At 60.3% G+C, this 56,258-nt stretch carries 58 protein-coding genes and 3 pseudogenes (1 of these 61 running past the window's edge); 39 read left to right on the top strand and 22 right to left on the bottom strand.

The window, feature by feature from the left end; translation table 11 throughout:
• The 4 genes from NKH89_RS29990 to NKH89_RS29975 form a co-directional block, all read left to right on the top strand.
• Positions 1-397, top strand: the 3' end of a protein-coding gene (locus NKH89_RS29990; RefSeq protein ID WP_352479100.1) for a mannose-1-phosphate guanylyltransferase/mannose-6-phosphate isomerase. Its footprint begins 1,019 nt before the window's first position; 397 of the gene's 1,416 nt are visible here — the last part of the coding sequence; its start codon lies beyond the left edge, outside the window; its stop codon occupies positions 395-397.
• 647 nt (positions 398-1,044) lie between these two features.
• Entirely contained in the window at positions 1,045-1,236 is a 192-nt protein-coding gene (locus NKH89_RS29985) for a hypothetical protein (protein WP_352517228.1), read from the top strand.
• A 347-nt stretch (positions 1,237-1,583) separates the two neighbouring features.
• Complete coding sequence (locus tag NKH89_RS29980; RefSeq protein WP_352467057.1) at positions 1,584-2,042, top strand: (2Fe-2S)-binding protein; 459 nt, start codon at positions 1,584-1,586, stop codon at positions 2,040-2,042.
• A gap of 3 nt (positions 2,043-2,045) precedes the next feature.
• On the top strand, positions 2,046-4,247 hold the full coding sequence (locus NKH89_RS29975; RefSeq protein ID WP_352910874.1) for a xanthine dehydrogenase family protein molybdopterin-binding subunit: 2,202 nt from the start codon (positions 2,046-2,048) through the stop codon (positions 4,245-4,247).
• A gap of 658 nt (positions 4,248-4,905) precedes the next feature.
• On the opposite strand, the gene NKH89_RS29970 is transcribed toward NKH89_RS29975, so the two are convergent.
• The 3 genes from NKH89_RS29970 to NKH89_RS29960 form a co-directional block, all read right to left on the bottom strand.
• Positions 4,906-6,096, bottom strand: a complete 1,191-nt coding sequence (locus NKH89_RS29970; protein ID WP_352495916.1) for a tyrosine-type recombinase/integrase — start codon at positions 6,094-6,096, stop codon at positions 4,906-4,908.
• A complete protein-coding gene (locus NKH89_RS29965) occupies positions 6,096-6,347 on the bottom strand; it encodes a helix-turn-helix domain-containing protein (protein ID WP_023718689.1) in 252 nt (83 codons plus the stop codon). The genes NKH89_RS29970 and NKH89_RS29965 overlap by 1 nt, the downstream gene beginning before the upstream one ends.
• Positions 6,348-6,413: 66 nt before the next feature.
• Positions 6,414-6,665, bottom strand: a complete 252-nt coding sequence (locus NKH89_RS29960) for a hypothetical protein (RefSeq protein WP_031193920.1) — start codon at positions 6,663-6,665, stop codon at positions 6,414-6,416.
• Positions 6,666-7,203: 538 nt separating this feature from the next.
• Between NKH89_RS29960 and NKH89_RS29955 the strand changes: the two genes are divergently transcribed.
• The 3 genes and pseudogenes from NKH89_RS29955 (at position 7,204) to NKH89_RS29935 (ending at position 9,653) form a co-directional block, all read left to right on the top strand.
• Positions 7,204-7,680 carry an SDR family NAD(P)-dependent oxidoreductase gene (locus NKH89_RS29955; protein ID WP_352910924.1) on the top strand — a complete coding sequence of 159 codons (477 nt, stop codon included), beginning with the start codon at positions 7,204-7,206 and terminating at the stop codon, positions 7,678-7,680.
• A gap of 381 nt (positions 7,681-8,061) precedes the next feature.
• Positions 8,062-8,184, top strand: a complete 123-nt coding sequence (locus tag NKH89_RS29940) for a hypothetical protein (RefSeq protein ID WP_352495923.1) — start codon at positions 8,062-8,064, stop codon at positions 8,182-8,184.
• 267 nt (positions 8,185-8,451) lie between these two features.
• Positions 8,452-9,653: pseudogene (locus NKH89_RS29935) on the top strand (IS256 family transposase).
• An 87-nt stretch (positions 9,654-9,740) separates the two neighbouring features.
• Here NKH89_RS29935 and NKH89_RS29930 read toward each other — a convergent pair.
• The 3 genes from NKH89_RS29930 to NKH89_RS29920 form a co-directional block, all read right to left on the bottom strand.
• Positions 9,741-10,712 carry an oxygenase MpaB family protein gene (locus tag NKH89_RS29930; protein ID WP_023718682.1) on the bottom strand — a complete coding sequence of 324 codons (972 nt, stop codon included), beginning with the start codon at positions 10,710-10,712 and terminating at the stop codon, positions 9,741-9,743.
• 94 nt (positions 10,713-10,806) lie between these two features.
• Positions 10,807-11,052, bottom strand: coding sequence for a hypothetical protein (locus NKH89_RS35890; RefSeq protein WP_023718681.1), 246 nt, complete (start codon positions 11,050-11,052; stop codon positions 10,807-10,809).
• Positions 11,053-11,081: 29 nt separating this feature from the next.
• Positions 11,082-11,855, bottom strand: coding sequence for a sulfite exporter TauE/SafE family protein (locus NKH89_RS29920; protein ID WP_023718680.1), 774 nt, complete (start codon positions 11,853-11,855; stop codon positions 11,082-11,084).
• An 845-nt stretch (positions 11,856-12,700) separates the two neighbouring features.
• Here NKH89_RS29920 and NKH89_RS29915 point away from each other — a divergent pair.
• The 4 genes from NKH89_RS29915 (at position 12,701) to NKH89_RS29900 (ending at position 15,163) form a co-directional block, all read left to right on the top strand.
• Positions 12,701-13,150, top strand: a complete 450-nt coding sequence (locus NKH89_RS29915) for a thiosulfate oxidation carrier protein SoxY (protein WP_023718679.1) — start codon at positions 12,701-12,703, stop codon at positions 13,148-13,150.
• A gap of 39 nt (positions 13,151-13,189) precedes the next feature.
• Entirely contained in the window at positions 13,190-13,492 is a 303-nt protein-coding gene (soxZ, locus tag NKH89_RS29910) for a thiosulfate oxidation carrier complex protein SoxZ (RefSeq protein WP_084642623.1), read from the top strand.
• A gap of 90 nt (positions 13,493-13,582) precedes the next feature.
• Complete coding sequence (locus NKH89_RS29905) at positions 13,583-13,888, top strand: c-type cytochrome (protein ID WP_023718677.1); 306 nt, start codon at positions 13,583-13,585, stop codon at positions 13,886-13,888.
• Positions 13,889-13,894: 6 nt separating this feature from the next.
• Complete coding sequence (locus tag NKH89_RS29900; RefSeq protein WP_023718676.1) at positions 13,895-15,163, top strand: NAD(P)/FAD-dependent oxidoreductase; 1,269 nt, start codon at positions 13,895-13,897, stop codon at positions 15,161-15,163.
• An 8-nt stretch (positions 15,164-15,171) separates the two neighbouring features.
• On the opposite strand, the gene NKH89_RS29895 is transcribed toward NKH89_RS29900, so the two are convergent.
• The 9 genes from NKH89_RS29895 to NKH89_RS29855 all read right to left on the bottom strand — a co-directional run bounded on the left by NKH89_RS29895 (position 15,172) and on the right by NKH89_RS29855 (position 24,422).
• Positions 15,172-17,298 carry a heavy metal translocating P-type ATPase gene (locus NKH89_RS29895; protein ID WP_023718675.1) on the bottom strand — a complete coding sequence of 709 codons (2,127 nt, stop codon included), beginning with the start codon at positions 17,296-17,298 and terminating at the stop codon, positions 15,172-15,174.
• 56 nt (positions 17,299-17,354) lie between these two features.
• Positions 17,355-18,083 carry an urease accessory protein UreH domain-containing protein gene (locus NKH89_RS29890; RefSeq protein ID WP_031193909.1) on the bottom strand — a complete coding sequence of 243 codons (729 nt, stop codon included), beginning with the start codon at positions 18,081-18,083 and terminating at the stop codon, positions 17,355-17,357.
• A 30-nt stretch (positions 18,084-18,113) separates the two neighbouring features.
• Entirely contained in the window at positions 18,114-18,236 is a 123-nt protein-coding gene (locus tag NKH89_RS29885; protein WP_023718673.1) for a hypothetical protein, read from the bottom strand.
• Positions 18,237-18,389: 153 nt separating this feature from the next.
• A complete protein-coding gene (locus NKH89_RS29880; protein ID WP_023718671.1) occupies positions 18,390-18,614 on the bottom strand; it encodes a hypothetical protein in 225 nt (74 codons plus the stop codon).
• A 151-nt stretch (positions 18,615-18,765) separates the two neighbouring features.
• A complete protein-coding gene (locus NKH89_RS29875; protein WP_023718670.1) occupies positions 18,766-20,430 on the bottom strand; it encodes a cbb3-type cytochrome c oxidase subunit II in 1,665 nt (554 codons plus the stop codon).
• On the bottom strand, positions 20,427-21,869 hold the full coding sequence (locus NKH89_RS29870; protein WP_023718669.1) for a cbb3-type cytochrome c oxidase subunit I: 1,443 nt from the start codon (positions 21,867-21,869) through the stop codon (positions 20,427-20,429). The genes NKH89_RS29875 and NKH89_RS29870 overlap by 4 nt, the downstream gene beginning before the upstream one ends.
• A gap of 145 nt (positions 21,870-22,014) precedes the next feature.
• Complete coding sequence (locus NKH89_RS29865; RefSeq protein ID WP_023718668.1) at positions 22,015-22,476, bottom strand: c-type cytochrome; 462 nt, start codon at positions 22,474-22,476, stop codon at positions 22,015-22,017.
• A gap of 11 nt (positions 22,477-22,487) precedes the next feature.
• Positions 22,488-23,633, bottom strand: coding sequence for a metallophosphoesterase family protein (locus tag NKH89_RS29860; protein WP_023718667.1), 1,146 nt, complete (start codon positions 23,631-23,633; stop codon positions 22,488-22,490).
• Between the two features lie 90 nt (positions 23,634-23,723).
• The gene (locus NKH89_RS29855) at positions 23,724-24,422 is read right to left on the bottom strand and encodes a carboxypeptidase regulatory-like domain-containing protein (RefSeq protein WP_502896955.1); all 699 of its coding nucleotides are present in this window, start codon (positions 24,420-24,422) and stop codon (positions 23,724-23,726) included.
• Positions 24,423-24,618: 196 nt separating this feature from the next.
• On the opposite strand from NKH89_RS29855, the gene NKH89_RS29850 reads away from it, so the two are divergent.
• The 5 genes from NKH89_RS29850 (at position 24,619) to NKH89_RS29830 (ending at position 29,701) form a co-directional block, all read left to right on the top strand.
• Positions 24,619-25,224 carry an SCO family protein gene (locus tag NKH89_RS29850; RefSeq protein ID WP_352855629.1) on the top strand — a complete coding sequence of 202 codons (606 nt, stop codon included), beginning with the start codon at positions 24,619-24,621 and terminating at the stop codon, positions 25,222-25,224.
• Between the two features lie 80 nt (positions 25,225-25,304).
• The gene (locus tag NKH89_RS29845; RefSeq protein WP_352910873.1) at positions 25,305-25,547 is read left to right on the top strand and encodes a hypothetical protein; all 243 of its coding nucleotides are present in this window, start codon (positions 25,305-25,307) and stop codon (positions 25,545-25,547) included.
• Positions 25,548-25,719: 172 nt separating this feature from the next.
• Positions 25,720-26,976, top strand: coding sequence for a 5-aminolevulinate synthase (gene hemA, locus NKH89_RS29840; RefSeq protein WP_051409649.1), 1,257 nt, complete (start codon positions 25,720-25,722; stop codon positions 26,974-26,976).
• Positions 26,977-27,032: 56 nt separating this feature from the next.
• Positions 27,033-28,676, top strand: coding sequence for a chaperonin GroEL (gene groL / locus NKH89_RS29835; protein WP_352910871.1), 1,644 nt, complete (start codon positions 27,033-27,035; stop codon positions 28,674-28,676).
• A 602-nt stretch (positions 28,677-29,278) separates the two neighbouring features.
• Complete coding sequence (locus NKH89_RS29830) at positions 29,279-29,701, top strand: aquaporin (RefSeq protein ID WP_023718661.1); 423 nt, start codon at positions 29,279-29,281, stop codon at positions 29,699-29,701.
• An 85-nt stretch (positions 29,702-29,786) separates the two neighbouring features.
• On the opposite strand, the gene NKH89_RS29825 is transcribed toward NKH89_RS29830, so the two are convergent.
• Positions 29,787-30,026, bottom strand: a complete 240-nt coding sequence (locus NKH89_RS29825) for a GcrA family cell cycle regulator (protein WP_352910868.1) — start codon at positions 30,024-30,026, stop codon at positions 29,787-29,789.
• 487 nt (positions 30,027-30,513) lie between these two features.
• On the opposite strand from NKH89_RS29825, the gene NKH89_RS29820 reads away from it, so the two are divergent.
• The 3 genes and pseudogenes from NKH89_RS29820 (at position 30,514) to NKH89_RS29810 (ending at position 32,230) form a co-directional block, all read left to right on the top strand.
• Positions 30,514-31,032 carry a recombinase family protein gene (locus tag NKH89_RS29820; protein ID WP_023718660.1) on the top strand — a complete coding sequence of 173 codons (519 nt, stop codon included), beginning with the start codon at positions 30,514-30,516 and terminating at the stop codon, positions 31,030-31,032.
• Positions 31,002-31,303: pseudogene (locus tag NKH89_RS29815) on the top strand (recombinase family protein); the annotation flags it as partial. The gene NKH89_RS29820 and the pseudogene NKH89_RS29815, both read left to right, overlap by 31 nt.
• Positions 31,304-31,444: 141 nt before the next feature.
• On the top strand, positions 31,445-32,230 hold the full coding sequence (locus NKH89_RS29810) for a hypothetical protein (protein ID WP_352910918.1): 786 nt from the start codon (positions 31,445-31,447) through the stop codon (positions 32,228-32,230).
• Positions 32,231-32,833: 603 nt separating this feature from the next.
• Here the strand turns inward: NKH89_RS29810 and NKH89_RS29805 are convergent.
• From NKH89_RS29805 to ltnD, 5 genes and pseudogenes are all read right to left on the bottom strand, one after another.
• Positions 32,834-33,213: pseudogene (locus tag NKH89_RS29805) on the bottom strand (SDR family oxidoreductase).
• Positions 33,203-34,036, bottom strand: a complete 834-nt coding sequence (locus NKH89_RS29800; protein ID WP_352910866.1) for an SDR family NAD(P)-dependent oxidoreductase — start codon at positions 34,034-34,036, stop codon at positions 33,203-33,205. Before NKH89_RS29800 ends, NKH89_RS29805 begins: the two are co-directional and overlap by 11 nt.
• A gap of 84 nt (positions 34,037-34,120) precedes the next feature.
• Positions 34,121-35,389, bottom strand: coding sequence for a 3-oxo-tetronate kinase (otnK, locus tag NKH89_RS29795; RefSeq protein ID WP_023718655.1), 1,269 nt, complete (start codon positions 35,387-35,389; stop codon positions 34,121-34,123).
• Positions 35,386-36,168, bottom strand: coding sequence for a 2-oxo-tetronate isomerase (gene otnI, locus NKH89_RS29790; protein ID WP_352910864.1), 783 nt, complete (start codon positions 36,166-36,168; stop codon positions 35,386-35,388). Before otnI ends, otnK begins: the two co-directional genes overlap by 4 nt.
• Before the next feature lie 13 nt (positions 36,169-36,181).
• The gene (gene ltnD / locus NKH89_RS29785) at positions 36,182-37,111 is read right to left on the bottom strand and encodes an L-threonate dehydrogenase (protein ID WP_023718653.1); all 930 of its coding nucleotides are present in this window, start codon (positions 37,109-37,111) and stop codon (positions 36,182-36,184) included.
• Between the two features lie 154 nt (positions 37,112-37,265).
• On the opposite strand from ltnD, the gene otnC reads away from it, so the two are divergent.
• The 14 genes from otnC to NKH89_RS29715 all read left to right on the top strand — a co-directional run bounded on the left by otnC (position 37,266) and on the right by NKH89_RS29715 (position 49,360).
• On the top strand, positions 37,266-37,931 hold the full coding sequence (otnC, locus tag NKH89_RS29780) for a 3-oxo-tetronate 4-phosphate decarboxylase (RefSeq protein WP_352910915.1): 666 nt from the start codon (positions 37,266-37,268) through the stop codon (positions 37,929-37,931).
• Positions 37,932-38,026: 95 nt separating this feature from the next.
• The gene (locus tag NKH89_RS29775; RefSeq protein WP_023718651.1) at positions 38,027-38,536 is read left to right on the top strand and encodes a flavin reductase family protein; all 510 of its coding nucleotides are present in this window, start codon (positions 38,027-38,029) and stop codon (positions 38,534-38,536) included.
• A gap of 52 nt (positions 38,537-38,588) precedes the next feature.
• Positions 38,589-39,737: an LLM class flavin-dependent oxidoreductase gene (locus tag NKH89_RS29770; RefSeq protein ID WP_352494529.1), complete on the top strand. Its 1,149-nt coding sequence runs from the start codon at positions 38,589-38,591 to the stop codon at positions 39,735-39,737.
• Between the two features lies 1 nt (position 39,738).
• Positions 39,739-40,563: an ABC transporter substrate-binding protein gene (locus NKH89_RS29765; protein ID WP_031193900.1), complete on the top strand. Its 825-nt coding sequence runs from the start codon at positions 39,739-39,741 to the stop codon at positions 40,561-40,563.
• A gap of 56 nt (positions 40,564-40,619) precedes the next feature.
• Entirely contained in the window at positions 40,620-41,282 is a 663-nt protein-coding gene (locus NKH89_RS29760) for an amino acid ABC transporter permease (protein WP_352494528.1), read from the top strand.
• Between the two features lie 2 nt (positions 41,283-41,284).
• Entirely contained in the window at positions 41,285-41,941 is a 657-nt protein-coding gene (locus NKH89_RS29755; protein ID WP_023718647.1) for an amino acid ABC transporter permease, read from the top strand.
• On the top strand, positions 41,938-42,696 hold the full coding sequence (locus tag NKH89_RS29750) for an amino acid ABC transporter ATP-binding protein (protein WP_352910862.1): 759 nt from the start codon (positions 41,938-41,940) through the stop codon (positions 42,694-42,696). The genes NKH89_RS29755 and NKH89_RS29750 overlap by 4 nt, the downstream gene beginning before the upstream one ends.
• Positions 42,697-42,732: 36 nt before the next feature.
• The gene (locus tag NKH89_RS29745; RefSeq protein ID WP_023718645.1) at positions 42,733-43,494 is read left to right on the top strand and encodes an SDR family NAD(P)-dependent oxidoreductase; all 762 of its coding nucleotides are present in this window, start codon (positions 42,733-42,735) and stop codon (positions 43,492-43,494) included.
• A 104-nt stretch (positions 43,495-43,598) separates the two neighbouring features.
• Entirely contained in the window at positions 43,599-43,985 is a 387-nt protein-coding gene (locus NKH89_RS29740; protein ID WP_023718644.1) for a Rid family hydrolase, read from the top strand.
• 95 nt (positions 43,986-44,080) lie between these two features.
• Complete coding sequence (locus tag NKH89_RS29735; RefSeq protein WP_352910860.1) at positions 44,081-44,830, top strand: GntR family transcriptional regulator; 750 nt, start codon at positions 44,081-44,083, stop codon at positions 44,828-44,830.
• A 117-nt stretch (positions 44,831-44,947) separates the two neighbouring features.
• Complete coding sequence (locus NKH89_RS29730) at positions 44,948-45,898, top strand: MurR/RpiR family transcriptional regulator (RefSeq protein ID WP_352910858.1); 951 nt, start codon at positions 44,948-44,950, stop codon at positions 45,896-45,898.
• Positions 45,899-46,164: 266 nt separating this feature from the next.
• Positions 46,165-47,241 carry an ABC transporter substrate-binding protein gene (locus tag NKH89_RS29725; RefSeq protein WP_023718641.1) on the top strand — a complete coding sequence of 359 codons (1,077 nt, stop codon included), beginning with the start codon at positions 46,165-46,167 and terminating at the stop codon, positions 47,239-47,241.
• Between the two features lie 61 nt (positions 47,242-47,302).
• Positions 47,303-48,118, top strand: a complete 816-nt coding sequence (locus tag NKH89_RS29720; RefSeq protein ID WP_023718640.1) for an ATP-binding cassette domain-containing protein — start codon at positions 47,303-47,305, stop codon at positions 48,116-48,118.
• Positions 48,119-48,157: 39 nt separating this feature from the next.
• The gene (locus tag NKH89_RS29715) at positions 48,158-49,360 is read left to right on the top strand and encodes a sugar ABC transporter permease (protein WP_023718639.1); all 1,203 of its coding nucleotides are present in this window, start codon (positions 48,158-48,160) and stop codon (positions 49,358-49,360) included.
• Between the two features lie 218 nt (positions 49,361-49,578).
• Here the strand turns inward: NKH89_RS29715 and NKH89_RS29710 are convergent, their stop codons facing one another.
• On the bottom strand, positions 49,579-50,613 hold the full coding sequence (locus tag NKH89_RS29710) for a LacI family DNA-binding transcriptional regulator (protein ID WP_352910855.1): 1,035 nt from the start codon (positions 50,611-50,613) through the stop codon (positions 49,579-49,581).
• A gap of 172 nt (positions 50,614-50,785) precedes the next feature.
• Here NKH89_RS29710 and NKH89_RS29705 point away from each other — a divergent pair, with 172 nt between their 5' ends.
• The 6 genes from NKH89_RS29705 to NKH89_RS29680 all read left to right on the top strand — a co-directional run.
• Complete coding sequence (locus tag NKH89_RS29705) at positions 50,786-51,832, top strand: sterol desaturase family protein (protein WP_352910854.1); 1,047 nt, start codon at positions 50,786-50,788, stop codon at positions 51,830-51,832.
• Between the two features lie 98 nt (positions 51,833-51,930).
• Positions 51,931-52,896 carry a sugar ABC transporter substrate-binding protein gene (locus NKH89_RS29700; RefSeq protein ID WP_352910851.1) on the top strand — a complete coding sequence of 322 codons (966 nt, stop codon included), beginning with the start codon at positions 51,931-51,933 and terminating at the stop codon, positions 52,894-52,896.
• 101 nt (positions 52,897-52,997) lie between these two features.
• On the top strand, positions 52,998-54,050 hold the full coding sequence (locus tag NKH89_RS29695) for an ABC transporter permease (protein WP_502896952.1): 1,053 nt from the start codon (positions 52,998-53,000) through the stop codon (positions 54,048-54,050).
• Positions 54,050-55,069: an ABC transporter permease gene (locus tag NKH89_RS29690; protein WP_352910910.1), complete on the top strand. Its 1,020-nt coding sequence runs from the start codon at positions 54,050-54,052 to the stop codon at positions 55,067-55,069. Before NKH89_RS29695 ends, NKH89_RS29690 begins: the two co-directional genes overlap by 1 nt.
• A 128-nt stretch (positions 55,070-55,197) precedes the next feature.
• On the top strand, positions 55,198-56,043 hold the full coding sequence (locus NKH89_RS29685; RefSeq protein WP_023718633.1) for an ATP-binding cassette domain-containing protein: 846 nt from the start codon (positions 55,198-55,200) through the stop codon (positions 56,041-56,043).
• Positions 56,044-56,129: 86 nt separating this feature from the next.
• Positions 56,130-56,258: Gfo/Idh/MocA family oxidoreductase (locus NKH89_RS29680; protein ID WP_352910908.1), on the top strand; the 129-nt coding region annotated here is incomplete at its 3' end.

The raw sequence follows: 56,258 nt of genomic DNA, 5'->3' as shown, positions 1-56,258 counted from the left end.
CGTCAAGAAGCTGTTCGAGGGCCTCAAGGCTTCAGGACATGAAGCTCACCTGGTCCATAGCACGGTACACCGGCCGTGGGGTACCTACACGGTTCTTGAGGAAGGCGAGCGCTTCAAGATCAAACGCATCGAGGTGAAGCCCGGTCGGCGGCTGAGCCTGCAGATGCACTATCATCGTTCGGAGCACTGGGTCGTGGTCAGCGGCTCCGCGAAAATCGTCAATGGCGAGCAGGAGTTGTTCCTGGCGACAAACCAATCAGCCTACATCCCCTGCGGCCATAAGCATCGGCTGGAGAACCCAGGCAGAATTGACCTGGTGATCATTGAAGTGCAGAGCGGCGATTATCTCGGCGAGGATGATATCGTTCGCTTCGACGACGTATATGGTCGAACGTAGATTTCACCCGCATGACGAGAACGGTCAACGTGTCGCTGACTAATTACCACTAGGAAGGCCGTCTGCCCACTCAGGACCGGATGCTTGTGGAATCGGGAATTGACCAAGGCAGCGGCGAATGACCGCAATCGGCATCAGGGTGGGACAAATCAACCGGAAAAGACCGGAGAGCATAGTAACGCAACACAGTCCCACTGTCGAATAGCCTTTGATATTCTGACTTTCCAAGCACCCTCAGGGCCCACCAAAATTATATCAATGGCTTATGGCCGACTTCGCTCTGAAGTGGGCCAAATCGACCTCGCTATCCCCGCAGCACTCAGTTCGATTGTTTTCTCATGAAAACGAGCAAGGACCGGGGGAGGGCGATCTTGTGCTGGCTTCTATGTCCAATCTTGCTCCTGTTCGTCGTCAGGTTGTGTGCAGCCACATAGCGCGGCTATCGCGAGGCTGGAAGGCCTCCGATCGATAGGTGCGGCGAACGGCGGCAACGAGGTGCGAATAGGATGGCTGAGCGTATGATCGAGAATACCGCAGTTGCGGTCTAGCGCGAAATGCAGCGTCTGTGACTCATCGGTCATTGCAGCGGGAAATCATGACCCTAAGCCGCCCTTCATCAGCCCACCAGCGCCCAGAAGAAGGCGAAGATCCGTCACAATGCCTACCTGTACCAAGGCTTCAAGCAGTTCACCGCGAATGTGAAGACCGCCAGCCATTGCTTCTTCATTTTCGGCCATTCGCTCGCTACGAATGACGACCACATCCTTAACCGCATAGCGCGTGGCAAGTTTCTGGCATCTATGGTGAACCAGCATCCGCGGATAACCAGCGGATCATGAACCACGCGAACGAGCTAGCGGTGCAGCGCAACGAAAAACCGCCGCTTGATGTCGTCTTTTATGATGCTGCTACAGTTCATGTCTGGGGTTTAGGCTTAGAAGCGGAATGACTGCCAACCAGGTCATCGAGCCGGAAACTGACCGGCCGGTCGGCCCAAAAATGACATTCAGTTGCCTCCAGCCTTTCGACACGAGCCACTTCACGATCTCGCGATTGCCAGCTAGCGGCTTGTTGCTCGAGCTGCGCGATCCTAGTCTGTGGTCGCTATGCCTCAGCAAGAAGAGTCCGGTTCCTAGCCGGGCGGAGGCGCAACGAGATAGCCAGCTCAGGACAAGGAGAGCAAGCCATGGTCGCTTTTACCCTCAATGGCGAGGCGCGAACACTCGACGTCGATCCAGAGATGCCGCTGCTCTGGGCGATCCGTGACGGCATCGGACTCACAGGAACGAAATTCGGTTGCGGCCTTGCCCAGTGCGGCGCTTGCACGGTTCACGTTAACGGCATGCCGACGCGCTCGTGCCAGACCGCAGTCGGCGACATCGAAGGAGCCTCGATCACCACCATTGAGGGCGTGTCGGGCAAGATCGGCGAAACGGTCCAGGCCGTGTGGGCCGAGTTCGACGTACCTCAATGCGGCTATTGCCAGTCTGGCCAGATCATGTCGGCCGTGGCCCTCCTGACCGAGACGCCGAAGCCGACGGACGATGATATTGATTCGGCGATGAGCGGCAATCTCTGCCGCTGCGCCACCTATCATCGCATCCGCGCGGCCATCCACGAGACCGCCAACCGGCTGGAGACTTGAGGCATGTTGCAGTTTCTCCCGAAGCATAATGCCGTGGGGCCCACGCGCCGCCAGTTCCTCCTCGGCACGGCCGTCACCACCGCGGGCCTCGCCGTGGGTTACCGGCTAATGATGGCCGCGCCCGCCAACGCACAACCGACGCCTGCAGCGGTCCAGGCGAACCCCTTCCAGACCTATGTCGAGATCACACCGGAGAACCGAATCGTCATCCACTCGTCGCAGTTCGAGATGGGACAAGGCTCCTATTTCGGCATCGCCACCCTGGTTATGGAAGAGCTCGACGGCGCCTGGGCGCAGGTCCACGTGGTCGGCGGATATGGCAATACCGCGCTCTACGGCAATCTCGCCTGGGGCGGGGCCGCGCAGGGAACCGGTGGCTCCACGTCGATGAGTTCGTCGTGGGAGCGCTACCGCAAGGCGGGTGCTGCCGCACGGGCCATGCTGGTGGCGGCCGCGGCGCAGCGGTGGGACGTGCCAGCCGGCGAGATCACAGTCGCTTCCGGGGTCGTGTCGCACGCCTCAGGGATGCAGGCGCGCTTCGGTGACCTGGCTGAAGCCGCAGCGGGAATGCCGGTTCCCGACGATGTGCCGCTAAAGCCGCGCGACAAGTGGGCCCAGATCGGATCGGACAGCCTCAAGCGCTACGATTCCGCCGGCAAGACCAATGGCGCGCAGACCTACACGATCGACCTGAAGATGGATGGACTCAATACGGCCGTTATGATCCATCCGCCGAAGTTCGGCGCTGAGATCGAGAGCTTCGACGCCTCCAAAGCCAAGGCACTCGACGGCATTGTCGATGTCGTCCAGACGCCGCGCGGCATTGCCGTGGTCGGCAGGGACATGTGGACGGCGCTCAAGGGCCGCGATCTCGTGGAGGTGACCTGGAACGAAGAGAAGGCCGAAAGGCGCGGCACGGCCGAGATCATGGCCGAATACACTAAGGCAGCAGACGATCCGGGCGCGGCCACCGCGCGCGACGACGGTAACACTCCCGCAGCGTTGGCCAGTGCTGAGAAAGTCATCCAAGGGCACTACGAATTCCCCTATCTTGTCCATGCTTCGATCGAGCCACTCAACGCGGCCGCCCGAATCAACGAAGACGGCACCATCGACGTCTGGGGCGGACACCAGATGCCCGACCTTTATCAGGCGGCTGCCGCTCAAGTAGGCGGCACCACGCCGGACAAGGTGAGGCTGCACGTGATGAAGACCGGCGGCAGCTTCGGCCGCCGAGCGGTCTCGGACGCAGATCTCATTATCGAAGCTGTTTCCACAGCGCGTGCACTGGGACCCGGCAAGCCAGTGAAGGTGCAGTGGACCCGCGAGAACGACATGCGGGGTGGGCGGTACCGGCCGGCCTATGTGCACGCAGTCGAGGCGGGGCTCGACAAGGAAGGCAATGTCGTCGCTCTCCATGACCACATCGTGGGCCAATCGATCGCGGGCGGTTCGCCCTTTGCGGCGATGATCGAGAACGGCATCGATCCGACCTCCGTAGAGGGCGCCACCAACCTGCCCTATGCGATCCCGAACCTGAAGGTCGAGCTGACCACCACGGACGTGAAAATCCCAGTGCTGTGGTGGCGTTCGGTAGGCTCCACCCACACCGCTTACGCAATGGAAACCCTGATCGATGAGCTCGCCGCCGCTGCGAACCGTGATCCGGTCGACTTCCGCTTGTCGATGCTCGGTCACCATCCACGGCATGCCGGCGTGCTGAAATTGGCTGCTGAGAAGGCAGGCTGGGACAAGCCTCTGCCGGAAGGCCGTTTCCGCGGCGTGGCCCTGCATGAAAGCCTCTCGACTTATGTCGCCGAGGTGGTCGAGATCACCTTCAACGATGGAAATGATTTCAAAGTCGACCGCGTCGTCTGCGCGGTAGATTGCGGCACCGCGATAAATCCTGACCAGATCCGCGCTCAGATGGAGGGCGGTATCGGCTTCGGGCTAGGCGCGATCCTCCAGGAGGAGCTGACCCTGACGGGCGGTGTCGTAGACCAAGAGAACTACGACACCTATATGCCGCTCAGGATCGAGCAGATGCCGCGCGTCGAGGTGCACATTGTGCCGTCCGACGAGCCGCCCACGGGCGTTGGCGAGCCGGGTGTGCCGCCGATCGGCCCGGCCGTCGCCAACGCGCTACGGGCGGCGACGGGCAAGACGATCCGCAAGCTGCCGATCATAAAGAACTTGTCGGCATAGCCGGGAATGACACCATGAAAACGGCCGCGATGAAGATCGCGGTCGTAGGTCGTTTTTGAACGCCTCCTGACATGCGATCACCTCCATTCGATCAATTTCCGGCGGCTGCCCGGTCCAATATACGGTTTAGAGACGGTAACCCGTGTTCTGAACGACCGCAGACGGTCGTTGGTGCTGGTAGCACTAAAGATCCGCTTTCGAGACGGGCCCCATAACAGGACATTGATGTCTTCGCGCTGAGCGTCAGCAGTTGGCGCAAATGCCGCACGCAAATGACGCAAGGCGAAAGGAAGATCGCGTCGGTGTGCAGCCTTCCTGAGAAAGGTCGCGGTAGCCGCTTCTTGGCGCGAGAAGCGGCCGGTCCTCTGACGCGCAAACCTCCCTTCCGAGTGAGGCGTTCAGTGCGTCGGCTTGGTGGACTGAGGCACTTCTGAGTGGGACAACAACATTGAAAAACATTGGAAAAGATTTGAATGCTCTGAAGTCCCACTGATCTCTTACCAATTGATTTTTATGGCTTTCTGAATACCCTCCGGGCCCACCATAACCATTGATTTTATTGAGGAAAATACGCCTCGGCCCAAAACGTTTTGGGCCTATTATGGGCCCAAAAAAGGGCGGCCGATGTGCCACCCTCCGCTTGGTCGGGTTGATTCACTCATTTGATGACGCGCAGAGGTATCCGTTGCTTCATGGCGTCGCGTTTGGCTTCCCGCTCGTTGATGGCGCGGGCGATATCGACAGCCATCCGTTTCTTATTGGCCTCTCGCACATAGTGGTCTGTTACCGTCATTGAAGAATGCCCCATCGCCTCCATGATAGCGCGGGCTTGGATGTTGCATTCGGCGAGATACGTGCCGAAGGTACGGCGCAGCCCGTGCAGGGTGTAGCCCTCCGGGATGCCGGCCTGCTTGTTCCAATGTGCCATCATGCCAGTGAGGCTCTTTTTGGAGAACGGACGCCCATAGGCGTTCTTCAATACCGTCCCACCCTTAGAGCGATCTAATGGCACTAAAGCTTGCGCCAGCTTGTCCACAACAGGGATGAACATCTCGCGCCCGCCATGACGGTTGCGATTTTTCTGCTGTCGGAAGTCGAAGGCTTCGATTGTTTCCAAGGAGCCATCGAACAATTCGATCTCCTCGAGGACCAAATCGTCCCACTCCAGTGAGGCGATATCGCCGCGTCGGTTCCCGAGCCAGAAACCGAGCGCATAGCAGGTGCGCGGCGCTGATCCGATTGGATGGTGCGCCTCGAACTTTTCACGAATGGCGATCGGGCAGGCGGGATTGGCAGTCGATTTTGGAATGCGGACACGGATCGACAGCGAGGGATCGTCCTGCGGCTTGATCCATTTCTCAACTTCGATCGCCACCCATAGGAGCTTCTTGATTGCCACCAGCAGGTGCTTGGCAACCGTCCGGTTGGTGGCAAAGACACTTTCGATAATCGCACGCAAATGGTCGGCATCGAGATGTTCCACCGGCGTGTTGCGCCAAGTCAGCGGATAGGCAGGATCGACCTGCATCCGAAGGAAACGTTCAATAAGCCGGGCATTCTTCTGCTGCGTCGCTTCGTCGAAGTCCAGCCATTCCATCGTCGCTTCAAGTCGGCGCGCAGCATGACCAAATGTCTTTGGCAACGCCAGACCGGGCAAGTCAATGATGACGGCCTTTTGACCTTGGCCTTGCGTTGCCTGTTCATAGGCGGCTTCGAACTCAGGATCGCCTGGTCTGCCAGGAAGCCGAATTTCGGGCATTCCTTTGCCGCGATAGCGATAGACGAGCTTTCCGTTCTTGATGCGCGACGAAACGCCGGGGTAGCGGACATCTTTGAATGATCTGGCCATTAGATCTCACTTTGAGTTTTCCGCTGCCGTTGCTTCACAGGCGAGGAATCCTCCAGCATTGCCTGAAGCGAAAGGGTCTTGCTTTCTATAGCAACGCGCAGAAGTACCGGGTAAGGGAAGCCACGACCTTGCTCTATACCTTCAAGAGTGCGTTTCGGTATTCCCAAGACGTTGGCTGCACTCTCGGCGGTGAATCCTCCCTTCGCCCGCCAGGCTTTCACTTCTCGCGCGAGCTTTTCATTGTCGTTCACATCATCTCATCCGCTCAGGCGGTGACTGTACTACGCCTGCAGCGTATACGCAATGTGCGTAGTTGCTTATCTCCTTGTCGGCTCTCGTTTGCTCCGCTCCAATAGTTGTTGCAGACCATTGTCTTTGTCTGGCAGGGCGGAGAAAGCGATATCGAGCGCCACACGATCCCAGATCGCGCGACTGTTGACGTGCTTAGGCCTCGGCATGCGGCCGTCAGCAACCATGTCGTCGAATAGTGTCGATCCGACACCGACATAGCGCGCTGCTTCCTCACGAGAGAGGCCGCGGGGTGGGTACGAAAGCGTGTCACTCTTCATAGACGCGGCCTCGACAACGTCGGCATCGAAACAGCACAACGATATCAAATCCAGACGGTTGACTGTTTCGACAAGCCTCAGTCCCGATAAACGGGGCCATATTGCAGTCGGCACAACAAATCCACATCCCGCACCATCCGGTAATGAAGAGATCGTGTTGCCCTAGATAAGAGATGTTGCGTGGTGCGGAAGCTGCCTCGCCGGCTCGTTCGGAAAAGGCGAGTAGCGACCTGCAAATCGGACAGGGTAAGATGCGGCAGAATGTTCCGGTGCAGATGTCGGGGGTTCAAGTCGCTAGACCGCTACATCGCGACACCCACTATCGAGGATGCCTTCTTCTACTATTGGCGTCACGCCACTTAGCCGCAAGTCCCGATTCTTGAGGACCAGGAGTTTTGGCCTAAGCCTGGTGCCTTTGAAGCGCTCACCCACGCAGAAAGCATATTGGAAAGTAGAGGTAAGTAATAAAGCTGATAATTTCACAAAAGTGATGCCAGGATTATATATTGTTTGCACTGATTGATAATGCAATGCTGGCATTCTGTCGAACCACAAAATGGCAGATACCTCGATCGAGGAATGGCGAAGGGTCAACATAGTCAACGTAGAAGCCGCATTCCTTCTCGCCCAGATATTTCTTCCAGGGATGCGCTCGAAACGGTGGGGTCGGGTGATCAATATCTCCTCCTATGCCGCCAAAAGCGGAGGCTTGACCGCAGGGACGGCGTATTCAGTTTCGAAGAGCGCGATGATCGGGCTGACCTTTTCAATTGCCCGCGAGACCGCTGGCCAGGGCGTGACCTCGAATGCAATTGCGCCCGCCTACGTAATGTCGCCGATGGTTTCCGAACAGCTCAACGACGAACAGCGCGCGGCCCAGCTTGCTCAAATCCCGGTCGGGAGATTTTGCGAACCTCAAGAAGTCGCCCACACCGTTTCATTCCTCGCGTCTCCTCTAGTCGGTTTCATCACGGGCGAGGTTATCGATATGAACGGTGGTCTCCATTTCGATTGAGCTGCATACAATGGAAAATCGTCTTTCTCACGCCAATTTGGCGCTCGCATCAGCCGGTGTCCAAATTCCTCGGTACGATCGACGGAGTGTGACGCCCGGAATCGTGCATCTCGGTATCGGCAACTGGCACAGGGCCCATCAGGCAATCTATACGGATGATTGCCTGGCCGCGGGACAACTCGATTGGGGCATGATTGCAGCCTGCTCCGGAGTTCGGACACGCGGGACGCGCTTGCTCCCCAAGATGGTTTGTACACAGTTGTCAGTCGTCAAGATGAACAGACGAGCCTTCGGATAGTCGGTTCTATCGGCCATATTCTTGTCGCACCGGCGGGCCCCGCTCAGCTGCTGGAGGCGCTTTTGGACCCGCGGATCAGGATCGTGACTTTGACAGTCACCGAGAAGGGCTACACGGTCATCTCGGGCGGCGGCTCCGGCCACGAGCCGGCCCATGCCGGTTTTGACGGTACGACGGCTTCACTGTTGCCGGCAGCCGCCCGGTAGTTTGTTCGCGTCTGCTTGGCGGGCCTGCGTCACGCCCCGCCGTCCAGTGGGCTATCGAGTTCGTGCCTTCAAGACGCGTTAACTAGAAGCTGAACGTCTGCACGACGCGGGTCGCGTCCCCACAGGTGGTGTAGCTCGGCGGTAGCGAAGCCGCTCGCGGGCGCGCCCTCGATAGCGCTGTAGCGAGCGAGCGGCTTTGCGGTGGTCATCGACAGTTCGCCGGTAAGGTCGGGTTGCTGACACCAACCTGATTCGAAGGAACCATCGATGACCGACGACATGATGAACCTGCGCGCGCTCGTGGAGAAGACTCCGGATTCCGATCTCTTGCGCGAGATGATCGGCTTTGCCGCCGAGCGGCTGATGGAGCTGGAGGTTGGCGCCGCCACCGGCGCCGCCTATGGCGAGAAGAGCCCGTTGCGCACGGCCCAGCGCAACGGCTATCGCGAGCGCGACTGGGACACGCGCGCCGGCACCGTCGAGCTGCGCATCCCCAAGCTCAGGAAGGGCTCCTACTTCCCCGGTTTCCTCGAACCGCGCCGCATGGCCGAGAAGGCGCTGACCGCCGTCATCCAGGAGGCCTACGTCCAGGGGATCTCGACCCGCTCGGTCGACGACCTGGTCAAGGCCATGGGCATGAGCGGCATCTCCAAAAAGCCAGGTCAGCCGGCTGTGCGAAGAGATCGACGGCAAGGTCAAAGCGTTCCTTGAAAGTCCCATCGAGGGCGACTGGCCATATCTATGGATCGACGCCACCTACCTGAAGGTGCGCCGCGGCGGCCGCATCGTCTCGGTCGTCGTCATCATCGCTGTCGGCGTCAACGCGGACGGCCAGCGCGAGGTGCTGGGCATGGAGGTCGGCACGTCTGAGGCCGAGCCGATCTGGACGGAGTTCCTGCGCAAGCTGACCCGCCGTGGCCTGCGCGGCGTCAAGCTCGTCGTCTCCGATGCCCATGAAGGTATCAAGGCGGCCGTCACCAAGGTGCTGTGCGCGACATGGCAGAGGTGCCGCGTCCACTTCATGAGGAACGTGCTGGCCCATGCCGGCAAGAGCGGGCGCCGCGTCGTCTCCGCTTTCATCGCCACCGCCTTCGCCCAGGAAACGCCCGGGGCCGCAAGCACGCAATGGCGCGCCGTCGCCGACCAGATCCGGCCGAAGGTGCCGAAGCTGGCGACAATCATGGACGACGCCGAGCCCGACGTGCTTGCCTACATGACTTTCCCCAAGGAGCACCGCGCCAAGCTGCACTCGACCAACCCGATCGAGCGCCTCAACGGCGAGATCAAGCGGCGCACCGAGGTCGTCGGCATCTTCCCAAATGATGACGCCATCGTCCGCCTGGTTGGCGCGATCCTGCTCGAACAGAACGACGAATGGGCCGTGCAGCGCGCCAGATACATGACGCTGGAAACCATCAGCCAAATGAGCGATGATCCTTCTGATCAGCCTGCCAGCCGTGGCAGGCTGATCAGCCCGGCCCCATGCCGGAGAGCGCGGCGACCAAGCCGTCAGCTACACCACTCCCTGGGACACGATCACGACGCGTGCCTGACATTTAGTCAAGGAACGAACACTGTCCGGTTCTGTGTAGGTTTTCGGATGCCGTTCGGCGATAGAGATAGCTCTCGGAAAGGCCGAGGCGGCGGCACGACTGGACGGCTGGTGATGAATGAAGCACGGTGCTGTCGCAGATTGCACCCGTCGTCTTCACAACAGCACGCTCCCACGGCTTCAAGGTCCAGCGGTCGCCGAGTTCCAACCGCTTGCGGACCCATTGGGGTAGGATCTCGACGGCCGCCTTCAGAAGCGGCCGCTGAAGGGGTCGAGCAACTCCCGGCAAGGCGGGAACTTCTTCCATGATCTCCAGGAACTCCGACACGATCGGCGACGCGACGAGTCTTTGCCTCATCACGTCGAACAGCGCGTAAAGCTCGGCCTGAGACGTGGGCGCGCCGACCGCACCATAGAGAAGCGCCACGGGGCGAGCCTCAGCAAACATCGCGTCCCGTTCGAAAAAATGCAGACGATGCACATAGACGTGATAGGCCTCCATGAAACCAAACTCGGCCGTCGCTTGCACCCAGTCCAGCAGCTCCGGGTCGGTGGCGTGGTATGGCTCGCCTTCGCTGGTTCGACCCGAAACGCGCCCATGCATCCTGACCACATCTTCAATCATGGCCTTAGCCTTGGATCGGGGGCCGTAGACCGTGACCAAAGCAGCGAGGCCCGTACGCTGCAATCGTCGGAGCGCGAGGGAGCGGAAGCTGCTGTGCTGCCAAATGGCGTCGCGAACCCGCGGCTCTGCCAATTCGAGCAGCACCGCCGTTACCCCGCCGATGAACAGCGCAACAGGGTTCTTAAAAATGCGCCAGGACACCGAGTTGGGTGGTAACAGCGCCGGCTCGCCTTCCGGAGTCGAGAAGTCCATCTGAGATCCGAGCCGCTGGCGCATGAACGACTGGGCAAGAGTGTCCACACGACGCTCAAGCGGGCGAGGCAGAGAAATGATGCCCGAGTTGCGAAACATGGTACGCCTCGAACTACTGAGAATAGCAAGCGTTAGACCTGTGGCTAGCGGATGCAATATGCACGAACGTCTTTGGTCTTCCCGTCGTTCCAAATCATCCTCGCGCGAAGCCGATGAACCCTGCTTGATCTGCCCTGTTGCCAATGATGATGGAGCAAGGCTCGGGCGTGGTCATCCATGTCACCTCGATCCAGCGCGAGCTTCCGCCGCAGTCGGGCCTCGTCTGCCGATAGGAGAAGGCAAGATCTTGTGGCTTGACGACACCGGCATCGAGCATGAATCCGGCGATCGCGCCGCCCAGCCAGCCCGCTCCGATGCCGATCCTGGTCGAAGTGCTCATTTCCTTGCCTCCGTTCGACTGTCTCACGGTCAGAGCAATCCAGTTAGTTCGAGTGTCTGGTAGCCGGCCAAAAGCGTGATCAGAAATCCCACAAGCCGCAGGAGCGTCCTCTCCCGCAATGTCTTGACCATCCTTCCCGCCAGCGGCGCCGCTAAAACGCCTCCAACGATCAGTCCGGCAACAGATGTTAGGTCGCGGAATTCGCCGGCTTGCTCCCAATGGCCGGTTACAATCGTGGCGAGGAAGCTCAGCGACACTGAAAGTGCAATCAGGAACTCGCTCGCATTGACCGTGCCGATAACGAATCGCGGTTGTCCACCCGCGCCGAGTAGACCGGTGGTGGCAACAGGACCCCAGCCCCCACCGCCTGCGGCGTCCAGGAATCCGGCGGTTGCGCCCAACGGCGCCACGATTTTCAGCTTCACGGGGTTGGTGGGGATACGATGAAACGACCGATATAGTAACCAGCTCCCAATAACCGCGAGATATGCTGTAACGAATGGCTTGACCTGATCTCCGTCAAACGAAGTGAGTACGAAAGCGCCGAGCATACCGCCGCCGACACCAAAGGGGATCAGTCGCCAAAACAGTTTCCAATCGATGTTGCGATGATAAAGATGAGCCGATCCGGAAGCGGCGGTGGTGAACAATTCCGCAGCATGAACTGAAGCTGATGCTTGTGCCGGTGGCACCCCGAAGGTGAGGAGCACCGTCGAAGAGATCACGCCATAGGCCATCCCTAGAGCACCATCGACCGCCTGGGCCAGAAACCCGACGGCTGCGAACAGTAGGAACTCTTCCATGAGTGGCTCCGCGCATGAGTAGCGTCGCGCATAACGAAGCCTCACATGTGCAGTGGCACACCGAGGCTTTATAGCTCGACCAAGCTGCAGTCGTGATGCTCTTGGCACGCAGGAAACGGACCCATGCGTCGGCTTGTTCCGCGAAACTCAGCCCTTAGCGCGGGCCTAATAGCATAATGGCCGCAAGGCCCATGAATGACGCCAATCCCGCCCGGTTTGGTGGCAATGGCGATGACCTGGCTTCAGGGGCATTCCCGTTCTTGCGACAGGGGATAATAAGCAACCGAGAGTTCGGCATTTCTTGAATTGAAGGTCACTAGCAAGACGCTGACCTGACCTTCAACGTGCAATGTCGGCTTCTGGTGCACGTTGTCCTCCGAAATGTTGTGCGCCTGATCTCTAGTCGGACTAGCCGAGACTGAGACGAGCCAGCGCGTGGGTCCAAATCGCTCGGCGACGCCGCGACATCGTGCGGTGCGACCCATTAGTCCGGAACCGGAATTTATGACCTTAACCGGTCCTTCTTCAGCCTTATCATGAATGTCGCACATGCTTGTAAATCCGACATTGCGCTGGCGCTGTTCAGAGCGCTCCAGTTAGTTTGAGCGTCTGATAGCCGGGCAAGAGCGTGCTTAGAAATCCGACAAACGCAGGAGCGTCCTTTTCCTGCAATGTCTTGACCGTTTTGAGGGCGGCTAAGAGATCTTGGGCACTTCTAAGAGATTTGCTCGCAGCGGTTGGCGGTGCTAAACTTCAAAGCTGCCGCACTGATGTGTCCGATTGCGCCGCCTCCTGCCGCTGTTGATGTGTGTCTTCGGAGTGACGCAAAAAAGGCGGAGACCGGGATGATGAGCTTGACGCGCCGGGATGTGTTGATCGCCGGGAGTGCAGGGTTTGCCGGAGTCGCGCTCTTATCGCCGCAGAGCGCGCGTGCGAACGATGAAGCGCTGGATCTCGTCGAACAGTTCACCGGACGGACAGCCACGGTGTCGGATCGCCTTCACCTGATAATGCCGACATACTTCCCGACCGGCTATACCGTGCCCATGAGTCTTTACATCGACAGCCCCATGACTGAGGCCGACCATGTGAGGCAAATGCGCGTGTTCGCGCCGCGGAACCCGCTTATCGAAGTCGCCAGTTTCCATTTCGTCCCCCAACGCAGCCTGCCCCGCGTGTCGACCCGCATCCGCCTTGCCAAACCGCAGCATGTCATCGCTGTCGCCGAAATGAATGACGGCAATTTGCTGATGACCACGACGTGGGTCCGTGTCGCCACAGATGGCTGTGCCTGAGAACGGAGAGAGACAGTGACTACCGCAACACCACGCGTGATCGTGCCGAGCGCTGCGGCGAAGGGAGAGTTTTTTCAGGTCAAGACCATCATCAGCCATGAGATGGAAACAGGGCTGCGCCATGATGATCAAGGCAATGTAATCCCGCGCAAGATCATCAACAGGTTTGTCTGCCGCTACAACCAATCCGTGGTGTTCAGCGTCGATCTCCACGAGGCGATTTCGGCTAACCCGTTCTTCGAATTTTCCCTGCGCGCGACGGAGAGCGGCCGGCTCGATTTCGTATGGGAGGAGGACGGCGGTGCCGTCTACACGTTGTCGCACCGGCTCACGGTCGGTTGAGGTGGCGACGCAATCGAGCTGCGCGAGTTATGGCGTGACAAGTTGAGTGGGAGCGTGACCGGAAAACTCCGAAACAGACGGGTATTCAGCATGCGTCCCGTCGCGAGATCTGCGATTGCCACGGGCCTCGTGCTTCTCGTCAGCCAATCCGGCGCGGCGGCGGGGGCCGATCAAGGCGCTCAACTCGCCGCGACCTGTGCGTCCTGCCATCGCCTCGATGGCGGCGGCACAGGCATTCCCAGCATCATCCGGCTTGGTGAGGAGAGGCTCACCAACGCCCTGCTTGCCTACCGGGCGAGCGAGAGTCCAAATCACATCATGCACGCTATCGCGCTGTCGCTCAGCGACGAGGAGATCGCGAGCGTCGCGCGCTATGTCGCAGCGCAGGGAAAGTAGCGCGCCATGAAATTCTGGACGCGTCGCGAGTTCGGCCGCCTGACTGGAGCAGCGTTGCTAACGGCGCTCAACCAGCCGAAGGCGCGGGGCCAGGCCAAGGCGCGTGTCGTCGTGATCGGCGGCGGCATCGGCGGCGCAACGGTCGCCAGATATCTCGCCGTCAGCGCCACGGCTATCGAGGTGACCCTGGTCGAACCGCGACAGAGCTACACGACCTGCTTTTTCAGCAATCTCTATCTCGCCGGGCTCCGCCCGTTCAAATCGCTCAGTCATGGTTATGAAGCGCTGGCAAAACAATATGGCATCACCGTCATTCATGAGTCCGCTGAAGCGATTCACCCGGCGGCGAAAACCGTTGCGCTGAACAACGGTTCGAAGCTCAGCTACGACCGTCTCGTTGTTGCGCCAGGCATCGCATTCAGGGATCGGGCGCTTAGGGGCTATGACGAAGCTGCGATGGAGATCATGCCGCACGCCTGGAATGCAGGGCCGCAAACCAGCCTGTTGCGCCAGCAATTGGAAAGCATGGAGGACGGCGGCCTATTCGTCATCGTCGTCCCGCCGAATCCATTTCGCTGTCCGCCCGCCCCCTATGAGCGCGCTTCGCTCATCGCCTCCTATTTCCAGCGCAGCAAACCCAAGGCCAAAATTCTGATCCTCGATTCGAAAGACAGCTTCAACGCGCAGGACCTGTTCCAGGACGCTTGGAACCGCCACTATCCGGGAATGATCGAATGGCTACCGGCCCAGTTCACTGGCGGGGTCACGGCGATCGACGCGAAGACCCGGTCGGTGATCACCGAGGGAGCAACATTCAAGGCCGCGGTGGCCAATGTCATCCCGGCGCAAATGGCCGGGCGCTTGGTGCAGCAGGCAGGGCTCGCCAATCAGTCGGGCTGGTGTCCGGTCGATCCGGTCACCTTCGAATCGGCGCTGCAGCCCGGCGTCCATCTGGTCGGCGACGCGATCATCGGCGGGGATATGCCGAAATCCGCCTTCTGCGCCAACAGCCAGGCCAAAGCCTGCGCCTTTGCCATCGCGGCCGATCTCACCGGATCAGCGCGTTTCCCGGCGCATTTGTTCAACACCTGCTACACCTATCTCGCCCCCGACGATGCGTTCAGCAACGCCATCAGCTTCAAGCCCGTCGACGGAAAGCTCAAGAGCGTCATCAGCTTCGTCAGCAAGGTCGAGGAAAGCTCCGAGGTCCGCCGGCAGGCAGCGCGCGCGGCGGAAGGCTGGTACGACGCCTTCACGCACGACGTGTTTGGCTGAAACGAAACTCAACTCCGCTCGACGGCCGGGCCGGCCATTGCGGAAATGCCGGCACCATTCTGGGCGCGCTCCGCCTCGGCGCCGGATCGTTGCTCCGGGATCAGCGTTGCAACAGGATCGGGCAGCCGCTCCAGCCGCAGCGAATTCACCACCACGAGGATGCTCGAGCCGGCCATGACCGCCGCCGCAAGGATTGGCTGCAGAAGTCCGAATGCTGCGAACGTCAGGGCGACGAGATTGTAACCGAACGCCCACATAAGGTTGGTCAAGATGGTCCTGCGCACCGCGCGGGCCACGTCGACGATCCAGGGCAGCATCCACAATCCGTCCGCAGGCAGCACGAGCGCCGCAGTCTCGCGGGCGAGATCGGTGGCGGAGCCGACGGCAATACCGACATCTGCGGCGGCCAGAACTGGCCCGTCATTCAGTCCATCGCCGACCATTGCCACCGCATCGTGGTCATGGCGGAGCCGATCCAGGGCCAGCCGTTTGGCCTCCGGCGAAAGGCCCGCTTGGACGTCCTTGATCCCGACCAGGGCCGCGATCCGCTCCGCCGCTTGCGCCAAGTCGCCGGTCAACAGCGTGGCGTCGAGCCCGCGCTCACGCAGGGCCGCGATCGCGGCCTGCGCCTCGGGAAGCGGCGAATCATCGAGCGACAGCACGGCGTGAACCCGCTCGCCCCAACCGACATAGACCACCGAATGACCGCTCGCCTCCAGCGACCGCGCACGCTCGGCCAGCGACGGGGGAAGCGGCCAGCCCAGATCATTCATCAATCTGCCGTTCCCTGCCGCCACGGGCCGGCCTTCGGCGCTGCCGCGGATGCCACGGCCGGGAACCATCCGGACCTCGCGGGTGACGAGCGGCGTGATGCCCCGCTGAGCGGCGGCTGCCGCGATGGCCCGCGCCAGACCATGCTCGGAATGGCGCTCCAGACCGGCGGCGCGCGCCAGTACTTCGTCGATGCCGACCTCCTCGCGGTCGACGCCGACGAGACGCGCTTTGCCCGCCGTCAGAGTGCCGGTCTTGTCGAAGGCGAGCAACCGTACACGCGCCAGGGTCTCGAGCACGCCGGGGTCGCGGACGAGGCAGCCGTGCCGCGCCAGCCGGCCGATGCCGAGCGATATCGCCATCGGAGCAGCGAGGCCGACTGCACAAGGACAGGCAACCACCAGCACCGAGAGGCCAATCAGCAACGCCCGATCGAACGGCAATGACTGGGCCCAGTAAACGATCGTCAGCCCGCCGAGGGCGAGGACGAGCGGCACGGACACGCCAACGACGCGATCGGCAAGGCGCTGGGTTGGACTGCGACGGCCCAGCGCTTCGCGCACCGACCGGCAAATCCGTGCCCAGCGGGTTGCGGTTCCGTCACCGCTGCTTTGGATCAGGAGCGGGCCGTCGATATTGATACTGCCGGCAATCACCTTGGAGCCGGCGCGCTTTGTCACTTGCCGGCTTTCTCCGGTAATCACGGCTTCATCGGTGTTCGATTCCCCCTCGACAACCACGCCGTCGACCGGAATGCGCTCGCCTGGCCGGACCCGCACCAGCATGCCGGCCGTCACCTCCCGCACCGGACGGCGGATCTCTGCCGCGCCATCGACCGCGGTCGCGCTCTCGCTTTCTGCGGCCAGAAGAGGTTCGAGGTCGCGCGCCGCCCTGGCGCGGCCAACAGCCTCGAGATAGCGGCCAACTGTGAATAGCATCAGCACCATCACGGCGGTGTCGAAATAGACATGCGTGCTGCCCTCGAACACGGCAAATGCCGAATAGAGGTAAGCGGCAGCGACGCCAAGCACGATGAGTGCCGACGACGTCACTCGTCCCTGAATGCCATTGAGCCACATGTCGCGCAGATAGGGTCCGCCGAGAATCACCACCGCCGGCGTGGCGAAGATCCAGAGCAAAAAGTGAATCCACGGCAGCACGCCCGCATCGACGCCGGTGAACGCGTCCGAATAGAGGAGGAGGCTGAACATCATGATATTCATGGAGAGAAAGCCTCCGACGCCGAGCTGGATCAGAAGCCAGGCGGCTTCCCACTCTTCGTGTCTGCCGCTCTTCACCTGAAAGGCGATACAACAGCCGTAGCAGCAGAACGCGCAAGCCTCACCGTTGAGCCTGCGCTCCATCGGGCGCAGACCGACGGGGAGCGAACAATGGCTACAGAGGATATCGCCATGCGCAGTCATGCGGGATGCCCGCCCGGCCAGGCAAGGCCGATATGCGCGTCGGAAGGCAGGAGACCACGGCCGAGCGTGATGAGACCGAGCAAAAGAATAAAGCCACCAGCCAGCCGCACGCCGCGCCGCCGCCAGGCTGGCCCGAGTATCCGGCCAACGCCGCCCATCATCAACATCGCGGGGAAGGTTCCCAGTCCGAACGATGCCATGACGAGAAACCCGGGAAGCGCTCCGGCGGTGCTCGCCGCCTGAGCGGCGAAGGCATAGACCAAGGGACATGGCAGGAAGCCGTTGAAAACGCCAAAGGCGAGCGGTGCGGCGCTGCTCCGGGCCGTCAACAGACCGCGCAGGGACAATGCAAATGTGCTGCCGCCAAATCCGATCGCAAGGCGATGAAAGACCTGCAGCAAGCCGAAGAACTGCAACGCCATGGCAATCATGAGCAGGCCAGCGACGATCGCGAGAATTCGTTGGGCGATGTCGAGGGAGCCGTTCAAGAGCGGCGCCGCCGTTAGCCCTTGCGTGGTGCAGATGACCTGACCGATCGCGCCCGCGAGCCCGCCCAGAAAGCAATAGGTTGTCAATCGGCCGGTATTATAGAGCAGGTGGCGAAGGACGGTTGCGCCTCCCCCTCGCTGATCGCGGCCCAGCGCGCAGGCAAAGCCGCCGCACATGCCGATGCAATGAAAGCTGCCTGCAAATCCAGCGGCGAAGATCACGAGGTAGTACATCATTGGCGTTTGCGCAGTGGCGCGGACGCGGCGCTATTGCCGCACAAGATACAAAAGAAAGAGGATAAAGCCGACGGTGCAGCCGCCATAGATGAGGAAGCCAAGCATCTGCGGCAAGCCGGCGTCAGCAAGCTTGAAGACGGTATCATGTAGCATCCGCTGCTCCTATGTCAGCCGAAATAAAGACGAAGCACGTTTATCGCCACCTCGAAGCACAGGAAAAGGAGGTTCAATGCGGCGACCCCAAGGAGAATTTTGGCTATCATCGTCTCCATCACTCCTGTCTTGCTAGCCCTTGCGACCGTCTACTTAGAACAGACGGCCGGGCCCGAGCCCGCCCCAATAAACATACATGTAGTACAGCCCCCAGGCGAACAGCAGCACGTAGACGACGAGAAGCCATAGCGGAATGAATCCCACACGCGCCTGTATCAGGCCGCCGGCATAGTCCTCCAGTTCAGGGTGCGAGCTTTGACGCACATCCAGTTCCGGATGCGTCGGGCTCTCCGGATCGCTGCTCTGCAGATCGCTCATTCTCCATTTCCCTTTCAAAAAACCCGTTGGCGGCTTTATCGGTGCCGCTCAACGCGCCGGATAGGACGCCCCAGATGAACAAGAACAGGGCCGCCAGGCTCATCAGCATGGCGCCCGCATAGGGTCCGGTGACTTCAAAACCGAGCATGCGCTAACCTCCGGTGGGCGCCTGTTCCTCGCCAGGCGGAGCTGGCGGGCCGGACGCCGGCACCGACGGATCGGGCACATAGGCTCGCTCCGGCTTGTCAGCGACCAGTTTCAGATCGTTCAGCGCCGCGCGGGTCTCCTTCTTGATCGACAGCGGCTGCAGCGAGAGCGGGTCTTTATAGGCGGAAAGCGCCACCACGAAATAGGAAAGCGCCCACCGGTCCTCGTCCGGAAAGGCATCCCGATAGGACGGCATCGGCGTGCCGCTGAGGCCGGTAGTTATCGTCCGGAAGATGTCTTCGACGGCCGGGCCAGACTTGAACTGGCCGCTGGTGAGGTCGGCCGGCACGGTGGCGAACCCGATATCATCCTTAAGGCCCGCCGCCTTCTCGCCGTCGCCCTTGCCAGCTTGGCCGTGGCACTCCCAGCACTTCGCCACCTGCCAAACCTCCTTGCCACGGTCCAGCATCGTCTGGGACGGGGTCGGCGGGCGCCCGATATACAACGGTGGGCCAGGCGGTTCCTCGACGAAGAAAGCGTAAGGACTGGCGGGATTGGAACGGTCAACCGCTAGCTCATACTTAATGTACTGGATCACCGCCAGGCGATCGTTGAGCGGCAGTTCGTACCAAGGGGGCATTGCCGTGCCGCGGATGCCGCGAGTAATGGTGCGCAGCATGTCGCCGTCCGTGGGCAGGGGCTCCTTTGTCAATCTGAACTTGAAGACTGCGGACGTGAAATTCCTGGGCCGCTGGTTAAACATAAAGGTGGCGGCCGGCCCGTTGCCGTCGCCTTTGGCACCGTGGCAACCGATGCAGCGGCGCTCATAGACTTCCTTGCCATAAGCAATCCATTCCTCGGAGCGCGGCATCGTCGCATCCATGACCTCCAGGCTTTGCGGCTCGAAAAGATCGCGCCATTTACCCCGGTTCGTGCCGAGCTTCTGGACGTAGGAAACAAGCGCCGCCAGCGATTCCGTCTCCGCCGCGATGCTGACGGTTTCGCCTGTGTATTCGTCGTTCGGCGTCAGGATGATCGGCTTTCTTTCGCGCGCCTTCAGCGGCACGAACAGCAACCCGTACGCATTGGGCGTCAGCTGGATCGCTTGCTTGCTGTCGAAGTCGAACAGGCCTTTGGTGACCTCTGTCCTTTCCAGGGTCCGATTGCCAGCGCCGTCGTCAACGATACGGACGGCTGCATCGGGCTCGTGGAAGAGGCCGCGATACGGCGCCATTATCGAGTCCGGCACCAGCATCCGCGGATTGTAGAAGTGCGCCAGGTGCCATTCGTCGCTGTATTTCAGGCCGACGCGCGTCAGGTCCGGTCCGATCCGGCGTGTGCCTAACAGGTGCGGCACGTCATAGGCGTATTCGCCCGCCTCGCTGACCGGTCCCCAGCGGCGGATCTCGCCGGTCACCGGCCGCACGAATTGCGAATGGCAGTACCAGCAGCCTTCGCGCAGGTAAATGTTGCGGCCGCGACGCTGCTGCTCGGTGTAGTCCGTCGCTTCTGAAACCGTCCATTTCAGCTGGCCGAAATCCGTGCGCACCACCGAGGTCACGCGCGTAGTTCGCGAGGACGGCTCCACGAAGGGCAGCACGCCCTGCGTGATCACCGCAAGGGTGATGCAGAAGACGCCGGCGAACAGCGCGAAGAAGCGAACGTTCACTGCGCGGGCCCTCCCGCCGGGGCCGGGATAGGCGCCTCCACCGGCCCGCGGGCGCGTCGCGCCTCAGCCGCCGGGCTGGTCAGTGCGGTCAGCATCAGATTCACCACCAGCAGCGACATACCGATATCCATGCTGATGCCTGCCAGGGTCCGCGCCAGCCAGTAGGGCTTCACCCAGACGAGCGAGTCGAGCCATTCGACCCCATTCATCCATTGATAACCCTGCTGCAGCCCGCCGGCTGTGAGGACCAGGCCCATGGTCGTGATGCCGACGGTGATCAGCCAGAACGACCAGTTGCCGAGCTTGAAGGACCAGAGTTCGCGCCCGAACAGCCGCGGCCAAGTATAGAGGAGGCCCCCCATCGCCCAGACGACGAAGGTGCCGAACACGGTGAGATGCGAATGCGAGATGACGAAATCGGTGAAATGGGTCGGCTGCTGCAGCTGCCGCAGCGCCTCGGTCGAGCCCTGGAAGCAGCCGACGAGATACATGAGCGAGCCCATGATCAGGAACTTCGCCGGCAAGTTCCTGCCGAACTCATGCCACCTGCCCATCATGGTGCCGAAGAAGTTCACCAGCACCGTCCACACCGGAATGATCAGCAGCATCGACGTGACGACGGCCAAGGTCTCGGCCCAGTCCGCGATCGGGCTGTAGAGGTAATGGTGGATGCCGACGAACGGGTAGAACAGTGCCAGGGACCAGAAGCCTACCAGCGAGAGCTTATGGGCATAGAGCGGATTTCGCGCGCTGACCGGCAGGAAATAGTAGATGATCACGTAGCCCGCGGGCGTTATCCACAGCCCGACGATGTAGTGGAGATAGAGGCCATGGAAGGCGGCGCTGTTGATGCCCGAGATCGTGTATGGCAGGATGAAGCTTCCAAGCACGAAGTTCATCGTCGTCCACACGAAAGTGGCGATCAGGTACCATAGCGCGACATAGATCGCCGGCTCCAGCCTTCGACTGATCGTGATCAGGAACTGCGCGGTAGCAACAGCCACCACGATGAAGAATGCGACCTTCGCGTAGAGCGGAAGCTCTCCGGCTTCCAAACCGTCACTGTCGCCGAGCAGCAAGCCGACCAAACCGGCAAGCGTTGCGACGTTCCAGACCCATGCGAGAAGAACCGACCACTCCGACCATATCACCCGCACCCCCGACAGACGCGGCACGAGATAGTAGCAAAGGCCGATGAAAAGCGTCGAGAAGGCGCCGAAGATGACACCGTTGACGTGGACCGGGCGCAGCCGGCCGAAGGTGAGCTCGAGGTTCCCCGATCCGAGATAGTCGGGGTAGTTGAAGGTGCCCGAGATCATGACGCCGACGGATGGCGTCACCATCAGCCAGAACATGCCGAAATAAAGCCAGGTCCGCACGACCCGTTTGTCGACCAGCGCATCCAGGTCCACATTCGCGAACTTGCCGCGCAGCTCCATCGCAGTCTCTGCCAACGCATGGCCCTCCCCGCGCGGTTCAAGGGCCGCACGACTGCTTTAAGCCCACCGTTCCCCATCGAGGTGTCACTCCGATGGCGGACTCGCTTCGCGCTCCCTGAAGCCGGTGCCCCGGCTATCGACGAGACTAGTATTTGCCTGGCACCAACACCGAGCCGCTGTTCGACCAGGTGATGTACGCCTCGAGCGCCTTCATCGCCTCCGATTCGGGATCGATCTTCTCGCCCTGGCTCGGTTTCTCGATGCACCAGTTGATCATGTCGCGCAGTGTCGCGAACTTGGCCATCGACGCCTGGAATTTCGGGAACGCCTGCGGGTGGGTATCGGAGGCCATCGGATGGCACATGGCGCAGGCCCACCCGGTGGTCGACAGCTTGACGCCCAACTGCTCCTTCATCGCCGCATCACCATGGAACAGGAGGTCTCCTTTCCTGACCTCCTCCATGAACGCTTCTTGATAGAGTTTCAGCTGCTTTGGCGTTACCGGATCCTTGTTGGCACTGGCCGGCCCGACGACGGCAGCTGCGACGACTGCTCCGGCGACGATGGAACGCCTCAGAATGCAGAGGAATGTCGATGTGTTTATCATAGCCACCACCGTTATGGATTTGCCCATGGGTACTGTTTGTCGGCGATGCGTGACCGTATGACCTCCGCAATGCTCTTGTCGTGGTCCTCCGGCGACTGGACGAACACCTCCTTGCGGCCCCACATGATGTACTCGACATCGACCTTATCGTCGGCGTTGACGTTCACGGTTTCCCAACCGACCCCGTCGAAGGGATCGCCCGGATCGACACGGATCATCGGCTTGGTAAGCTTGGGCAAGCCTTCCGGCGCATACGGCCACGGCCAGGAGGTCGCCAGCATGCCGATCGAGCGCATGCTGCCGATCTCGTTGTAGAGCACCTGGTGCACGTGACCGTGGATGTTGGTGACCTTGGTATAAGGCTTCAGCACGTCATTCACTTCGCGCCAGTCGCGCACCCAGAAGTTCCAGGGCGGGTAGTACTCGTACAGCGGATTATGGCTGAAGATGACGATCGGTTTGGACTTATCCCAGTCGGCGAGTGTCTTCTGCATCCAGTCGAGCTGGTCGCGGCCGACGCCGGCCCACGCGCCGGCAACCGTGCCGTCGAGGGTAGCCATATGGCCCATGCGCTCCTCTGGCGTCATCTTCTTCGCTGTCCAGTAGTCCGGTCCCCGGCTGACCGTATCGAGCCCAATGAAGCGCACGCCCTTGTGATCGAAGGTCCAGTTGGGTTGGCCGAACAACTCGCCCCACTTCTGGCCCATATCCAGATACCAGTCATGCTCGCCCGGGATGTAGTATTTCTTGATCGTCAGATCCTTGAGGAGCTCAACGCCAAGCTCAAGTTCCTCGATCTTTCCGAGCTGGGCCAGGTCGCCGCCGAAGATCAGGAAGTCGGCCGGCGGATCCATGGCCTGGACCTCTTGCACGGCGCGCACCACCTTGTCGACGAAGCGCGTGTTGAGCGATCTCTCGTAGAGATGGGTGTCCGAAATCCAGGCAAACTTGAAGGGCGCTTCGGCGGCGTGAGCGACGTCGATGGTGTTGAGCAGCGGCCACCACGCGAAGGTCTGGCCGACGGAAGCAGCGCCGAACAGCAGCGATCTGTGAATGAAGGTGCGGCGGGTGATTTGGAGCGAGTCGTCGGGGCGTACGCCAGGCTGCTGCAGCACCGCATGCATTTCGCGCCGAATGCGGTCAAGCTCGTCAGACATCAGGGTTCCTCCTCAGTGCAGACCGTTTCTTAAAGCGTCGGTCTTCTCGCAGGAACGCGACCCTGTTGAATCAGTGGGTCGCCCATTTTGTTATTTTTTCAGTTCAATCGTCAGACTGGTGGCCTTATTCTCCTCTACCGTGACGGGCTGCTCGATGGGCCCGGTGAAGGGATGGATCGCCACGAGCTTGTAGTCCCCCGGCGGAACATCGGTTATGCTGAATTTGCCATCGGCGCCGGTGACCGCGTAGTAGGGATTGTCCACCACATAGACCCAGCCCTCCATCCAGCCATGCGCGTCGCAATCGATGCGGACAGTGCCGGCACGCTTCAGTTCGACCGGTATGCGCTGGCCCTTATTGGGCAGCGCCAGGTTGAAGGCGGTGCGCTTGCCATAATAGCCGTGGGTGTTGTGGAGCACTGGGTCGCTGTTGACCACCTCCAACGAACCGGCCGGTATCATCTGCACCGCGGGCTCAAAGCGACATTTGAGGTTGTTAAGTTCAGGCAGCTTTCCGGGCTGCGGCCAGGCCTTTCCCTGTGCCACGTCGACCAGCTGCACCGCCGCGTTCAGCACGGCCTGATTGCTGCCGACTTCGATCAGCGGCTCCTCGCGGGGGTCGCCGCACACCTCGATATTCTTGGTGGGGATGATCTTTGTTGTCGGCACGTCGCCGCGGTAGACGATCGTACCCTCGATCGTTCCGCCTCCCGTGACCGGACCCACTTCGTAGGCTTGCGCAGACGCGGACATTATCGCAACGAAAGAGATCGCCGCTAGTCCGCTCATCAATTCGCGAATCATCATAAAAGCCACCTCCTTCAAGAGAGATGAGGGGCAACTCTCAAAAATAGAGCCAAACCAGTGCCATGTCTAGCCGTCCAGCAACAAAATATGATAAAGTGGGTTGATTTAGGCGAGTTTGTTAATCACAAACACACGCGGGGGTTTTGGCGCGTCATTCTCGAAGTGCCGGAGGTCCTTGATGAAGCGACGGCATCGACTCCTCCGCCCCTGGGCCTACGGTCCGCATCCCCTCTTCTGCATCATATTCGCAGCGGCCCTGTCGATCTGCCAACCGCTCGTGCGAACTGACACGGCGCCTGTGACGGTCGGTGGCCCATTCACGCTCACGGCGCCGGACGGAACGACGGTCACCGATGAGACTTATCGCGGCAAATGGCTGCTGGTTTTCTTCGGCTATACGTCTTGTCCCGACATCTGTCCGACGACTCTGTCCGAAATCGCCGCGGCGATTGAGGAACTCGGCCCCGACGCCGCAAAACTGCAACCGCTCTTCATCACCGTCGATCCCGAACGCGACACGCCTGAGGTGATGGGAAGCTTTACCGCGGCGTTCGATCCGCGCATCGTAGGGCTGACCGGCAGCGCACAACAAATCGCTGCGGTTTCGGAGGCATATGGCGCCTACGGCGTGGCGCGCCAGGGCGAAGCGGGCGGTGACGACTACCTAATGGATCACGGCACCTACATCTACATCATGAACCCACAGGGGCAATTCGTGGAGGGGCTAGACTCTGACACACCAAGCAGCGGCATTGCCGCTAGGTTGGGTGAACTGGTGCGATGACACGATCCCTGGGATGACGCAGATCACGATTATGCAGTTGATCGATCCATAGAAAGTTGTCTTCCGGAAGGAGAGCGGCCATGCAAAGACATACAAAGGAAGCTTCGGAGCTTAAGGCATTGATCCTCGCGGATCTTCATAAGGAGCCGGGATGCGGGGACGTCACCGATTTTGTGATTCAGCGGCTCGAAACCAAGGAGAACGGGGCAAACTGGACTGTCAAATATCTGGATCCTAATCAAGATAAGGTCTGCGAGACGATTCTGAAAAACATAGCGCGAATGTTGCAGCTCAACTTCGACCTTCCTGAACGCGGGTCGTGAGGAACGATGCGAGCGGGATCGGCGTGGATCGCGCTTCGACATAATTCGTATGCAAGCAGGGGAATCGGCGATGGCGGAACCCACAGCGTTGCACACCGGCAAATCTGGCGGCGTAAAGAACGTCATTGCGCCGCGACGATTTGGACCTCCGATGACCGGAGATGCGGGCGATATGGCCGATGGGCAAGGCGGTATCTTGGAGCCAGGCATTACGAGTTATGACGGTTTCTTTGCGGATGCGATCGCGCGTCTGCAGGGGGAATGGCGCTACCGTGTGTTCGCGGACCTGGAGCGCATCGCCGGACGCTTTCCCAATGCCGTGTGGCATTCCCCGCGTGGACCGAAGGACGTCGTGATCTGGTGCTCCAACGACTATCTCGGGATGGGGCAACACCCAAAGGTGGTCGCCGCCATGGTGGAGACTGCTACCCGCCTGGGAACGGGGGCCGGCGGGACGCGCAATATCTCCGGCACCAGCCATCCGCGCGTAGAGCTCGAGGGCGAGCTTGCCGATCTCCACGGCAAGGAGGCGGCACTGGTCCTCACGTCCGGCTATGTTTCGAACCAGACTGGCATCTCGACCATCGCCAAGCTGATCCCCGGTTGTCTGATCCTGTCCGATGCGCTCAACCACAATTCGATGATCGAGGGCATCCGCCAGTCCGGTAAGGAGAAGAGCATCTTCCGCCATAACGACGTCGATCATCTCGAGGAATTGTTGAAGGCGGCGGGTCCGGATCGGCCAAAACTCATCGTCTTCGAAAGTCTCTATTCGATGGGCGGCGACGTCGCGCCAATCAATCGCATTTGCGACATCGCCGATCGTTACGGCGCAATGACCTATCTCGACGAGGTCCATGCTGTGGGCATTTACGGCCCCCGCGGCGCCGGCATCGCTGCGCGCGACGGCGCCATGAACCGGATCGATGTGATCGAAGGCACGCTCGCCAAGGCTTTCGGCTGCCTCGGCGGCTATATCACGGGAAGTGCTGTGCTGATCGATGCGATTCGTTCCTATGCTCCGGGTTTCATCTTCACCGCCGCGTTGCCGCCGGCGATCTGCGCCGCGGCCACAGCGGCGATCAGGCATCTGAAAGCCTCGCAGTGGGAGCGCAAGCGCCAGCAGGACCGCGTCCGGCGGGTCAAGGCGGCGCTAGGGGCCGCTGCGCTGCCGGTCATCCTGGGCGACACCCATATCGTTCCGGTGGCTGTCGGCGATCCGGCGCATTGCAAAGCGGCGAGCGACCTGCTCCTGAGCGAGCACGGCATCTATATCCAGCCGATCAATTATCCGACCGTGGCGAAGGGAACTGAGCGGCTGCGCATCACGCCGACACCCTGTCATGAGGACATCATGATTGATCGGCTCGCGGCAGCTCTGTTCGATGTCTGGAATCGGCTCGGGCTGCCACGCGACAATCTCGCCTGAGCGGCGAATGAAGCTTCGCCGTTGCCCGGACGTTCCGGGTCTTAAGGTTCAAGGAAATGGCTGCCAAGGAAATCATGTTCTCGTTCGAGGCTCGCGACAGAATGCTGCGCGGCATTGACACCCTGGCGAATGCGGTGAGCGTCACGCTTGGCCCGCTAGGGCGCAACGTCGCGATCGGTAGGGAGCACGGCGCGCCGCGGGTCACGAAGGACGGCGTGACCGTCGCCAGAGAAATCGAACTCGACAACAAGTTCGAGAACATGGGCGCCCATATGGTGCGCGAGATCGCAACAAGAACTTCCTATCAGGCCGGCGACGGCACGACCACCGCCGTCGTGATCGCGCATGCGATCGTCCGGGAGGGCGCCAAGGCGGTGGCCGCCGGCATGAATCCCATGGACCTGAAGCGCGGCATCGATCTCGCGGTCGAAGCCGTCGTCGCGGAACTCAAGAACAACGCCACGAAGGTCACCTCGAACGTCGAAATTGCGCAAGTCGGCACCATCTCGGCCAACGGCGATAGGGAGATTGGCCGCTGCCTAGCCGACGCCATGAAAAGGGTCGGCAATGACGGCCTGATCACTGTCGAGGACGGGACGTCGCTCGAAACCGAACTCGAATTCGTCGAGGGCATGCAGTTCGACCGCGGCTACATCTCGCCCCATTTCATCACCAATCGCGCAAAGATGCGGGTCGAGATGCAGGATGCCTATGTCCTCATCAGTGAGAAGAAACTGTCCAGCCTGAACGAAATACTGCCGCTGCTGGAGAAGGTGGTGCAGGCCGGCAAGCCGCTGCTCATCATCGCCGAGGATGTCGAGCGTGAGGTGATTGCGGCGCTGGTGGTCAACAAGTTGCGCGGCGCTCTCAAGGTTGCAGCAGTCAAGGCGCCGGCCTACGGAAACCGCCGCAAGGCGATGCTGCAGGATCTCGCGCTGATGGCCGGCGGAACGGTGATCTCGGAGGATTTGGGCATCAAGCTCGAGCATGCTTCCCTCGATATGCTCGGGCGCACCAAGAAGGTGATGATCGACAAGGCAAACACCACGATCGTCGGCGGCGCCGGCAAGCGGGCAAGCATCGAGGCCCGCATCGCTGAGATCAAGCTCGAGCTTGCGGAAACCACCTCCGATTACGACCGCGAGGAGCTCCAGGAGCGGCTGGCCAGGCTCGCCGGTGGCGTCGCCGTGATCCGGGTCGGCGGTGCCACCGAAGTCGAGGTCAGGGAAAAGAAGGATCGCATCGATGACGCGATGAACGCGACAAGAGCCGCGGTCGCAGAGGGCATTCTCCCGGGCGGCGGGGTCGCCTTGCTGCGCGCCGGCAGGGCGCTTAAGAAGCTCAAGGGCGGCAACGAGGACCAGCAGGTCGGCATCGCGATCGTCAGGAAGGCGATCACCTGGCCGGCTCGGCAGATCGCGATCAATGCCGGCCTGGAAGGCTCGGTCGTCATCGCCGGGATCCTCGAAAACGACGACAACGCCTATGGCTACGATGCCCAATCGGGCGTGTACGGGGATCTGGTGTCAAAGGGCATCATCGACCCGGCCAAGGTGGTGCGAACGGCGCTCCAGGGCGCGGCCTCGGTTGCGGGTCTTCTCCTTACAACGGAAGTCATGGTGGCCGAAGTGCCTGGCCCGCCGCCGCCGGAGCTTCCCGGTCACGAGCATCATCATCACGACATGGATATGGATTTCTGAGCGCATTGCGGGCGGCGGAAGCACCGAAGTGTCCGGACTGGATCGCCGCTGGCGACTGCTAGAGAAAGCCCACTCGTCCGAACCGCGGCCAACACAGCAGTATTCGGGATCAACTCCTGGAGGCACTCCCGGCTGAGCCATGATCATCGGTCGGCGATTCCGACGTGACGGTGACAGGCGGGGTGGTTCAATTTTGGGGTGCCTATCGTCCAAAGAGGACCGGGCTGCATCGCGCGTTCTGGCCGAGACTATCGCGGGCCTGCGCGAAGTTCAGGATCATCGGGTCTCGATCGAAAAAATCCCCCCAACCGCGTCTGACGCCACCCGGCAAGCGCGTCGCTTGGTATCCTATCCGTCCGTGTGCGGTAGAGATCTAGCTGCACACAGCCGCATCTTCCGCTTACTGTCGTGGCGGACGGTTGTCCGCGCGCGCAGTGGCTACCCGCTGCGCTGCGGCAAACAAATCCGGTCCATGGCCGCAGCGGCGCACTGCATTCGGCTCCAAGTCGTGAAGAGTGAGGCCTCACAATTCCAAGGGGATATGCTCATGAAAGCGTCGCCGCCGAGCTTTTCGGCACCTTCTTGTCTTCGGCTGCGCGTCAGTGGTGACAGGCGGTTTTGGCGGGCTGCTGCCGGCTCGGTCGCTTGGCATCGGCCTCAGCTTCGGCATCGCTGTAACCGCCCTGGCTTACGCGATTGGGCCACTCTCGGGCGCGCACCTCAATCCGGCCGTCACGCCGTGGACGCCTCCCACAAGGGCCACTTTGTATCCTGTTTCCCACATCGCCGCAGTCCTCAACGAAGGTCTACAGATGGCGCATTTGGTCCTTATCGGCTGCCGCAGAGCCAATCGCTCTCGAGTGCAGGCACTCCAGTGGAGTCCAGACGTTGGATTGGACCTCGACCTCTACAAAAGCACACTGAGCTTCCGGTCGGGCTACGACGGCATTCCGAAGCGATCGCTTCGGCGAGAAGTCGTCGTTCTCAATCGGGCGACCGGGGATACATCGGCGAAGACGGCATAAGGGAGGATGGGCCAGACCGAGCCGACGGAAAGGTCGTAGCCAAGGCCTTGGGGCGCATAGCGCCTGGCCGGGAGGCCGCCGCCAGTCAGACTGACGCGACGCGTCGTTGAGCGAGGTGGAGACCCGAGCGGGCTCGACGAGGGTCCACGGCGGTCACAATGTTGTGGTGATGATCGCAGTAGACGCGATCCGGCGAAGTTGGCCCAGCACAAAAACGATAACCGCCGGGTGCTGACGGGTCTTCGCTCACCGGGAAGCGGCACTGATAGAGGCCTAGCTGAATGAGGGGGACGTCTCTCGAAGTTAGTCTGATATTTTCAGGCATGATGGTTTCCTAGTTCATAGCAATTGCCGGCTGACGGCCGCAGTGCGACCCGTCGGGGCGAGCTAGGACAACGGTCGAAGCCAGTCCGTGATTTGAACCTATGGCTTCGGATCGACAATCAGCGGGTTGGCCGCATCCAGGTGGCAAGTGTCCAACAAACTCAGCAGATGATCTTGCTGGCGGCTGTCCTTTTCACACGTCGTCGCATCCGATCTGTACGACCATGCGCCTGGCCCTCTTCCTTAGCACCGCACGGCCTCACATCCTTCACTCCGATGAAACAGTCGGAGAACAAACGGAATGCTGCGGGGCCAAGTGCTTGCATGCGTCAGGCGTTGGAGCATGCGCTCGATCCCACGTTAGTTCAGTTCGTGGAAGCTCTTGCGATTGCCGACGCTAGGCGCGATCATCTCGCTGTGAGGCTATCTGCTTCGACACCTAACTTGGATGTCGTCGAAGCAATTGGCTGCAACGGCGAGGTTCGTGAATGATACGCGCAGCCATTTACGCCCGGTTCTCGACCGAGCTGCAGAACGAGAAATCCACCGATGACCAGATCGTCCTTTGTCGCGCGTATGCAGCACGGCATCAGCTTGATGTGGTTGCGGCTTACGAGGACAAAGCTCGCTCGGGAGCTTCGATGTTTGGCCGTGCCGGCCTCATGAGATTGATGGATGCGGCGCGCGAACGAAAGTTTGATGTCGTCATTGTTGAGGCACTCGATCGCCTTTCGCGCGACATGGAGGATCTCGCTGGACTGCACAAACGACTGTCATTCCTAGGGATCGAGATCCAAGCTGTTCACGACGGCACAGCTGACGCAATCTTGATCGGAATACGAGGTTTGGTGGGCCAGATGCAGCGCGAGGATGGCGCAAAAAAGGTACGTCGAGGAATGGCCGGAGTGGTTCGCGACGGGCGCCACGCCGGCGGTCGCGCATTCGGGTATCGGGCAGTTCTTGGGCGTCCCGGTGACTGGAGATCGTTGAAGAGGAGGCTGAGGTAGTTCGCCGGATCTTTGCGGCCTACACCTCTGGCCGGCCACCACGCGAAATCGCACAAGATCTCAATCGCGAGGGGTTTGTCCGCCTCGCGGCACTCGTTGGAACGCCTCTACCATCAACGGAAACGCACAACGCGGCGCGGGGCTGATTTTGAACGAGCTCTATTTTGGGCGCATCGTCTGGAACAAGGTTCGGATGGTTAAGGACCCAGATACGGGCAGGCGTCTGTCCCGTCCGAATAGCCGCGACCAGTGGCAGACGATTGATGTCCCACACCTGCGTATCGTTGACGAAGAGATATGGCGACGCGCGCAGGACTTGAAGACAGAAAGATCTCGTCTGAAATTGAACGTGAAACGTCGGCCACCGCATCTCCTCTCGGGCCTGTTGCGATGTGGCTGCTGCGGTTCGGGCATGTCGGTGCACGATCGCGACAAGACTGGCAAAACACGAATCCGCTGCTCGACAGTTCGTGAGAGCGGCAGCTGTCCCAATCGTCGCATAGTTTACCTGCGGAGCGTGGAGAATGCTGTATTGGATGGAATGCGTGACGAGCTGAAGGACCCGCGTCTCATTGAGATCTACGTCCGGAATTATAATGAAGAGCGTCAACGGCTAGCAGCCCGTGCGTCCAACGTTCGGGTCACCCTTGAGACAAAGATCGCACGGATTGAAGCCGAGCGACAACGCAGCATTGACCTGGTGGTCAAGGGAATTATTGGTGATGACGACGCCCGAGAGCGTATCGCCGAGTTGAAAGATCGACGCATCGAGGCGGAGGCAGAACTTGCCAGTCTTGAAGAGGCGCCATCGACCCTTACTCTGCATCCGGCAGCGATAGAGAAGTATGTCAAAACGGTCGATGAGCTCGCTTCGGTCTTAGCTCATCACGCCGAGGCGGATGACGATCGGGGCGTGCTGGTCAAGAGCTTCCGCGCGCTCGTTCATTGTGTGACGGTTCATCCCAAAGGGCCGCGACAGGATATTGAGATCGAGGTCAAAGGCAAGCTTGCCGCCCTCATCGGCGGCAACACATTCCCCCAAGCGCGGTATGCTGGAGAACGCGCGGCGGCCGAGGAGCGCCACAGGCAAGATCCCACTATTACGTACGATAGTGGGTTTAGGGTGGTAGCGGGAGAGCGCTACCGCCTTTCCCCCCACTCATCGAACCACCAGTTCCGGCTTCGTTGCTGCGGCTGAGCGAGATAAGTCGAGCGGCGACAATGCCTTTGGTCGCCGAAGGCAGACCGTCGTCGCCGATCAGCCGCCGGACTTGTCGAGAACTGGAACTGTGCGCGATTTCGCCCGGTCGGCTTCCATCGTGACGCAAAAAATGCGGACCGCCGCGGACTGTACAGTCGGTCCCGCGTCTCGGTCTGCGGCCGGCGCTATGCTGACGCTCCTACGGCTGTCCCGTTCACCGCCCGCGGCGGGGGCGAATTTCCTCCGTCCCGCGCGCGACAACTGTCCACTGTTGCGGACGCGCGCAGGACGGCGGGTTATACGCCATCTTTCTTAGAGCGCCGACGACCGCCGGCGCGAAGATCAACGCGGTGCGTCGTTTGGAAAGACGAATGAGGACGGCGTCATCGCTACTATTCGCTCCCGTCGATTCTCTCCTCGATGGGGCGCACCGGGAGATAGGCGTTCGTCTCCAGCCATTCGCGCAATAGAGAGCCCATCCAACTACAAATTTGGGAGGCAGGGCTTGCTCTCCGAATTCTTGCATCCAAGGTCAGCGATGGGAGTGTCGTGCGCACCCGATGGTGAGGTTCACTATCGGCCGTTCCCGCTCGCATCGGGTCAACTCCCCAGGCCACCATCCACCACGTGCACCTGGCCGGTAACGTAGCTGCTCATTGAGGATGCCAGATAGAGGGCGACGCTGGCCACCTCGTCAGGGTCGGAGTGGCGCTGCAACGGAACGGCCTTGTTCACCGCCTCCGTGACATTGACGCCGCTGATCGCGCTGATGCGGTTCTCGATTTCGTGCTGGAACGTGTTGTGGATCGGACCTGGATTGAGGCATTGACGCGGATGCCGCGCGGCGCGAGCGCCCGGGCCGCCGCGCAGACCACGCCGACCTGCGCATGCTTGGCGACGGTGTAGCTGATGTTCTGCCCCGCACCTTCGCCACCACGCAGGCCGGCGAGGCTTGAGATGACAATGATGCTACCGGGCACTGTAGCCGCCGTCGGCCATCAAGATATGCCCTGTCACGAATGACGCGTTCGGACCAGCAAGATAGACAAGGGCATCGGCGATTTCACTAGGTTCGGCCCAGCGGCCAATGGGATGGGCGCTCTTGATGGCCGCCTCGCCTGCGGCTGGGTCGTCCAGGCCTTCGAGGTAGCGAGTCAGGAACGGCGTATTGATTGATCCTGCTCCAACAGCGTTCACACGGATGCCTCGGGAAGCATAATCTACGGCCATCTGTCGTACCAGTTGAAGCAGGGCGCCTTTGGCCGCGCAATAGGCTGCCTGTTCCGGCAAGCCGACGACGCTTGAAATGGATCCCGTCGCGACGATCGAACCGTGGCCACGCGCGAGCATCGAAGGCAGCGCGCGCCTCGACATCAGGAAGAAGGATTTGGCGTTCGCATTCATGACAGCGTCCCACTCATCCTCGCTGGTTTCGTGAGCGGACTTCGAAATGATGAAGCCGGCGTTGCTGACGAGCACGTCGACCGGACCGAACCGCTGTTCTGCCGTCGTGAATATTTTCTCGACGTCAGCGACCTTGGTGACATCAGCGGCAACCGCGACGACATGATCGGGCGAGTCTCGTTCCAGTTCGTCGACGGCCGGGTTGAGATCTGTTGCGCATACCTTGGCACCGTTTTCGATGAAAAGTGAAACTGCAGCCCGGCCGACACCTCCCGCCGCTCCTGACACGACGACGGTTTTGCCCTCAAAGCTACTGGTCATGATGGTTCTCCGATCGTTGATGTTGGTACTAAATTGTAAGCGGCTGGCTCGGGGGTCGCTCACAGAGAGAGAAAGCAACCCTGTCTATCAGGCGGCCAGAGCCGAAACCGACGGATCAGCCCGACCCACGTTCCTTTCGGCCGTCGTATCCTCTCTTCGTTTTCAATCGAGCCTCGCAAGCGCTTCCGCAAAGAAGTTTACGTCGCCGAAATTGCCGGATTTGAGTGCCATCATCAGTTCGCCTCCCGGGTATCCGATGGTGCGCAGCATCGGGACGCCGGGGGCAAGTTCATCGCCGACCTCGAACGAGCCGATCGCCAGCTTGTCCACCACGGCGCCCGAGGTCTCGCCTCCCGCCACCACGAGCCGCCGAACGCCGGCGTCGACGAGCCCGATGGCGATTTCCGCCAAGGCGTTCTCGATCGTCTGCCCGGCCTCGTGCTTGCCGTGCTGCCGCTGGAGGGCTGCAACCGCATCGGGGCTGCCGGAGGACGCGATGAGCACTGGCCCAGCCGCGAGCTGCCGTCGAGCGAATTCAAGGGCCTCTTCGACGGCGCCGCCGCCGCCGGAGACAATGCGCTGCGGATCAAGGCGTAGCACCGGCATATGTCTTTCGGCGGCATCGATCTGCTCCAGTGTCCGGGCGGAACAGCTGCCGGCAATGACCGCCGATCGGCCACCGACAGCAGCAAGGTTAGCCATTGATCCCCGGGCTGGGCGTGCGGCCAGAGCGGCCCTTGCGAGTCCGTAGCCAAGTCCGGACGCACCCGTCGAAACGGCGCCGCCGGACGCCAATTGGCCGAGGACATCGAGATCGCTGTCCCGGATGGCGTCCGCGATGATCGATTTCCGCCGGCCAGGCATTGCGGCGATCTTCGCTCTGCAGCTTTCCAGGCCAAGTGCGACCGTCTGGCAGTCGAGACTGTGAACAGCGTGCTTGGATTGCCTCGCAAGAACACGCGTAAGATTGGCGTCATGCATCGGGTTCAAAGGATGGTGCCGCAAGGCGCTTTCGTTGAGTGGGACATCGTTGACGAACAGGTGCCCCTTGTAGACGGTGCGTCCGGTTTCCGGAAACGCCGGCGTAACCACGGTCCAGTCCTGTCCAGCCCGCTCCATGAACGCATCGGTAACCGGACCGATATTGCCCGCATCGGTCGAATCGAAGGTCGAGCAAATCTTGTACATGACGTGGCGGGCGCCGATCCGCCGGAGCAATTCCTCGGCGGCGAGCGCACTTGCGACCGCATCGACAGCCGGCACGGAACGGATCTTCAGCGAGACCACAAGCGCATCAATCGTTTCGAACAGACGGCTATCGACCGGGACTCCTATGGTCTGGACGGTTCGAAGGCCGCATTTGCGCCAGGTGTTCGCAAGATCTGAGGCCCCGGTGTAGTCGTCGGCTATGGCTGCGAGAATGACCGTCACTGCCTGCGCCCCCTATACGGCGCAAACCAGCCAAGGCCAGCTTTCGTCTCGCCAGCGGGCTGATACTCGCAGCCGACGAAACCGGAATAATTGCTCGTCTCAAGCTGTTCGAAGAAGTGCCGATAGTTGACCTCGCCGGTATCCGGCTCGTGCCGTGCAGGCACCCCAGCTATCTGGACGTGCCCGATGAGCGGCTGCAGATGCCGGAAGCTCTCGGTGATGTCACCATGCATGATCTGTCGATGGAACACGTCGAACTGAAGCCTGACGTTCGGGTGATCGAGTTCCTCAATAAATGCTGCGGCACGCGCAAAGTCGTTCAGAAAATAACCGGGCATGCTGCGGCCGTTGATCGGTTCCAACAGAAGGTTCAGGCCTTGGGCGGCCAGCTTCGATCCGGCGAAGTCCACGGCACGCCTGTAGCTTCTCAACGCTTCTGCGTCTGACGGGTCCGCAAGGCCGGCCATCATGTGGAGGGAGCGCACGCCAGTCGCCTGGGCGTAGTCCAGCGCCTTGTCGACGCCTGACTGGAACTCTTCGAAGCGATGCGGCAGGGCAGCGATGCCGCGTTCGCCCGCAGCCCAGTCTCCGGGAGGAAGATTAAACAACGCCAGTTCGAGTTCGCATGCCCTCAGTCGGCTGCCTACGGTTTCGGGTGCGAATTCATAGGGGAACAGGAATTCCACGGCTCCGAAGCCGGCTTCCGCGGCAGCCTCGAAGCGGTCAAGGAACGACCATTCCGTGAACATCATGGTGAGGTTGGCGGCGAAGCGTATCATGCGGCGAGATCGATCATGATGCCGCCTTGGCTGTTGGCAGCGATGCGCCGGACAACTTGGCATAGGTGCGTGCAACCGACGCGTCGTCGTCATGTCCCATGCCTGCGCCCGAGGTCGCGAGATACATCTGGAGGGCCGCCGCTGCGAGCGGCACGGGATATCGTTCGGCCCGAGCCATGTCCTGGAGAATGCCCAGATCCTTGACGAATATTTCAACCGAACTCAGCGGCCTGTAGTCGCCATCGAGGATATGCGGGACACGGTTCTCGAACATCCAGGAGTTTCCCGCGGACGCGGTTATGACCTCGTAGACAGTGGAGAGGTCCAAGCCGAGCTTGGATGCGAGCACCATGGCCTCGCATGCGGCCGCGATATGGATTCCTGCCAGATGCTGGTTGATCATTTTCACCGAAGCGCCGATGCCGGGTTCGTCGCCCAGGCGATAGACCTTCGCCGCGACCGCATCCAGGACATGCCGCGCCCGTGCGAAGGCATTCGGGCTGCCCGACGCCATGATCGTCAGGGCGCCGTTCGCGGCTTTCGCTGCGCCGCCCGAGATCGGGGCGTCGAGATAGAGGATTTCGCGCTCCGCGAGGCGCGAGGACAGGCGTTTTGCCTCCGACGGCGCCATGGTCGCTGACGAAATGAATACCGAGCCCGGTGGCATCACCGGGAACACGCCGCCGTCGCCGAAAAGCACCGCGTCGGTCTGCGCGCTGTTCACGACGACGCAGAGGACGACGCTCGCATTGGCAACAGCTTCGCTCGGTGATTCCGCTATCCGCGCGCCGCTTGCAACCAGCCTTTCCGCAGCGGTCGCGGAGGGATCGTAGCCGACGACCGCGTGTCCGCGTCGCACAAGCGAACTCGCCATGCCAAACCCCATCGAGCCCAACCCGATGACGGCGACGTTTGATTTTTCCGCGCTTTTGCCAGCAGACATGCGTATCCAACCTCTTGCTTTCAATCCAATCATAATGCAGATTATCTACAATCTGCAACGGGCTGTCGCCGCACTTTTGAGATTTTCAGGTTGGCGTCCGTGGGTAAGCTCAGTGCGTTTGGCTTCGTGCCATGCGCCTAGAATCTCGGGTGATATGGATCAGACGAAACTCTGTGAACAGATTGTCCGCTTCGGCAGGTCGCTGTTCGATCGCGGACTCACCCCCGGTTCCTCGGGAAACATCTCTGTTCAGCTCGACGAAGGCGGCTGGCTTGTGACCCCGACAAACGCGTCGCTCGGATTTCTGGATCCAGCGTCCATTTCCCGCCTTGACGCAAAGGGCAATCTTGTCTCGGGCGACAAGCCGACGAAGGAGATCCCCCTGCATTCCGCGCTCTACGACACAGTCAAAGGATCTCGGGCTGTGGTGCATCTGCATTCGACGCATTCGGTCGCCGTCACGATGCTTCCCGAGATCGATCCGAAGTCGGTGCTGCCGCCGATGACGCCGTACTATCTCATGCGCGCTGGCCGAACGGCGCTGGTGCCGTATTTCAGGCCGGGCGATCCGGCGGTCGCCGGGGCCATCAAGGGATTGGCCGGCAAATATACGTCGGTCCTGCTGGCCAACCATGGGCCGGTCGTGACCGGCAAGGACCTTGAGGGCGCCGTCTTTGCGATCGAGGAACTCGAGGAAACAGCAAAGCTGTACCTTCTGCTGCGCGGTCTCAACCCGCGATATCTATCTGCGGAGCAAGTCGAGGATCTGGCCAGGCAATTCCCGCTCCGGGGCCCTGACGGAGCGCACGACCACCATTAAACAAGGCAGTTTCGTCTGGAGCGGGGTGGTCCAAAAACACATTGACAGATTGTAGACAATCTGCAATTTTGAAGATGGGAACAAGGAAGCAAATAATGCTCTCGCAGGACCTGAGTACCGAGCATTTCCGGCAATCGATGCGGCGCGTGGCGTCGACGGTCTGCGTGATCTCGTGCAGGCACGACGGGCGCCGATATGGCATTACCGTCACGTCGGTCACGCCGCTCAGCTTCGCTCCCATTTCGATCCTTGCGTGCGTCAACCGCAACTCGTCGATCAATGTGCCGCTCAAGGAAGAGGGGCAATACTGCATCAACGTGCTTCGGGCCTCGCAGGCTGACATATCCAACTCTTTCAGTGGCGGACGGCCATCCGAGAGGCGTTTCGACATTGGCGAGTGGACCGAAAAGGACGGCATCCCCTACCTGGCAAGCGCGCAGGCGAACCTGTTCTGCGAGATGGATCAGGCGATCTCCTATGCCACGCACGACATCATCATCGGGCGGGTCGCAGGGGTGGCATTTGCCTCCGATGTCGACCCGCTGATCTACCATAACGGCGCCTACGCGCTGACTTCACCCATGGTCCTGCAGAAGGCTGGATAGGACTGTTTACCAACGTCGACAGCCGTCGCCGAGGGATCTTAGGAGCAAATGAATGCAGCTTGGCCTTTTTAACCTGATGACGCTTCGCGATCATCCCGACGGTGCCCAGGGCGTGATGCGCGATACCCGCAAAATGGTGGAGACCGCCGATGAGCTCGGCTTCGATGTCGCGTGGTTCGCCGAACACCATTTCGCCAACTATTCGAGTTCGCCGTCGCCGCTGATGATGTGTTCCTACGCGGCCGGATGGACCAAGCGGATCAAGCTAGGCCCGGGCGTTATCGTGCTGCCGCTCTACAATCCGCTTCGTGTCGCCCAGGAGATCGCGGTCGCCGACACACAGACCGAGGGCCGCCTCGTCATCGGCCTGGGTACCGGCTATCAGCGCTATGAGTTTGATCGCTACAACATCGTGCTGGACGACAGGGTCGACGTTTTCCTTGAGTATTGGGACGTCATCGAAAGAGCGCTCGTCGATGGCGAGGTCGAGTACAAGGGAAAGTACATTTCCCTCCCCAAGACCAGCTTCGCGATCAGCACCCAGCAGAAGCCTCTTCCCCCGATTTTTGTGACCTCCTCCCACCCGAAGCTTCTCGATCGCTTCAAGAAGTGGAAGGCGGTCCCGTTCCTTGCAGCCAGCACGCTCGGATCGCCCGTGCTCTACAAGATGGTCGACGGGCTCAACGACGCCTGGACATCCATCGGCGAGCAGCCTTCGACCAAGCCCTTGGCGATCATGCAGTACCTGGCCATAACCGACAGCCGCAGCGAGGCATTGGTCGTGGCGGAGCGGGCCCGGTACGTGGGGCGTATGGCGCATTATCTGCGCCAAGCCTCGCCGCCGCTGGACGACAACAGCTACATCAGCAACCAGACGTTCGAAGGCGAGTACACGCTCGACCAATATGCGGACAACATGGTGGTAGGCGATCCGCACGCCGTTGCCGAGAAGATGGTCGCGGACATCAAACGTCTCAATCCAAGCAACTACACCTGCAACTTCTCCTTCGGCTGCATGCCAATCGAGTTGGCGCATCGCTCGCTCGTTCGATTCAAGAACGAAGTCGTGCCCCTGATCGAGAAGGAAGTGGGACCTATCGAAGCTCGGCGTGACACCCAGGCTGGCGAGAAAGGCGAGTTGAGCGGTCTCAATTGCTCAGCCAACAAACTACTTGGTCTGCAACAAAGAAAAGGGGAATGAAATGAAAATGGTTATGAGGGCTCTGCTGGCTACGGCGGTCGCCACATTCACGCTGGCTGGTCAGGCGCATGCCGACTCCGCGCTCGACACGATCATCAAGAACAAAAAGCTGCGTTGTGGCATCATGCTGGACAGTCCGCCTGCCGGCTTCCGCGACTCGAACAACGAGCCCGACGGGTATGACGTGACGTACTGCAAGGACATGGCAAAGGCGCTTGGCGCAGAGCCGGAAATCATCGAGACGCCTTCGCCGGATCGTATCCCGGCGCTGGTTTCGAATCGCATCGACGTCCTTATCGCCTCGACTACGCCGACCCCGGCACGTGCGCTGACCGTGGCGTTCACCCAGCCATACACCAACAACGTCATGGCAGTCGTGACCCGCAAGGACACCGGCATCGCCAAATACTCTGACCTGGCATCCAAGAAGCTTGGTGGTGTCGTTGGCACCACGCCTGAGCAACTCTTCAAGGATGAGCTGGGCAAGGGCTGGGAGGGTACGGGTGCGACCTACACCGGCTTTGCGAGCGATGCGGAAACCTTCCTGGCTCTGCAGCAGGGCAAGATCGACGCCATCGTGATCAATGTCGCCGTCTTCAACTCGCTATCGCAAAGTGGTCAGTTCCCAGAGTTCGTGATGGCCGGACTTGCCCCTCTCGCCGACTTCGGATCGATTGCCGTCAAACGTGACGACCAACAATTCCTGAACTGGGCGCGGGTTTTCGTGTTCACTCAGGTTTCGAACGGGCGTTGGGCCGAGGTGTACCACAAGTACTACGGCAATGGTCCGCTGCCGCCGCTGACAGCTGAAGGCATTAACTTCTAAGCATAGAGCTTATGCCGGCAGGAAAACCCTGCCGGCATGAGCATGGGATGATTGGCATGAACGGCTATCAGTTCTACTGGTCCATAGTCTGGGATTCACTGCCCCTGCTGCTGGCCGGAGCCTGGGTGACGATCCAGATCACCATTCTCGCCTTCATTATCGGCACGCTCATTGCGATGCCCATGGCTGTCGCGCGCCAGCAGGGCGAGGGATGGGCCTACCGGTTTTCGACCTGGTGGGTGGAGCTGTCGCGCAACACGCCTGCTGTCTTTCAGCTCTATCTATTTTATTTCGGGCTGGGCGCCTTCCACATCAACATCCCCAGCTACGCCGCCGTCCTCATCTCCGTTTCCTTCAACAACGCCGGATACATGACAGAAATCTTCAGGGGTGGTCTCAACGCCATCCCGCGACAGCAGCTGTCGGCTTCGCGCTCACTCGGCATGACCAGCCCGCAGAGCTTCATCCATGTGATCTTTCCACAGATGTTCAAGGTGATCTTCCTCGCCTATGTCACTCAAGGCATCTGGGGAATGCTGAACACCTCGCTTGGCATGCTGGTCGGACTGCAGGAGCTCTCGGGCGCCACGCAGTACGCGCAGTCCGCATCCTTCCGGACATTCGAGTTCTTTCTGGTCACGGCGCTGATCTATTACCTCATCGCCAAAGGGCTGCAGTTCTCGTCCCACCTGGCCTTCCGCCTCATATACAGGAGCTAGGCGTGCAGTTTCAGTTCGCAAACCAAGGCCTCGCCTGGTCGGATGCTTATTTCCTGGCTCAGGGGCTGCTCAACACCGTCAGGCTGGCCGCCGCAGCAACCCTTGTCGGCACCCTTGCCGGGATCGTCCTTGGCTGGTTGCGCACCGTGTCAATGACCGTGAGGATCGCCACGGCCCCCTTCATCGACATCCTGCGCAGCGTGCCGATGATCATCCAGCTGATACTCGCCAACAGCCTTCTATCGATCCTGGGCTTCGGCACTTCACCCTTTTGGTTCGGTACCGTCGCACTTGGTGCCTGGATGTCGGCAGTAACTGCCGAGGTGGTCCGGGCGAGCCTGCTCTCAGTCCCGGTTCAATACCGCAAGAGCGCTCGCTCGCTCGGCATGAACGGCTACCAGGAGCTCTTGTACATATCCATGCCCCTGGCATTCAGGACGGGTCTGGCTCCGTGGATCGGGCTCGTCCTCAGCCTGATCAAGGACAGCGCTCTCGCAGGCGTGGTCGGCTACATCGAATATATGCGTTCCACCCAGATACTCATCACCAGGACACATGAGACCTGGCTGCTGCTGATGGGTGCGGGGCTTTTCTATTTCCTTATCTGCTATCCTGTTTCCCGGTACAGCCGGCACCTCGAAAGAAAGGTCCGCGTATGATCCGCATCAGCAACGTCCAGAAGGCCTTCGGATCGGTGATCGTGCTCAAGGGCATCGATCTCACGGTCGAAAAGGGCGAACTCGTCTGCCTCATTGGCGCGAGCGGGTCGGGAAAATCTACGCTCCTGCAATGCATCAACGGGCTCGAACCGATCCAGGGTGGCGAGATCCTCGTAGACGGCATCAGCGTCCACGATCCGAAGACGGATATCAACAAGCTGCGCAGCAAGCTGGGCATCGTCTTCCAGCAGTACAACGCCTTCCCGCACCTCACGGCGCTGGAAAATGTCGCGCTGGCACCCCGGGTGGTCTCAAAGCGAAGCCGCGCTGTGGCGCGCGCACTTGCGCAGAAGCACCTCGAGCATGTGGAGCTGGGCGACAAGGGCGACAGCTTGCCGTCTCAGCTCTCAGGCGGCCAGCAGCAGCGTCTCGCCATCGCCCGAGCGCTTGCAATGGAGCCGAGCTACATGCTCTTCGACGAGGTCACCTCCGCCCTGGATCCCGAACTTGTCGGCGAAGTGCTTGAGACCATGCGCCTCCTGAAGAGCGAAGGCATGACGATGGTGGTTGTCACGCACGACATCAATTTCGCTCGGGAATCGGCGGACCGCGTGGCCTTTCTCTGCCAGGGCGAAGTCTGCGAAATCGGCACGGCCGAAGAGGTGATCGACAATCCCCGCAAAGAACAGACACAGAAGTTCCTGCGGCGCGAGAATCGCAAGCCCCTTGAAATCGTCAGAAGCTCAGTCGCCTAGCGAATTCCATCCAAACGCAGCATCGAAGGGTAACTCATGATCTCGTTCAATCTCACGGGAAAGGCGGCGCTTGTCACCGGGGGCGCGTCGGGCATCGGCCTCGAAACCGCGCGCATGATGGCCAAGGCAGGCGCCAAGGTCGCAATCAACTATCTACCGGCCGACCAGAGGGGCGAGGCTGCTCTCGCTGGGCTCCAAAGAGAGGGGCTCGACGTTATCGGTGCTCCAGGCGATGTCGGCGACGCCGGGCAGGCCAAGGCAATGGTGCTCGAGGCGGTGGCGAAGCTCGGCCGTCTCGATCTGCTTGTCAACAACGCGGGAATACCGGGCGTGAAGGTCCCGGTGCCGATCAACGACCTGGACAGCATAACGGAGGAGCTTTGGGCAAATCTGCTGAACGTCAACCTGATGAGCGTTTTCAGGTGCTCGAAGGCCGCGGCGCCTGCTCTCAAGGTGGCCAAAGGTTCGATCGTGAACACCGCTTCCATCGCCGGCTTCGGCGCCGTGGCCAGCACCATCGCCTATAGCGGCTCCAAGGCCGCGGTCATCAACCTGACGAAGAACCTGGCGCGTGCGCTCGCGCCCGATGTGCGGGTCAACGCGGTGGCGCCCGGCGTCGTCGAAAGTTCGTGGGCGATTGAATGGTCGGTGGAGCGTCGCCAGAGCACCCTCGCCAGCACACCTCTGAAGAAAGTCTGCACCACGGCGGATGTCGCGGAGCTTATCGTCTTCCTCGGTTTCGCCGGCGCGCTGATCACCGGTCAGACGGTGGCGATCGATGGCGGCATCTCGATCTGATCAGCACTGGAGAACGGCATGGAACTCGTGAAGCTAAAGTCCGGCAGCATCCTGGAAGAGAAGGAAGGCTATTCGCGGATCGTCGCCCTCGACACTGGATCTTCATGTCCCTGACCGCAGGACGCGACTACAAGACCCGTGTGATGCCTGAGACGGCCGTCGAGCAGGCAAGGCAAGCGATGAAGAACGTCGAAGGCGCGCTTGAGGCGGTCGGCAGCAGCCTTGCGGATGTTGTGCGGCGACGCATCTTCATTCCGCGCCAGGAAGACGTCCCGGAAGTCATGGCCTATATGGGCGAGAAGTTCCGGGACATCTCTCCGGCAAGCTGCGTCAGCTGTGGTCCGTTGGGCGGACCTGAGTATCTCTTCGAAATAGAGCTCACTGCGTATCGTGGTGCTGGCTCCCTTCCGGCGAAGAACCTGGTGGTCTCGCTCAAACGGCAAGTCAGGCGGGACAGAACGTTTTCCACTTATTCCGTAAGGATAGCTTAGTGGCAGGCTTCTCATTAGATTATCGCATTCGTATATAGTCTACATTCCGAATGCCTGTGCAGCCGATCTCCTGCGGTCGCCTTATGAGGATCCTGATGCGACACGCAAATGAAACAGGCGCCATTCTGGCTCCCATGACGCAGATGGAAAGCACGCAGTTCGCTGCGGAGCAAATCCGGAACGCGATCATTGCCGGGCACTTCAAGCCCGGCGACCGGCTCGTCGAGCAACAGCTTACCGACATGTTGAACGTCTCCCGGCATCCGGTCCGGGAAGCATTGCGCCTGCTTGCTCGCGAGGGGTTCGTCGAGATCAAGCGGAACAAGGGAGCATCTGTCAGGGCGGTGGACGCAGACAGCGTCATCGAAGTCTACAATATCCGGATGGCTCTAGGAAAAATTGCCCTGGACCATCTGCTCGCGGAACCAGGTCGCCTAGCTTCGGTTGACCTCAAGCGTCTCGAAAAATTGGCTGAGAATGCCGTCAAGTTTGCTAACCTCGATAGCCAGGTCGAGACCGTTCGCAACGATCTTGAGTTCCAGCAAGCGATCATTGACGCGACGGGATTGCAGCGGACCATCCGCTACTTTTCCGAGCTGACCGCAGATGTGAGGCGCTTCAACCATCAGTTGGGCGTTGTCTATACAGACCGAAAGGGCGACGCCGAGAAGTATGTCGTCAAGCTACTCGAAAGCTTGCGCGACGGAGATCTCCGCACTGCGCATGAGATCTGGCAAGCCAAGTTCTCGAAGGCTCTCGAGCGCTACCTTTCGCTGATTGCCGACAGTGAATCAAATGGGGCGAGCCGCAACAGCGTGAAGACCGGTCGACCCTCACGTCGGTAGCAAGGGACGGCCTCGCACGAAGCATCTTCGCGCGTTGATTGTCCTCCCGATTTCGGCATCTAGGTGATGATGCGGCTCGGGCTTGATCGCCAACATGCACGCGCTTTTGCTTAAACAATGTTGCACCTGATTTCACTAGCAGAATCGACGCAGACGCGTCATTGTGCAATGAATATTGCGAAAGAGTGCAACATGAAACCGACCGCTGAAGCGCCGCGTGACTATGAAGAGCTCATCCGGCTCATCCACGACCGCTACGACGAAATGAGCAAATCCTACCAGAAGATCGCGCTCTATCTCACCCAGAATCCTAACGACGTTGCTGTCAGGTCGGTGAATGCAATTGGGGATAGCAGCGGAGTGCATGCCTCAAGCTTCGTGCGCTTTGCGCAGGCGCTCGGTTATGAAGGCTTCAAGGAACTCCAGTCTGTCTTTCAGAAGCGCCTGTCGACCGCCGCGCCCGGCTTCGAGGCTCGTATCAAGGCGCTGGAAGGCGAATTGGGAGCGCGAACAGATCGTAGCGAAGTCGGATTCATGCGCGACCTCGTGGTTCGCGACATTGCCTCGCTTCAGGACATGCTGACACAGATACCACCCGAGGATCTGGCCAAGGCAGTGACCCTTCTCGAAAAGGCCGACGCGATCTACCTGATCGGGCAGTTGCGATCGACGCCTGTGGTCGAACTTCTCCGCTATATCTTGACGATGCTGGGCAAACGTTGCGTGCTGCTTGATCCCGGCGGCGGACTTGCTACGCATATGGCGCGCATGATCCGCAAGACCGATGTCTTGTTTGCCGTGTCCTTTCGCTTCTACGCCAATGAAGTGGTCAATGTCGTGGAAGAGGCCGCTCGCAGCGAAGTTCCGATAATTGCTATTTCCGACAGCACGCTGTCTCCGCTAGCCAAGAACGCCAGTGTTCTCTTCGCCGTACCGGAGCATGAATATACCTTTTCCCGTTCGCTTGCCGCCCCAATGTGCCTCGCCCAGGCGCTGACGGTTGCACTCGCGGCGCGACTGCAGAACAACGCTGTCAGTCCGCGCATACCCACCGTCACCGGGCAGTAGCGGTTCCCCGACAATAACCCGGGCGTTCCGCGTCCTTGGCATTCCGGTTGCGAACCAAGCGCGCCAGGTGCACTCGAGCCTGGATGTCGCAATAGAAATTGCGCGTTTCGCATGATGCAAAGATTTCATTGTCGCATCGTTGACACATCGTTCATTGCGGAATATTTATATCTTGCAATTTTCGTTGCAGCCTATCCTTAAACCGGTTCGGGGGTGCCCCGTGCCGTCGTGAAGGGGGCGAACTGAGTATTCCATGGGAGGAAACTATGAAGCGACTTCTGACCGCATTTCTGACGGCAACCGCTATGGCAAGCGCCTTGGCGGCGGCACATGCTCAAGATGCCAAGAAAGTGTTCTTTTTACTGCCGAATACCACGACAATTCGCTTCACAAGCCGGGACGCGCCGTTCTTTGTCGCGGCAATGAAGGAGAAGGCGCCGAACGCTCAGGTGACCGTGCAGAATGGCGAGGGGGATCCGGCGCGGCAGCAGCGGCTGGTCGAAGACGCCATCACCCAAGGCGCCAGCGTGATCGTGCTCGCGGCGACGGACGCAAACCTCGCCGCTGGCAGTCTTAAGGCGGCAGCTGATGCGAAGGTGCCGGTGGTCCTTTATGATCACGACGCGGTCGGCGGCAAGGCCGAAGCGCACGTCGTCTTCGACTCATTGTCAGTTGGCCAAGCCCAAGGCAAGCGCGCCGCCGAGCTGATCAGCGCAATGAAGAAGTCGCCGGTCAAGGTTGCGCGCGTGAAGGGTAATGAGGGCGAATACGGTACAGGCCAGTATGAAAAGGGCCAGAACGAATTCCTTCAGCCGTTGATCGATTCCGGCAAGGTGAAGGTCGTCTGCGAGCAGTACACGCAGAACTGGGATCCGGCGCTGGCTCAATCTTTCGCCGAAGACTGCCTGACCCGCAATGGCGGTGATGTCGATGTCTTCCTCGGCATGAATGACGGTACCACCGGAGGCTCGGTTGCCGCTCTGATCAGCCAGGGGGCCAAGCCTGGCGACAAGCTGGTGACCGGCGGACAGGACGCGACCGTTGAAGCGTTGCGGTACGTCGCACAGGGATGGCAGGACAACTCCGTGCTCAAGGATCTCAAGGTTGAAGCGACCTATGCGGCGGACGTCGTGGCTTCGATCCTGGATGGCAAAGGAGTGCCAAAGGATCTGATCAACGGCAAAGTGAACAACAAGTTCATGGATGTGCCGGCTGTCTTCCTGCCGGTGAAGAACATCACCTTGGATAATCTCTCGGACGTCGTCACCGCCGGCGTCTGGACCTGGCCAGAAATCTGCAAGGGCATCGAAGACACCGAAGTCTGCAAGAAGAACAACAAATAGCGAGATCGACCGAAGGACAGCGGCGCTCGCTGTCCTTCGGTCACCTGATGGGAGGAGCCTGATGGTCAAAGCGGCAGCAACCCGCGGCGGCGCCGATGTTCGTGCGGCGCATAAATCCACGCCGCTAATTTCGATGCGCAATATCCGTAAGTCGTTCGGGTCGGTCCATGCTCTTCAGGGGGCTTCGGTGGACGTCCACGCCGGCGAGGTGGTCGCCCTGGTCGGCGACAACGGCGCCGGCAAGTCCACGCTCGTCAAGATCATGGCGGGCGTCTTCGGCTTCGACTCTGGAGAGTACACCATCGAAGGCCAACCGGCGAAAATCGGCAATCCTGCCGACGCCACTGCCCTTGGGATCCAGACCGTCTATCAGGATCTAGCGCTCTGCAACAATCTGGACGCCGTGCAGAACCTGTTTCTCGGGCGCGAGCTGACCGGTCCGACATGGTTCGGCCGACGGATCCGGCGTGCCGAGTGCGAAGTTCGTGCCCGCGAGGTGCTGACGCGCATGCGACTCGGCCAGCTGTCACTGACGCGTCCTGTCGGAGCAATGTCTGGCGGCCAGCGACAGAACATAGCCATCGCACGTTCCATTCTGTGGACGCCGAAGGTCGTCATATTCGACGAGCCGACAGCCGCACTCAGCCACTCCGCAGCCGAACAGGTCTCGGCCCTGGTCCGCACGTTGGCCGACGAAGGGCTCGGCATAGTCGTGGTTAGCCACGACATCCACAATTTCGTCGTCAACGCCACCGACCGCATAGAGGTCATGCGCCTGGGCGCGAACGTCGCGAGTTTTAAATCGAGTGAAGTGACAGGCGAGCAAGTGGTCAACGCGATGGTCGGTGGCAACGAGGCAGTCAACCTCGCTGGCTGAGCCCCGCGGGGCGAAAAGTATCAGAAGGATACGTCAAGAATGGCAAACTCGGCCGCCGCTTCCGGTGACGTCAAACGCCGCACCATCGGCGAAGTGCTCAACAGCGACATGCGTGCGCTGCCCGTCATAATCGGGCTGGTGGCGCTGTGGGTGTTCTTCGCGCTCCAGAGCAATGTCTTCCTGACACCGCAGAACCTGTCGAACCTGCTCGTCCAGAGCACGGTTGTGGGCATCATGGCGATCGGTCTGATGTTCGTGCTGCTGGTCAAGGAAATAGACTTGTCGGTCGCAGCGATCAACGGCGTGACATCGGTCCTGATGGCCAAGCTGGTTGTCGACTACGGCGTTTCGCCCTGGCTGGCGGTGACGGTCGCAATCGTAATGGGTGCTGCTATCGGCAGCTTTTCGGCGCGCTGGGTCACGTTTGTCGGCGTACCGTCCTTCGTGGTGACGCTGGGGCTCGGACTGGCTCTCAATGGCTTGCAACTCGTGCTTTTGCCTCCGACCGCCCGCTACGGTTTGATGGGAACCGGTATCGACAAGATTGCAGAGACTAAGATTTCGGGGATCACGTCATGGAGCGCGCTGGCGATTGGGCTCGTCGCGTTTGCCGCTCTGGTCCTGTCGGGCATTGCCCGCAGAAAGCGCGCCGGTCTGGAAGCTTCCCTGTTCAGCCGATTTGTGCTGCCGCTCGGCGCGGCCGCGATTTTTGGCGCCATCGTCGTGATGATCCTCAACGCACATCAGGGCATACCAGTTGTGGTTTTGATCTTTGCGATCCTGCTCGGGATAGGCGGGTATATCCTCAAGGAAACCCGGTTCGGCCTCTATCTTTATGCGGTCGGCAACAATGACGAGGCTGCGCGACGGGCCGGCGTCAAGGTTGCGCGCATCAAGATGGCGGCCTTCGCTATTGCCGGCGCTATCGCTGCGCTGGCTGGCGTACTGGGCGCGTCGCGGGCATTAGGCGTTGGCGTCTTCTCCGGTGGCGGAGTAGGGGGCGGCACGCTGCTGCTGGAATCAATTGCCGCCACCGTCATCGGCGGCGTCAGCCTGTTCGGCGGCCGCGGCTCCATTCACGCGGCCCTGTTGGGCGCGCTTGTTATCGGAACAGTCCAGAACGGGCTCAACCTGATGGGCGTCGAGAACTACGTTCGCCTCATCGTGACGGGACTGCTTCTCGTGCTGGCGGTATCGATCGACAAGCTGATCGAAAAGGCCATGGGTCAGCAGAATTTCTGATTTGCTTCAAACCCACTCTGAACGACCGAATTCGATACCTTGGCGGTCGTTCAGTTTCGAAGGTTCGATGACGCGATCTGACCCGAAGCAGACTCGCAGGTGAAGCAGGGCATAGCCGCTCCGCGCCCAAATATAGCCGTTGAGGTCCGTTTGTGCGTCACCTGAAAGCGACATCCTATCGGGTCGCAGGACGCCCGCGCCAGTAGCTGACATCTGCGTCAGATATTCTCCGGCGTGACGATTTCAAAAGGTATGGATCGCTGAAGGGTGGCAAATGGTGCTTGCGGTCCAATGACATCGATCATCGTTTGGACAAGAAGGGCCGAGGTCGATTCGAGCGGGTGGCAAAGAGCTGCAGTGATCAGGCCCTCAGACAGTCCCTTTCGAGTTTCGGGTCCAATGTCACGGCATACTACTTTGATACCCGACCGCCGCTCAGGAGACACCTCCCTCAAGGCACGAAGTACACCAGTTATTCCGCCGCCGACGATCAGAATTCCGACAAGATCGTCAGTCGATTTCAGAAGCTCAGTCACCATTCGATAGGCCTCACTGGCTTCCTCGTGGGTAGGACGGCTTTCCTCTACCGCTAGCCGTGGAGCGTGCTCGCGCAAATAGGAACGGAAACTGGCGTCTGACACATCCTGGCATTGATACCGGTGGTTGCCTATGAAAACCGCTATACGACCCGGTCCGTGAGTGGTTTGGGTAATCAGGAAGGCTGCAGTGCGCCCCAGCTTCCAGTTGTCGGTGCCTACATATGCGGCCCTTTCCGGCGCGGACTGATCCGTGATGTAGGAGACAACCGGTCTGCCCATCTCCTTCAGCGAACGGATGGCCTGCCCAATGATGGGGTGATCTGCCGCGACTACCGCAACGGCGTCGCATGAATCGCCCAGCGCAATCAGACCGCTCGCGATTGTCTCCGGCGTCAGCAGATCCACGAAGTCGACTATTGGATCGATGACCTCGTCGCGGCGCTCGCGACAGGCGGCGATAATCTTCTTCCCGAACAATTGGTAGAGATCACGGGTCGACTGCTGAAGCAGGAAGCCCAATCGGTAGTGTGGAGATATCTTACGAGCCCGATCATCAATGGCTCCGATTCCGTAAAACCCAATTTCCTCCGCTGCGCTTTGTACTCGTTGGACGGTCTTCGGGCGTACTGAAACGGTGCCACTTAGAATTCGGTTCACGGTCGCCACCGAAACGCCTGCCGCAGTAGCGAGATCGTGGATTGTCGGTCGCCTCATGAGCTCCATCCCAGATATATCATCATGACTGATATCAAATGATACAAATGCCGCTTTGATACTATTTTCGCCTTCTAGAAATATCAAGCCTCCGATATGAATCCCACCCAATTGAGGGCCGATGTTTTGACGAGCCCAGTTGGGAATAGCTCCGCAGGGAGGCGCTGTTACGATGGATGACCTTCAGTATGGAACGCGCGATAAACGCGGTAACTGGGCTCCGCATCGCCGGGCCGAGCCGGCGCCAATCTGGCATCGTCCGTTCAATGCAAAGAAGGTGGTGGCGTGGATTCCTGAATTTCTTTGGCCGTGGAACGCCTTTCATATTGCCACGTCGATTATTTGGGCGAACTTCCTTATCCCAAGCTGGCAGAGCCTCGCGACCTTGTCAGTTCTCAACTACTTCTGGCTATACGGCCTAAACGCCGCCGGCATATTCCTCTTCTACGGCTTCTTCGAGCTGCGCTATTACTTCCAGCGCAAGCAACAGAACCGCTTCAAATATAATCCAAAATTCCCTTCGGACGCGCCGTCTGACGTGTTCTGGTTTCAAAGCCAGAACATCGACAATTTCACCCGCTCGTTTTTCGTCACGATACCACTATGGACAGTGGTCGAGATCGTGATGCTGTGGGTCTATGCAAACAGCTGGGCGGTCTGGCTGCCATGGACGACGAATTGGCTTTACCTCTCGTTCCTGGTGCTTATCGCGCCGGCCGTGCATGAGGTCTATTTCTTCTTCCTTCACCGGGCGATCCATTGGCCGCCGCTCTACAAATGGGTGCATTCGGTCCATCATAACTCGATCAATCCAAGTCCCTGGTCGTCGCTGTCGATGCACCCAGTCGAAGGCTTCCTCTATCATGCTGAAGCCTGGCTGCACCTGTTGATCCCTTCTAATCCGGTCTGCGCCTACTTCACGCTGCACGGAGCGGGATTTGGAGCGGTGAACGGCCACCTCGGCTTCGAGACATTCGAAATCACCGACAAGGTTAAACTCGATAGCCATTCGTACGTGCACTACCTGCACCACAAGTATTTCGAGGTGAACTACGGCGGTGATGGGCTGGTACCCCTCGATAAGCTGTTCGGCACTTGGCACGACGGCAGCAAAGAAGCCGATGAGGTCATGAAGGCCCGCTTCCGCAAGAAGAAGGAAAAAATGCGGGGCCCGCAGGAAGGCCGCAGCGATCCCGCGTCTGGAATGCCGGCGGAATAGCGAACCAAAAACTGTTTCGACTGCGCCTGTGAGGAGCGGGCCGGGGACAGCAAGACTTTTGTTCAAAAGCCCCACGGGGCAAATCTGGGAGGAAGACTATGAAGCTTTTCAAGACAATCGTGTCGACAGCGGTGCTGATTGGATTCAGCGCCGGCGCGGCGCTCGCTGCCAATATCTTCGTGGTTGGCGGCAAGCCGGACGATCCGTTTTGGTCGATCGTAAAGCGCGGTGCTGAAGACGCTGGCAAGGTCGTCGAGGCCCAAGGTGGCAAGGTCACCTGGCTCGGGCCGCAGAACTATGACAATCTGGGCGTGGACGCCGCCGAATTGATCCGTCAGGCCATCGATCAGAAGGCCGACGCCATCGTCGGCCCGGACTGGGTGCCGGAAGCGATGGACCCGGCGTTCAAGGCAGTGAGGGATGCTGGCATTCCCCTGATCATCTACAACGCCGGCGGGCTGAAAGCGGCCGATCGTCTTGGCGCCATGAACTATGTCGGCTCAGACGACTACAAAGGCGGTGTCGCGGCTGGCGAGTACCTCACCAAGGCCGGCAACAAGAAGGGCGTCTGCATCAACACGCTGCCCGGCGCCGCCAATATTGAGGCCTTCTGCGGCGGCTTCAAGGAGGGGATGAAGAACGGCGGTGGCGAAGCCGACGTCCTGCCATTGCCCGCTACATCCTTCGGCTCGGCAACGGCCGTCGCCCAGGCGGTCAAAGCCTATCTGCTGCAGCACCAGGACGTGAATGCCGTCTTTACCATCGGCAACGTTGACGCCAACTCGGCCATGAACGGCCTTACCCAGGCCGGCAAGGTTGGGAAAGTGCAAATCTGCGGCATGAACTTTGACGAAACCATCCTGAACAACATCAAGGATGGCAAGCAAGCCTGCGCGATCGACCAGCAAGGCTACCTGCAGGGATACCTGGCTGTAGCGATCCTGAACGGCCACGTCAATTACGGCTTGGCGGTGCCCACCCGCGAGATCCTTACGGGACCAGGCATCATCGACAAGACAAACGTCGATGCCACCATCGCCGGTGTGAAAGCAGGGACGCGATAATCCTCCCGCCTGGGCCGCCCTCGCTTTACAGCGGGCGGCCCTTTTTCCCTCTCTCTGCGGCGGCCACATCGCGGCCGGCCGCGTGATCGCGGATTACCCTAATGGCACATCCCGTGACATCCACTTCAACTCCGGCGGCGGACCGCGCGCGGTCCGGACTGGCCTTCGGCCGGCTGGCGCGTCGACCAGAGGCAGGCTCGTTCCTCGGCATGGTCGCAGTTCTTCTCTTCTTTGGCCTGTTCGGCGGAAGTGGTTTCATGTCGGCCGCGGGCACGGCCAGCTGGTTGAACATCGCGTCTGAGATCGGGATCATCGCGCTGCCGGTAGGGTTGCTTATGATCGCCGGGGAACTGGACATCTCGGTCGGTGCCGTGATCCCGGCCGCGTCTCTCACCGCTGCTATCGTGTCGGGTCATTATGGGCTGCCCGACTGGCTTGGCATAACGGCCGCGCTTGGCCTCGGCCTCGCTGTCGGCCTCCTCAACGGGCTCTTCGTGACGAGAACGACCATCCCGTCGCTCATAATCACTATTGGCACCATGTTCCTCACGATGGGCCTGACGCTAGGTCTCACCGTCATGATCGCCGGCAGCACCGGCGTCTCGCTTGTGCCGAACCCGCTCACCAAGGCAATCTTCGGCGACTATCTCGGCGGCATGTTCCAGGTCACGATCCTGTGGTGGGTGGTGTTCGTGATTGGCCTGTTCTGGCTGTTGCACATCTCCCCGATGGGCAACTGGATCTATGCACTCGGCGGCGACAAGGAAAGCGCGCGCAACGTTGGCATCCCGACCAAGCGGCTGACCATCGGTCTGTTCATGCTGTCCGGCTTCAGCGCCGCCTTCGTCGGGGTCAGCGAGGTGATGGTCTACCAGAGTGCGCAGGTTCTGGCCGGTCAGTCCTTCATCTTCAATTCCATCATGTGTGTGGTCATCGGGGGCGTTCTGCTTACGGGCGGGTTCGGCTCGATCGTTGGCATCGTGTTTGGCACGATTACCTTCTCGATCGTGAACCAGGGCATCTACTTCACGAGCATGGATCCCAACATCGGAAGCGTCATAATCGGCGCGCTTCTTTTGATCGCGGTGCTGACAAACGACACCTTCCGGCAACTGGCACTCAGCTATTCGTCGAAGAAGGGAAAACAGTCATGATGGACGCAATCAAATCGGTGCTGCGCCGTCCCGCAGCCGGCTCGATCCTCAGTCTTATCGGCGTCGTGCTGTTCTTCGTTCTGTTCGGCGGCGCCAGTTTGGGCACGCTCGTTGGTGCAGCGAGTTGGGTCAATTTCGCGGCCAATCTGGGCATTGTCGCCATTCCAGTCGGGCTGCTGATGATCTCGGGCGAACTCGACATCTCCATCGGCGCTTTGATCCCCGCGGGTTCCATGACAACCGCCATACTCACCGGCTATTACGGACTGCCCATTGGGGTGGGAATTGCTGGGGCGCTGACAGTCGGCGTGGCGGTCGGCCTGGTCAACGGCCTGCTGACGATCCGCACCTCCGTGCCCTCGCTAATCATTACTCTGGCCACGCTGGTCGCCATGCAGGGGGTGGTGCTCAGTGCTTCGGTGCTTCTGACCGGGACTGCCAGCGTTGCCCTGACCGCGCCGGGCTGGGCCAAATTCCTGTTCGGCCAGTTGATCGGTGGCAGTCACCAGGTCATCATCATCTGGTGGATCGCATTCGCCGTGATCATCGGCTTCGTTCTGCACAAGACCCGTTACGGCAACTGGCTGTTTGCAATGGGCGGCGATCGTGTCAGCGCCCGCAACGCCGGAATTCCGACAGACCGCATGACCATTGCGCTGTTTGTGTTGTCCGCAGTCAGCGCCACCTTTGTTGGCATCTGCCAGGCGATCCTGTTCAATTCCGCCCAAGTCTCCGGCGGCATGAACTTCATCTTCAACGCCATCGTGTCCGTGGTGGTGGGCGGCGTATTGCTGACCGGCGGTTTCGGGTCGGTTGTTGGTATCTTCGTCGGCACCATCACCTTCGCCATAGTCAGCCAGGGCATCTACTTCACCCAGATCGACCGAAACTGGTCGAACCTGATCATCGGTGTGATGCTCTTGGTGGCCGTGCTGATGAACCAGTCGTTCCGCGATTTGGCTTTGTACTTCAGACCGCGGGGTAAGCGAAGCCTGCCGCGGGAGCCAGCAAACCCATGAGAAACGAGTTGTTACAGCAGCCGGGCCCTGAACTCGCTTCCGTCAACGGGCATCGAGCTTCGATGAATACCCCTGGCCGATCAACCGCATCAGCCAAGCCGGTTCGCAGATGAAGAGGTGCGCACGCCATGAACGACAAACCTGCCATTCTCGAGCTGAAAAGCGTCAACAAATCCTTCGGGCCGATCGATGTCCTGCACGATATTTCGCTGAGGGTGCGCGCCGGCGAAGTGCTTTGCCTTCTCGGCGACAATGGCGCCGGCAAGTCCACCCTCATCAAAACCCTGGCCGGGGTCCACAAACCAACCAGCGGCCAGATACTGATGGATGGTCAGCCGGTGACCTTTACTGGGCCGAGTGATGCGCAGGGACGGGGCATCGCCACGGTGCACCAGTTCGGCGGCACGTTTCCGCTGATGAGCATCGGGCGGTCCTTTTTCGTCGGCGTCGAGCCGACCAAAGGTTGGGGACCGTTCAAGATCTACGACCGCAAGCGCGCCAACGAGATCGCGGTGAAAGCGGTCCGGGATTTCGGAATTACCCGCATTGATGACGGTGACCGCCTAGTCGGCGGCCTGTCGGGCGGAGAGCGCCAGTCGCTTGCCATTGCCCGCGCTGTGTATTTTGGAGCGCGCGTGCTGATCCTGGATGAGCCGACCGCGGCGCTCGGCGTCAAGCAGGCCTCCCACGTGCTGCGTATCGTCAATGAGTCCAAGAAGCGTGGCTTGGCGGTGGTCTTCATCACCCATCAGGTCATGCACGCCATGACTGTCGGCGACCATTTCGCGGTGCTGATCCGCGGCGCCATCGCCGATGATTTCCGCAAGGGCCAAAGGTCCCGCGAGGAGATCACGGATCTGATGGCTGGCGGCGAGACCATGGCCGGCCTGGAAGCCCAGGTCGAAGGTTACATGGCCGAGCATGAAGGCCATCCGCCGTCCTTCCAGGTGCTGGAGGGATCAGCCGCTCCGTAGACCCTTCCCTGGAGCCCCGGCAAGTCGGCTGCGCATCACGGCGCGCCGCTGCCCCGTAAATTAGAAACGCAAAGAATAGGACTAAGATGACAATCCGCATTGCGGTGATCGGCGCCGGCCTGATGGGCGCAGATCATGCCAAGATAGTCGCCGAGGAGCTTCCAGGCGCAAAGCTCCAATTGATCTGCGACATGGATCAGCAGCGCGCTCGCCTG

It is taken from the genome of Mesorhizobium sp. M0923, from assembly GCF_040319365.1.
Taxonomy (GTDB): domain Bacteria; phylum Pseudomonadota; class Alphaproteobacteria; order Rhizobiales; family Rhizobiaceae; genus Mesorhizobium.
This window is presented reverse-complemented; position numbering and strand designations above follow the sequence as displayed.

Bases quoted from the DNA above. Each gene is read 5' to 3' on its own strand.
- NKH89_RS29855 (WP_502896955.1), bottom strand. From the start codon at position 24,422: ATGAGCGGACTAGCGGCGATCTCTTTCGTTGCGATAATGTCCGCGTCT.
- NKH89_RS29760 (WP_352494528.1), top strand. From the start codon at position 40,620: ATGAACGGCTATCAGTTCTACTGGTCCATAGTCTGGGATTCACTGCCC.
- NKH89_RS29850 (WP_352855629.1), top strand. From the start codon at position 24,619: ATGAAGCGACGGCATCGACTCCTCCGCCCCTGGGCCTACGGTCCGCAT.
- groL (WP_352910871.1), top strand. From the start codon at position 27,033: ATGGCTGCCAAGGAAATCATGTTCTCGTTCGAGGCTCGCGACAGAATG.
- NKH89_RS29930 (WP_023718682.1), bottom strand. From the start codon at position 10,712: ATGTTTCGCAACTCGGGCATCATTTCTCTGCCTCGCCCGCTTGAGCGT.
- ltnD (WP_023718653.1), bottom strand. From the start codon at position 37,111: ATGTCTGCTGGCAAAAGCGCGGAAAAATCAAACGTCGCCGTCATCGGG.
- NKH89_RS29860 (WP_023718667.1), bottom strand. From the start codon at position 23,633: ATGTCTGACGAGCTTGACCGCATTCGGCGCGAAATGCATGCGGTGCTG.
- NKH89_RS29870 (WP_023718669.1), bottom strand. From the start codon at position 21,869: ATGGAGCTGCGCGGCAAGTTCGCGAATGTGGACCTGGATGCGCTGGTC.
- NKH89_RS29900 (WP_023718676.1), top strand. From the start codon at position 13,895: ATGAAATTCTGGACGCGTCGCGAGTTCGGCCGCCTGACTGGAGCAGCG.
- NKH89_RS29705 (WP_352910854.1), top strand. From the start codon at position 50,786: ATGGATGACCTTCAGTATGGAACGCGCGATAAACGCGGTAACTGGGCT.
- NKH89_RS29975 (WP_352910874.1), top strand. From the start codon at position 2,046: ATGTTGCAGTTTCTCCCGAAGCATAATGCCGTGGGGCCCACGCGCCGC.
- hemA (WP_051409649.1), top strand. From the start codon at position 25,720: ATGGCCGATGGGCAAGGCGGTATCTTGGAGCCAGGCATTACGAGTTAT.
- NKH89_RS29695 (WP_502896952.1), top strand. From the start codon at position 52,998: ATGGCACATCCCGTGACATCCACTTCAACTCCGGCGGCGGACCGCGCG.
- NKH89_RS29715 (WP_023718639.1), top strand. From the start codon at position 48,158: ATGGCAAACTCGGCCGCCGCTTCCGGTGACGTCAAACGCCGCACCATC.
- NKH89_RS29960 (WP_031193920.1), bottom strand. From the start codon at position 6,665: ATGAAGAGTGACACGCTTTCGTACCCACCCCGCGGCCTCTCTCGTGAG.
- NKH89_RS29810 (WP_352910918.1), top strand. From the start codon at position 31,445: ATGTCGGTGCACGATCGCGACAAGACTGGCAAAACACGAATCCGCTGC.
- NKH89_RS29825 (WP_352910868.1), bottom strand. From the start codon at position 30,026: ATGCCTGAAAATATCAGACTAACTTCGAGAGACGTCCCCCTCATTCAG.
- NKH89_RS29750 (WP_352910862.1), top strand. From the start codon at position 41,938: ATGATCCGCATCAGCAACGTCCAGAAGGCCTTCGGATCGGTGATCGTG.
- NKH89_RS29880 (WP_023718671.1), bottom strand. From the start codon at position 18,614: ATGAGCGATCTGCAGAGCAGCGATCCGGAGAGCCCGACGCATCCGGAA.
- NKH89_RS29920 (WP_023718680.1), bottom strand. From the start codon at position 11,855: ATGGAAGAGTTCCTACTGTTCGCAGCCGTCGGGTTTCTGGCCCAGGCG.
- NKH89_RS29865 (WP_023718668.1), bottom strand. From the start codon at position 22,476: ATGATAAACACATCGACATTCCTCTGCATTCTGAGGCGTTCCATCGTC.
- NKH89_RS29765 (WP_031193900.1), top strand. From the start codon at position 39,739: ATGAAAATGGTTATGAGGGCTCTGCTGGCTACGGCGGTCGCCACATTC.
- NKH89_RS29730 (WP_352910858.1), top strand. From the start codon at position 44,948: ATGTTGCACCTGATTTCACTAGCAGAATCGACGCAGACGCGTCATTGT.
- NKH89_RS29915 (WP_023718679.1), top strand. From the start codon at position 12,701: ATGATGAGCTTGACGCGCCGGGATGTGTTGATCGCCGGGAGTGCAGGG.
- NKH89_RS29890 (WP_031193909.1), bottom strand. From the start codon at position 18,083: ATGATGTACTACCTCGTGATCTTCGCCGCTGGATTTGCAGGCAGCTTT.
- NKH89_RS29690 (WP_352910910.1), top strand. From the start codon at position 54,050: ATGGACGCAATCAAATCGGTGCTGCGCCGTCCCGCAGCCGGCTCGATC.
- NKH89_RS29980 (WP_352467057.1), top strand. From the start codon at position 1,584: ATGGTCGCTTTTACCCTCAATGGCGAGGCGCGAACACTCGACGTCGAT.
- NKH89_RS29770 (WP_352494529.1), top strand. From the start codon at position 38,589: ATGCAGCTTGGCCTTTTTAACCTGATGACGCTTCGCGATCATCCCGAC.
- NKH89_RS29905 (WP_023718677.1), top strand. From the start codon at position 13,583: ATGCGTCCCGTCGCGAGATCTGCGATTGCCACGGGCCTCGTGCTTCTC.
- NKH89_RS29725 (WP_023718641.1), top strand. From the start codon at position 46,165: ATGAAGCGACTTCTGACCGCATTTCTGACGGCAACCGCTATGGCAAGC.
- otnC (WP_352910915.1), top strand. From the start codon at position 37,266: ATGGATCAGACGAAACTCTGTGAACAGATTGTCCGCTTCGGCAGGTCG.
- NKH89_RS29735 (WP_352910860.1), top strand. From the start codon at position 44,081: ATGCGACACGCAAATGAAACAGGCGCCATTCTGGCTCCCATGACGCAG.
- NKH89_RS29740 (WP_023718644.1), top strand. From the start codon at position 43,599: ATGTCCCTGACCGCAGGACGCGACTACAAGACCCGTGTGATGCCTGAG.
- NKH89_RS29775 (WP_023718651.1), top strand. From the start codon at position 38,027: ATGCTCTCGCAGGACCTGAGTACCGAGCATTTCCGGCAATCGATGCGG.
- NKH89_RS29970 (WP_352495916.1), bottom strand. From the start codon at position 6,096: ATGGCCAGATCATTCAAAGATGTCCGCTACCCCGGCGTTTCGTCGCGC.
- NKH89_RS29895 (WP_023718675.1), bottom strand. From the start codon at position 17,298: ATGGAGCGCAGGCTCAACGGTGAGGCTTGCGCGTTCTGCTGCTACGGC.
- NKH89_RS29845 (WP_352910873.1), top strand. From the start codon at position 25,305: ATGCAAAGACATACAAAGGAAGCTTCGGAGCTTAAGGCATTGATCCTC.
- NKH89_RS35890 (WP_023718681.1), bottom strand. From the start codon at position 11,052: ATGAGCACTTCGACCAGGATCGGCATCGGAGCGGGCTGGCTGGGCGGC.
- NKH89_RS29710 (WP_352910855.1), bottom strand. From the start codon at position 50,613: ATGAGGCGACCGACAATCCACGATCTCGCTACTGCGGCAGGCGTTTCG.
- NKH89_RS29700 (WP_352910851.1), top strand. From the start codon at position 51,931: ATGAAGCTTTTCAAGACAATCGTGTCGACAGCGGTGCTGATTGGATTC.
- NKH89_RS29685 (WP_023718633.1), top strand. From the start codon at position 55,198: ATGAACGACAAACCTGCCATTCTCGAGCTGAAAAGCGTCAACAAATCC.
- NKH89_RS29885 (WP_023718673.1), bottom strand. From the start codon at position 18,236: ATGCTACATGATACCGTCTTCAAGCTTGCTGACGCCGGCTTGCCGCAG.
- otnI (WP_352910864.1), bottom strand. From the start codon at position 36,168: ATGATACGCTTCGCCGCCAACCTCACCATGATGTTCACGGAATGGTCG.
- NKH89_RS29820 (WP_023718660.1), top strand. From the start codon at position 30,514: ATGATACGCGCAGCCATTTACGCCCGGTTCTCGACCGAGCTGCAGAAC.
- NKH89_RS29745 (WP_023718645.1), top strand. From the start codon at position 42,733: ATGATCTCGTTCAATCTCACGGGAAAGGCGGCGCTTGTCACCGGGGGC.
- NKH89_RS29720 (WP_023718640.1), top strand. From the start codon at position 47,303: ATGGTCAAAGCGGCAGCAACCCGCGGCGGCGCCGATGTTCGTGCGGCG.